The sequence below is a fragment of the Mesorhizobium sp. P2_H9 genome, assembly GCF_056403215.1.
The window spans coordinates 283053-339321 of sequence record NZ_JBFUFX010000002.1; the positions used below are offsets into that span (position 1 = coordinate 283053).

The 56269-nt window shown below is 62.1% G+C and carries 55 protein-coding genes and 1 tRNA gene (1 of these 56 running past the window's edge); 26 read left to right on the forward strand and 30 right to left on the reverse strand.

All coding sequences use genetic code 11. The features are described 5' to 3' along the window. Window positions 1-67 precede the first annotated feature (67 nt). Window positions 68-2152 (reverse strand): ABC transporter substrate-binding protein, encoded by a 2085-nt coding sequence (locus AC1DXN_RS04395; RefSeq protein ID WP_477272952.1) that lies wholly within the window; start codon window positions 2150-2152, stop codon window positions 68-70. 112 nt (window positions 2153-2264) lie between these two features. Then, complete coding sequence (gene melA, locus AC1DXN_RS04400; RefSeq protein ID WP_477272950.1) at window positions 2265-3731, reverse strand: alpha-galactosidase; 1467 nt, start codon at window positions 3729-3731, stop codon at window positions 2265-2267. A 206-nt stretch (window positions 3732-3937) separates the two neighbouring features. On the opposite strand from melA, the gene AC1DXN_RS04405 reads away from it, so the two are divergent. The 8 genes from AC1DXN_RS04405 to AC1DXN_RS04440 all read left to right on the forward strand — a co-directional run bounded on the left by AC1DXN_RS04405 (window position 3938) and on the right by AC1DXN_RS04440 (window position 11778). Further along, complete coding sequence (locus AC1DXN_RS04405) at window positions 3938-4813, forward strand: AraC family ligand binding domain-containing protein (protein ID WP_477272948.1); 876 nt, start codon at window positions 3938-3940, stop codon at window positions 4811-4813. Between the two features lie 62 nt (window positions 4814-4875). Next, window positions 4876-5649, forward strand: coding sequence for an SDR family NAD(P)-dependent oxidoreductase (locus tag AC1DXN_RS04410; RefSeq protein WP_477272946.1), 774 nt, complete (start codon window positions 4876-4878; stop codon window positions 5647-5649). 131 nt (window positions 5650-5780) lie between these two features. Then, on the forward strand, window positions 5781-7097 hold the full coding sequence (hisD, locus tag AC1DXN_RS04415) for a histidinol dehydrogenase (RefSeq protein WP_477272944.1): 1317 nt from the start codon (window positions 5781-5783) through the stop codon (window positions 7095-7097). A 9-nt stretch (window positions 7098-7106) separates the two neighbouring features. Then, window positions 7107-8132, forward strand: coding sequence for a zinc-dependent alcohol dehydrogenase (locus tag AC1DXN_RS04420; RefSeq protein WP_477272942.1), 1026 nt, complete (start codon window positions 7107-7109; stop codon window positions 8130-8132). A 32-nt stretch (window positions 8133-8164) separates the two neighbouring features. Beyond that, window positions 8165-8896: a histidine utilization repressor gene (hutC, locus tag AC1DXN_RS04425; RefSeq protein WP_477421492.1), complete on the forward strand. Its 732-nt coding sequence runs from the start codon at window positions 8165-8167 to the stop codon at window positions 8894-8896. Between the two features lie 194 nt (window positions 8897-9090). Beyond that, window positions 9091-10104 carry an ABC transporter substrate-binding protein gene (locus AC1DXN_RS04430; RefSeq protein WP_477272940.1) on the forward strand — a complete coding sequence of 338 codons (1014 nt, stop codon included), beginning with the start codon at window positions 9091-9093 and terminating at the stop codon, window positions 10102-10104. Between the two features lie 113 nt (window positions 10105-10217). Next, window positions 10218-10985, forward strand: a complete 768-nt coding sequence (locus AC1DXN_RS04435) for an ABC transporter permease (RefSeq protein WP_477272938.1) — start codon at window positions 10218-10220, stop codon at window positions 10983-10985. Window positions 10986-10995: 10 nt separating this feature from the next. Next, window positions 10996-11778 (forward strand): ABC transporter ATP-binding protein, encoded by a 783-nt coding sequence (locus AC1DXN_RS04440; RefSeq protein WP_477421471.1) that lies wholly within the window; start codon window positions 10996-10998, stop codon window positions 11776-11778. Between the two features lie 126 nt (window positions 11779-11904). Here AC1DXN_RS04440 and AC1DXN_RS04445 read toward each other — a convergent pair whose 3' ends face one another. The 3 genes from AC1DXN_RS04445 to AC1DXN_RS04455 all read right to left on the reverse strand — a co-directional run bounded on the left by AC1DXN_RS04445 (window position 11905) and on the right by AC1DXN_RS04455 (window position 14717). After that, a complete protein-coding gene (locus tag AC1DXN_RS04445) occupies window positions 11905-12720 on the reverse strand; it encodes an oxidoreductase (RefSeq protein WP_477272934.1) in 816 nt (271 codons plus the stop codon). 94 nt (window positions 12721-12814) lie between these two features. After that, the gene (gene fabF / locus AC1DXN_RS04450) at window positions 12815-14092 is read right to left on the reverse strand and encodes a beta-ketoacyl-ACP synthase II (protein WP_477272932.1); all 1278 of its coding nucleotides are present in this window, start codon (window positions 14090-14092) and stop codon (window positions 12815-12817) included. A 46-nt stretch (window positions 14093-14138) separates the two neighbouring features. After that, window positions 14139-14717, reverse strand: coding sequence for a TetR/AcrR family transcriptional regulator (locus tag AC1DXN_RS04455; RefSeq protein WP_477273397.1), 579 nt, complete (start codon window positions 14715-14717; stop codon window positions 14139-14141). A 448-nt stretch (window positions 14718-15165) separates the two neighbouring features. On the opposite strand from AC1DXN_RS04455, the gene AC1DXN_RS04460 reads away from it, so the two are divergent. The 7 genes from AC1DXN_RS04460 (at window position 15166) to AC1DXN_RS04490 (ending at window position 23076) form a co-directional block, all read left to right on the forward strand. After that, window positions 15166-16734 carry an ABC transporter substrate-binding protein gene (locus AC1DXN_RS04460; RefSeq protein ID WP_477245909.1) on the forward strand — a complete coding sequence of 523 codons (1569 nt, stop codon included), beginning with the start codon at window positions 15166-15168 and terminating at the stop codon, window positions 16732-16734. A 182-nt stretch (window positions 16735-16916) separates the two neighbouring features. Beyond that, window positions 16917-17900 carry an ABC transporter permease gene (locus tag AC1DXN_RS04465; protein WP_477272930.1) on the forward strand — a complete coding sequence of 328 codons (984 nt, stop codon included), beginning with the start codon at window positions 16917-16919 and terminating at the stop codon, window positions 17898-17900. After that, window positions 17897-18799: an ABC transporter permease gene (locus AC1DXN_RS04470; RefSeq protein ID WP_477272928.1), complete on the forward strand. Its 903-nt coding sequence runs from the start codon at window positions 17897-17899 to the stop codon at window positions 18797-18799. The genes AC1DXN_RS04465 and AC1DXN_RS04470 overlap by 4 nt, the downstream gene beginning before the upstream one ends. Further along, window positions 18796-19605 (forward strand): ABC transporter ATP-binding protein, encoded by an 810-nt coding sequence (locus AC1DXN_RS04475; RefSeq protein WP_477272926.1) that lies wholly within the window; start codon window positions 18796-18798, stop codon window positions 19603-19605. Before AC1DXN_RS04470 ends, AC1DXN_RS04475 begins: the two co-directional genes overlap by 4 nt. Continuing rightward, window positions 19602-20540, forward strand: coding sequence for an ABC transporter ATP-binding protein (locus AC1DXN_RS04480; protein WP_477272924.1), 939 nt, complete (start codon window positions 19602-19604; stop codon window positions 20538-20540). The genes AC1DXN_RS04475 and AC1DXN_RS04480 overlap by 4 nt, the downstream gene beginning before the upstream one ends. A 21-nt stretch (window positions 20541-20561) precedes the next feature. Next, window positions 20562-21038, forward strand: a complete 477-nt coding sequence (locus AC1DXN_RS04485; protein ID WP_477272922.1) for a GNAT family N-acetyltransferase — start codon at window positions 20562-20564, stop codon at window positions 21036-21038. 28 nt (window positions 21039-21066) lie between these two features. Beyond that, window positions 21067-23076 carry a beta-N-acetylhexosaminidase gene (locus AC1DXN_RS04490; RefSeq protein WP_477272920.1) on the forward strand — a complete coding sequence of 670 codons (2010 nt, stop codon included), beginning with the start codon at window positions 21067-21069 and terminating at the stop codon, window positions 23074-23076. A gap of 19 nt (window positions 23077-23095) precedes the next feature. Here AC1DXN_RS04490 and AC1DXN_RS04495 read toward each other — a convergent pair whose 3' ends face one another. The 4 genes from AC1DXN_RS04495 to AC1DXN_RS04510 form a co-directional block, all read right to left on the reverse strand. Then, the gene (locus AC1DXN_RS04495; protein WP_477272918.1) at window positions 23096-23596 is read right to left on the reverse strand and encodes a peptide deformylase; all 501 of its coding nucleotides are present in this window, start codon (window positions 23594-23596) and stop codon (window positions 23096-23098) included. Window positions 23597-23602: 6 nt separating this feature from the next. Continuing rightward, entirely contained in the window at window positions 23603-24808 is a 1206-nt protein-coding gene (locus AC1DXN_RS04500; protein ID WP_477272916.1) for an ROK family protein, read from the reverse strand. A gap of 265 nt (window positions 24809-25073) precedes the next feature. Continuing rightward, window positions 25074-26234, reverse strand: a complete 1161-nt coding sequence (locus tag AC1DXN_RS04505) for a patatin-like phospholipase family protein (protein WP_477272914.1) — start codon at window positions 26232-26234, stop codon at window positions 25074-25076. A gap of 462 nt (window positions 26235-26696) precedes the next feature. Further along, a tRNA-Met gene (locus AC1DXN_RS04510) sits at window positions 26697-26773 on the reverse strand. 241 nt (window positions 26774-27014) lie between these two features. On the opposite strand from AC1DXN_RS04510, the gene AC1DXN_RS04515 reads away from it, so the two are divergent. Continuing rightward, window positions 27015-27980 carry a Gfo/Idh/MocA family protein gene (locus AC1DXN_RS04515; RefSeq protein ID WP_477245644.1) on the forward strand — a complete coding sequence of 322 codons (966 nt, stop codon included), beginning with the start codon at window positions 27015-27017 and terminating at the stop codon, window positions 27978-27980. A gap of 16 nt (window positions 27981-27996) precedes the next feature. Here the strand turns inward: AC1DXN_RS04515 and mnmA are convergent, their stop codons facing one another. Next, window positions 27997-29187, reverse strand: a complete 1191-nt coding sequence (gene mnmA / locus AC1DXN_RS04520; protein WP_477272912.1) for a tRNA 2-thiouridine(34) synthase MnmA — start codon at window positions 29185-29187, stop codon at window positions 27997-27999. Window positions 29188-29444: 257 nt separating this feature from the next. On the opposite strand from mnmA, the gene sciP reads away from it, so the two are divergent. After that, complete coding sequence (gene sciP / locus AC1DXN_RS04525) at window positions 29445-29720, forward strand: CtrA inhibitor SciP (RefSeq protein WP_013529904.1); 276 nt, start codon at window positions 29445-29447, stop codon at window positions 29718-29720. A gap of 63 nt (window positions 29721-29783) precedes the next feature. On the opposite strand, the gene AC1DXN_RS04530 is transcribed toward sciP, so the two are convergent. Beyond that, complete coding sequence (locus AC1DXN_RS04530; protein ID WP_477245640.1) at window positions 29784-30710, reverse strand: NADP-dependent oxidoreductase; 927 nt, start codon at window positions 30708-30710, stop codon at window positions 29784-29786. A 90-nt stretch (window positions 30711-30800) separates the two neighbouring features. Here AC1DXN_RS04530 and AC1DXN_RS04535 point away from each other — a divergent pair, with 90 nt between their 5' ends. Next, complete coding sequence (locus AC1DXN_RS04535) at window positions 30801-31205, forward strand: winged helix-turn-helix transcriptional regulator (RefSeq protein ID WP_477272910.1); 405 nt, start codon at window positions 30801-30803, stop codon at window positions 31203-31205. Between the two features lie 125 nt (window positions 31206-31330). Here the strand turns inward: AC1DXN_RS04535 and AC1DXN_RS04540 are convergent, their stop codons facing one another. Next, window positions 31331-31708 (reverse strand): flagellar export protein FliJ, encoded by a 378-nt coding sequence (locus AC1DXN_RS04540; protein WP_023669945.1) that lies wholly within the window; start codon window positions 31706-31708, stop codon window positions 31331-31333. 450 nt (window positions 31709-32158) lie between these two features. Between AC1DXN_RS04540 and ctrA the strand changes: the two genes are divergently transcribed. After that, window positions 32159-32854, forward strand: coding sequence for a response regulator transcription factor CtrA (gene ctrA, locus AC1DXN_RS04545; RefSeq protein ID WP_006203583.1), 696 nt, complete (start codon window positions 32159-32161; stop codon window positions 32852-32854). Window positions 32855-32948: 94 nt separating this feature from the next. Here the strand turns inward: ctrA and AC1DXN_RS04550 are convergent, their stop codons facing one another. Together AC1DXN_RS04550 and chpT are read right to left on the reverse strand one after the other, a co-directional pair. Further along, window positions 32949-33317, reverse strand: a complete 369-nt coding sequence (locus AC1DXN_RS04550) for a response regulator (protein WP_477245637.1) — start codon at window positions 33315-33317, stop codon at window positions 32949-32951. A 266-nt stretch (window positions 33318-33583) separates the two neighbouring features. Beyond that, window positions 33584-34213 carry a histidine phosphotransferase ChpT gene (chpT, locus tag AC1DXN_RS04555; protein ID WP_477245635.1) on the reverse strand — a complete coding sequence of 210 codons (630 nt, stop codon included), beginning with the start codon at window positions 34211-34213 and terminating at the stop codon, window positions 33584-33586. A gap of 389 nt (window positions 34214-34602) precedes the next feature. On the opposite strand from chpT, the gene AC1DXN_RS04560 reads away from it, so the two are divergent. Further along, window positions 34603-35139, forward strand: coding sequence for a DUF1134 domain-containing protein (locus AC1DXN_RS04560; RefSeq protein ID WP_477245908.1), 537 nt, complete (start codon window positions 34603-34605; stop codon window positions 35137-35139). 152 nt (window positions 35140-35291) lie between these two features. Further along, complete coding sequence (locus AC1DXN_RS04565; RefSeq protein WP_477272908.1) at window positions 35292-36446, forward strand: coiled-coil domain-containing protein; 1155 nt, start codon at window positions 35292-35294, stop codon at window positions 36444-36446. A 19-nt stretch (window positions 36447-36465) separates the two neighbouring features. Here the strand turns inward: AC1DXN_RS04565 and AC1DXN_RS04570 are convergent, their stop codons facing one another. The 6 genes from AC1DXN_RS04570 to AC1DXN_RS04595 form a co-directional block, all read right to left on the reverse strand. Further along, entirely contained in the window at window positions 36466-37269 is an 804-nt protein-coding gene (locus AC1DXN_RS04570) for a TrmH family RNA methyltransferase (RefSeq protein ID WP_477272906.1), read from the reverse strand. Between the two features lie 55 nt (window positions 37270-37324). Then, window positions 37325-37663, reverse strand: a complete 339-nt coding sequence (locus AC1DXN_RS04575) for an ArsR/SmtB family transcription factor (protein ID WP_477245629.1) — start codon at window positions 37661-37663, stop codon at window positions 37325-37327. A 144-nt stretch (window positions 37664-37807) separates the two neighbouring features. Continuing rightward, a complete protein-coding gene (locus AC1DXN_RS04580) occupies window positions 37808-38605 on the reverse strand; it encodes a HugZ family pyridoxamine 5'-phosphate oxidase (RefSeq protein WP_477421473.1) in 798 nt (265 codons plus the stop codon). Then, the gene (locus AC1DXN_RS04585; RefSeq protein ID WP_477273395.1) at window positions 38589-39743 is read right to left on the reverse strand and encodes a CaiB/BaiF CoA transferase family protein; all 1155 of its coding nucleotides are present in this window, start codon (window positions 39741-39743) and stop codon (window positions 38589-38591) included. Before AC1DXN_RS04585 ends, AC1DXN_RS04580 begins: the two co-directional genes overlap by 17 nt. Before the next feature lie 72 nt (window positions 39744-39815). Continuing rightward, window positions 39816-40577, reverse strand: coding sequence for a 3-hydroxyacyl-CoA dehydrogenase (locus AC1DXN_RS04590; RefSeq protein ID WP_477245623.1), 762 nt, complete (start codon window positions 40575-40577; stop codon window positions 39816-39818). A gap of 114 nt (window positions 40578-40691) precedes the next feature. Further along, the gene (locus tag AC1DXN_RS04595; protein WP_477245622.1) at window positions 40692-41228 is read right to left on the reverse strand and encodes a GNAT family N-acetyltransferase; all 537 of its coding nucleotides are present in this window, start codon (window positions 41226-41228) and stop codon (window positions 40692-40694) included. A 273-nt stretch (window positions 41229-41501) separates the two neighbouring features. On the opposite strand from AC1DXN_RS04595, the gene AC1DXN_RS04600 reads away from it, so the two are divergent. Beyond that, on the forward strand, window positions 41502-42491 hold the full coding sequence (locus AC1DXN_RS04600) for a glutathione S-transferase family protein (RefSeq protein ID WP_477272903.1): 990 nt from the start codon (window positions 41502-41504) through the stop codon (window positions 42489-42491). A gap of 100 nt (window positions 42492-42591) precedes the next feature. Here the strand turns inward: AC1DXN_RS04600 and AC1DXN_RS04605 are convergent, their stop codons facing one another. Together AC1DXN_RS04605 and AC1DXN_RS04610 are read right to left on the reverse strand one after the other, a co-directional pair. Next, window positions 42592-43068 carry an ABZJ_00895 family protein gene (locus AC1DXN_RS04605; RefSeq protein WP_477245618.1) on the reverse strand — a complete coding sequence of 159 codons (477 nt, stop codon included), beginning with the start codon at window positions 43066-43068 and terminating at the stop codon, window positions 42592-42594. Window positions 43069-43133: 65 nt separating this feature from the next. Beyond that, window positions 43134-43631, reverse strand: a complete 498-nt coding sequence (locus tag AC1DXN_RS04610; protein WP_477245616.1) for an NUDIX domain-containing protein — start codon at window positions 43629-43631, stop codon at window positions 43134-43136. 71 nt (window positions 43632-43702) lie between these two features. Here AC1DXN_RS04610 and AC1DXN_RS04615 point away from each other — a divergent pair, with 71 nt between their 5' ends. Further along, window positions 43703-44632, forward strand: a complete 930-nt coding sequence (locus AC1DXN_RS04615) for a metallophosphoesterase family protein (protein ID WP_477272901.1) — start codon at window positions 43703-43705, stop codon at window positions 44630-44632. On the opposite strand, the gene AC1DXN_RS04620 is transcribed toward AC1DXN_RS04615, so the two are convergent. From AC1DXN_RS04620 to leuA, 4 genes are all read right to left on the reverse strand, one after another. Next, entirely contained in the window at window positions 44622-45233 is a 612-nt protein-coding gene (locus tag AC1DXN_RS04620; protein WP_477245612.1) for a hypothetical protein, read from the reverse strand. The genes AC1DXN_RS04615 and AC1DXN_RS04620 overlap by 11 nt on opposite strands. Before the next feature lie 79 nt (window positions 45234-45312). Continuing rightward, on the reverse strand, window positions 45313-46116 hold the full coding sequence (locus AC1DXN_RS04625; protein WP_477272899.1) for an alpha/beta fold hydrolase: 804 nt from the start codon (window positions 46114-46116) through the stop codon (window positions 45313-45315). Window positions 46117-46228: 112 nt separating this feature from the next. Next, window positions 46229-48004 carry a tetratricopeptide repeat protein gene (locus AC1DXN_RS04630; protein ID WP_477272897.1) on the reverse strand — a complete coding sequence of 592 codons (1776 nt, stop codon included), beginning with the start codon at window positions 48002-48004 and terminating at the stop codon, window positions 46229-46231. Between the two features lie 301 nt (window positions 48005-48305). Beyond that, window positions 48306-50066 carry a 2-isopropylmalate synthase gene (leuA, locus tag AC1DXN_RS04635; RefSeq protein WP_477245606.1) on the reverse strand — a complete coding sequence of 587 codons (1761 nt, stop codon included), beginning with the start codon at window positions 50064-50066 and terminating at the stop codon, window positions 48306-48308. Between the two features lie 405 nt (window positions 50067-50471). On the opposite strand from leuA, the gene AC1DXN_RS04640 reads away from it, so the two are divergent. Then, window positions 50472-51638 (forward strand): ATP-grasp domain-containing protein, encoded by a 1167-nt coding sequence (locus tag AC1DXN_RS04640; RefSeq protein WP_477272895.1) that lies wholly within the window; start codon window positions 50472-50474, stop codon window positions 51636-51638. Window positions 51639-51641: 3 nt separating this feature from the next. Next, complete coding sequence (locus AC1DXN_RS04645; protein ID WP_477272893.1) at window positions 51642-52418, forward strand: esterase family protein; 777 nt, start codon at window positions 51642-51644, stop codon at window positions 52416-52418. 87 nt (window positions 52419-52505) lie between these two features. Here AC1DXN_RS04645 and AC1DXN_RS04650 read toward each other — a convergent pair whose 3' ends face one another. From AC1DXN_RS04650 to AC1DXN_RS04665, 4 genes are all read right to left on the reverse strand, one after another. After that, window positions 52506-53594: an AbrB family transcriptional regulator gene (locus AC1DXN_RS04650; protein ID WP_477245600.1), complete on the reverse strand. Its 1089-nt coding sequence runs from the start codon at window positions 53592-53594 to the stop codon at window positions 52506-52508. Window positions 53595-53677: 83 nt separating this feature from the next. Beyond that, entirely contained in the window at window positions 53678-53986 is a 309-nt protein-coding gene (locus AC1DXN_RS04655; protein WP_477245598.1) for a putative quinol monooxygenase, read from the reverse strand. A 48-nt stretch (window positions 53987-54034) separates the two neighbouring features. After that, complete coding sequence (locus AC1DXN_RS04660) at window positions 54035-54820, reverse strand: SDR family NAD(P)-dependent oxidoreductase (RefSeq protein ID WP_477272891.1); 786 nt, start codon at window positions 54818-54820, stop codon at window positions 54035-54037. Between the two features lie 62 nt (window positions 54821-54882). After that, window positions 54883-55326: a DsrE family protein gene (locus AC1DXN_RS04665; RefSeq protein WP_477272889.1), complete on the reverse strand. Its 444-nt coding sequence runs from the start codon at window positions 55324-55326 to the stop codon at window positions 54883-54885. 102 nt (window positions 55327-55428) lie between these two features. On the opposite strand from AC1DXN_RS04665, the gene AC1DXN_RS04670 reads away from it, so the two are divergent. Continuing rightward, a protein-coding gene (locus AC1DXN_RS04670) for a hypothetical protein (protein ID WP_477272887.1) crosses the window boundary here: on the forward strand, window positions 55429-56269 show its 5' portion. Its footprint extends 257 nt past the window's final position; the window shows 841 of its 1098 coding nt (coding positions 1-841); the start codon lies at window positions 55429-55431; the stop codon falls past the right edge of the window.

Here is a 56269-nt window from a genome sequence, read left to right on the forward strand (position 1 = left end):
CCGGAAGGTCTTTTCGTCTGGGAGGATCTTAAAGCGCGTCGCAGTGCGGCGCGCCTTAAGTTTCTGGTTAGTTCATCGGACCCTTGTCTCCGGGCTTGCCGGGCAGTTGTTCGGGGAACAGCTCATACTTGCCCTGCTTGTCCGCGGCGACCCAGACACGTTCCCGGATGATCGAGTCTTCGGCCCAGTTGAACATGAAGATCGGCGTGCCTTGCAGGATGTTGGAGAAGCGCTTGTTGATGATCAGCGCCCCCGGATATTCCGTCAGGCCGACAGTGTAGACGTGCTCCGTCGAGATCTTCTGGAACTGCTTCATCAGGCTGGCGCGCTCGTCATTGTCCTGCGTCGAGACGAACTTGTTGACGATGTCGACGAGGTCCTTCTCGAACGGCATCAGATCGACCTGGCCGCTTTCCGGAGCGCGATGGTTCCAGCTGGTCTTCGGGCCGACAGGGGCCAGCTGCTCGGTGTTCTGCACGACGGAGGTGAGCTCCTGGTCGTTACGCCGTACCAGCCAGTCGAAGCGGCCGGAATAGTTGGAGGCGTCGCGCTGGATACCGTCAAGCCCGTTGAGGACAACGCGCAGGCCAAGCTTTTCCATCTGGCCGACGACGCCCTCTGCGAGGCTCTTGTCGGTGGTGTAGTCGTTGTTGACCAGCATCACGATCTCGACGTTCTTGCCGCCGGCGGTGCCGGCCGGGAAGTTCACGAAACCGTCGCCATCCGTATCCTTCAGGCCGGCCTTGGCAAGCTCGGCCTTGGCGCCTTCGAGATCGAATGGATAGTAGACAGTCGAGTCCCGATCATAGAAGCTCGTGCCCGAGGACAGGCCGCCCGGATAGATCGCGGTGAACGGACCCTTGACCAGCGAGTCGCCGAGCGCCTTGCGGTCGAGTGCCATGGTGACGGCCTTGCGGAAGTCCTCGTTGCGGTTCAGCTCGCGGACCGCTTGCCCCCGCTCATCCGGATTGCCCCAGCCATTGGCGGAGAAATTCATGCGCAAATTGTAGCCGATCAGACGCGGGCCGAAGGCGAGGCGGGCCGGTGCGTCCTTTTCCGCCGCACGCTTCAGCGAGGCGACGAAGTTTTCAGGCTGCTCGAGATTCGAGAAATCGGCGGCGCCTGCCACGGCCTGGACGTCGCGGTCTGCCCAGGTCGAGAGCTTGTAGTGAAGCTCATTGAGGTAAGGCAGCTGGTTGCCCTTCTCGTCGACCTTCCAATAGTAGGGATTGCGCCGCAGCACGATAATGTCGTCGGGCCGGTATTCAACCGGCACCCAGGCGCCCATCACCGGCATGTTCATATATTCCGGCGGGAAGGCGTTCTTGAACTGCTCGTAGGTGTTCTTCGAATATTTCGGGTGGTGCGGCTTCAAGATATGCGCGGGGCCGGGGCAGAAGGTGCCGTAGGCCATGGCATAGAGATATTGCTTCGGGAAGGCTTCCTTGAAGGTCCACTCGACGGTGTAGTCGTCGATCTTCTTCAGCGTCGTGCCGACGCCGAAGGTTTCGGGGGTGGCGCCGTTGAGCGGCGACACATTCGGGTCGACGACCTCGTCATCCCAGTAGAACATGACGTCGTCGGCATTGAAGGCGACACCGTCAGACCATTTGGCGCCCTCGACCAGGTGCATCGTCAGTTTGTGGCCGTCCTTCGACCAGTCCCAGCTTTTGGCCAGGTTCGGCAGCGGCTCGGTGTCCTTGGCCTCGACCTGGAACAGTGGCGCGGTGCGCGTCAGGCATTCGGAAAGGCCGATATCGATGCCGCCCCAGCCTTGCGTCTGGCCGGCACCGTAGTTCCAGCCTTCCGGCCGGCCGCCGATGACATGGCGCATCGTATCGCCGTAGACGCCGATGCCGTCCTGCATGTTGGCGGTCTTGAAAACCAGCGGCTCCTTCGGCAGCCGATCCTTGACCGGCGGCAACGCGCCTGATTTGACGTATTTCTGCGTGACCCAATCGGGCTCGTGGTATTCGGGCAGCGCCTTGAACTCCAGGATGGAGTCGCGCGCCACATAGGTGATTTTTCCTTCGGCGGGGAATTGTGCGGGCGCCGGCGGCACCGTCGGTTCGGATGCGTGCGCATTCAACGCCGCGGCGGACACGCTCAGCGCCAGCCCAGCAAGAATGCCAATGTTTCGGAAACTCGTCATCGTCTCTCCTCCCTGTTGTTGTTTCGGAGCGCTTGCGCCACTCCATTGCTCCTCGAGATATGCGGCCGAGGATCTCCTCCGAAAATCAGCCGTGATCCGTTCTGCCTGTCGCTCAGACGGCCTGTTTGAGGGCGGCTTTTTCGACGCGCAGCTCCTCGATCGAGCGGACGTCGCGGCGTGCGGCACCTGCCCATTCGCGGGTCTTGACTCTGGATCTCGAAAGCCGCTCCTTCGCGGCCGGAATGGCATGGGCGTATTGCGGCAGCCAGTTGGCCTGGGCGACGACCATCTCATCGACCATTTGCCAGACTTCTTCCGGCGTCGAGACGGCGCCGACCAGCGGGTCGTGCAGGACCGCCAGTTTCAAAAGGTCGATATCGCCTGATATCGCCGCATGAACCGACATGCGCTGGACATTGATCGAGGAAATGCAGGTGGCGGCGCAGGCTTCCGGCAGCGTGATGCCCGAAGCCATGTTGATGCCGAAGCGATCGACAAAGCCCGGCGACTCGATGATCGCGTCCTGCGGCAGGTTGGCGATGACGCCATTGTTCTTGACGTTGAAATGGCCGCGATAGACGCGGTTGGTCTCCAGCGCTTCCAGAATGTGGCTCGCATGCTCGTTGGAGCGCTTGGAAGGATCGATCGGCCTGGCGGCGGATTCGAGAAATTGCGGAAATTCCGTTTCGAACCAGTTGCGCGTTTCCGTGGAGTGGCGAAGGTAGCCACCGGTTTCGCCATGGATCCAATCCGACATGTCGATCCAGCGGGTGATTTCGTCTGGCCGCTTGCGGTACCAGGGCAGATATTCGGAAAGGTGGCCGTTGCTTTCGGTCGAATAGACGCCGAAGCGCTTCAGGACATCGATACGCAGCTTTTCCTGCTGCGAAAAAACCGGATGCGCCTCGAAAGCCGCGACCAACTCGTCCTTGCCGATCTTGCGGCCGTTGAGCCGCAGGTCGATGAACCAGGTCTGATGGTTGATGCCGGAGCAGACATAGTCGAGTTCGCTGTGCGATTTGGCACCCAGCACTTCGGCGATCTGCTCGGCGCCGTGCTGGACGCCATGGCAGAGGCCAACGGTATCCACCTTGCCATACTCGATCGCCGCCCAGGTGTTCATCGCCATCGGGTTGGCATAGTTGAGGAATTTCGCCCCGCGCTCGGCGAGTTCGCGGATGTCCTTGCAGAAGTCGAGAATGACCGGGATGTTGCGCTGGCCGTAAAGAATGCCGCCGGCGCAGATCGTATCGCCGACGCACTGGTCGATGCCATATTTCAACGGGATTCGGATGTCGTCGGCATAGGCTTCGAGGCCACCGACGCGCACGCAGCTGATGATATAGCGAGCCCCCTCGAGGGCAGCGCGGCGATCGGTTGTCGCCGTGACCCTGGTCGGCAATTTGTTGAATTCGACGACCCTGTCGAGGATCTCCTTGATCATTCCGAGATTGTGCTGGCTAAGGTCGGTCAGCGCGAATTCGACATCCCTGAATTCCGGAACGCACAGAATGTCGGTAAACAGCTTCTTAGTGAAGCCGACGCTGCCCGCGCCGATGATGGCGATTTTGAAACTCATCACTTCACCTCGATCCTGCCGAAATGTTAGGTAAGGGCGGCAAAAGGAAATTTGATCCACATGCCGCGGCATAGAGCCACGACAAACGGGAATCCGGCGTCTCCTCCTGACCGCTCCTCGACCGCGGCTTCTTATGCTTTCGGGAGGGATTATGCGCCTATTGAGGAATGCGACCAGAGAAGGATTGTGCTTTCAGGGGTAATTTTGTGCTGCGCGACCTGATCGACACCGGACCATCGGCCAGAACCGTCTCGCTGCCGCGCGGCCGTCAGCGCCTGCACACCATGCCGACCAGCGCCGGCTACGAAGTGCGCGAGAACGAGATCTACGACTGGGATGGACGCAAGCGCGGCCAGACGCCGTTTACCGTGCTTCAGCACACAATCAGCGGCACTGGCCGGCTGCGCTACGAGAACCGCAACTACCGCCTGCAAAAGGGCGACACGCTGCTGGTGCTGGTGCCGCACAATCACCGGTACTGGCTGGCCAAGGGCGAGCGCTGGGAATATTTCTGGATATCGATGAACGGCGATGAGGCGCTGCGCATCCACAAGCTGGTCCTTGCCGCCGTCGGCCCGGTGCTGCGGTTGCAGCCGTCGACGATCGATCATCTCGCAGACTGCAGCGTGCGCCTGGTCAAGGGCGCGGCCTCGCCCGGAGCCGCGTCCGCCGTCGCCTACGAGGCGGCGATGGCGCTCTATGACGATGTGTTCGGCTCGCATGCCTTCACCGACGAGAAAAGCCCCATGCAGCCGGTGATCGATCACATCAAGGCCAATCTCGACAGGCCGCTGTCGGTCGACGATCTGGCGGGGATCAGCGGGCTCAGCCGCGCGCATTTCTCGCGCTGCTTCGCCGAGAGCGAGGGCCTGCCGCCGGCCGAATTCGTGCTGCAGCAGCGGCTGCAGCGTGCGGCGAAATTGCTGACGAAGGCCGACTTCCTGCCGGTGAAGGAAGTGGCCATCATGTGCGGCTTCGAAGATGCCAACTATTTTTCGAAAGTCTTCCGCCGCCTGTACGGCATCAACCCGACGCAATTTCGCACCACCGGCATGTATGCCAGCGTGGGAAACCACCGTTAGATGGTCGCGAGACGGCGAATGGGCCGGCGCATCGGAAGACGGCACCGAGGGGATGGACTCACATGCGTAATGCTTCTCTTTTTGACCTTTCCGGTAAAAAGGCGCTGGTTACCGGCGCCAGTCGCGGCATTGGGCGCAGTATTGCCGAGGCTTTGAGTGCTGCCGGCGCCGACGTCGCGGTCACCGCGCGTGCCTTGCCATCCCTCGACGAGACGATTGCGGCCATACATCAAGCCGGTGGGATCGCGCATGCGCTGGCGCTTGACGTCGTTGATGTCGGTAGCTGCAGGAGCGCCGTGGCGGAGGCAGCCCACTTGCTCGGTGGGCTCGACATCCTCGTCAACAATGCCGGCGTGGAAGAGGTCCGGCCTTCACTCGAGGTTGAGGAAGCCCTGTGGGACAGGATCGTCGACACCAATCTCAAGGGCGCGTTCTTCTGCGCCCAGGCTGCCGCCCGCCATATGAGAGAGGCGGGGCGACCAGGCGTCATCATCAATCTCTGCTCGCTGACATCCGAAGTCGGCGTGCCGACGGCGGTGCCATACGGTTCGTCGAAATCGGGCCTGCTCGGCATGACGCGTGCTCTGGCGGCGGAATGGGCGGAGCTCGGCATCCGCGTCAACGCCATCGCGCCCGGATATTTCCGGACGGCAATGACCGATGTCTTTTACAGCGACGAGACCTGGCAGCGGGCAATGCTTGCCAAGATACCGCAGAGACGCTTTGGCGATGTCGCCGACCTGCATGGGGTCGCCGTGTTCCTGGCGTCCGATGCTGCTGGCTACATAACCGGACAGTCGATTCCGGTCGATGGCGGTTTTCTGGCGTCGATATGACCGGCTGACGTCAGCCGCGCTGCGGCGCGGGGCCGGACAGCGAGAATCAACTTGGCATCTTGTATGTGGTTGTACATACTTTGCGAGAGCCGCTGTCGGCATGTTGATATTTTCCAGGAGAAGGAACACCCATGTCTGACATCAGCTTTCACGATCTGTCGTCGATGGATGCTGCGCAGCGGGCCGATTTGCTGAAGCGAGCCGAAGGCGATCTGTCGACTTTCGTCGAGAAGGTCCGGCCGATCATCCAGTCGGTCAGGGACGAAGGCGATGCGGCGCTGATCCGCTTCGCCAGGGAGTTCGACAAGGCCAGTGTGGCCGAAGGTGAGCTGAAGGTCTCGGAGGCCGAGTTCGATGCTGCGTTCGACACGGTCGAAAAGGACGTCATCGAGAGCATCAAATACGGTATCGGCAACATCCGGAGTTTCCACCTGGAGCAGCGGCCGGAACCGATGTGGCTGAAGGAGGTTCGGCCAGGCGCCTATGCCGGCGACCGATACACGCCGATCGCTTCGGTTGCGCTTTACGTGCCACGCGGCAAGGGTGCCTTTCCATCGGTGACGATGATGACCTCGGTTCCCGCCGTGATCGCCGGGGTGCCGCAGATCGCGATCGTGACGCCGCCGACATCGGATGGCTCCGTGGACGCCGCAACACTGGTCGCCGCGCGCCTTGCCGGCGTCGAGACCGTCTACAAATGCGGCGGCGCCCAGGCTGTCGCCGCAGTCGCTTATGGCACCGAGACGGTGAAGCCAGCTGTCAAGATCGTCGGTCCTGGCAGCCCGTGGGTGGTTGCGGCAAAGAGCTTGTTGTCCTCGGTCATCAACACCGGTCTTCCGGCCGGCCCCTCCGAAGCGATCATCTTTGTCGACGACAGCATCGACGGCGGCCTTGCTGCCCTCGACCTTTTGATCGAGGCCGAGCATGGGCCCGATTCATCGGCCTATATCGTCACGCATAGCCGCAAGGTTGCTGAAGCCGCCCTTGCCGCCATTCCGGAACACTGGTCGCGGATGACCGAGCAGCGTGTCGAATTTTCGCGTGCAGTGCTGACCGGAAAGCGCGGCGGCATCGTGCTGACGGCGTCATTGGAAGACAGCTACCGCTTCATCAACGACTATGCGCCCGAGCACCTCGAGATCCTGTCGAAGGAGCCGTTTGCGCACCTTGGGCAGATCACCGAAGCGGCCGAAATCCTGATGGGGCCGCACACGCCGGTGACGCTCGCCAACTTTGTCCTCGGACCCAATGCGGTGCTGCCGACCAGCCGCTGGGCGCGAACCTACGGGCCGCTTTCGGTGACGGATTTCGTCAAGCGCTCGTCCGTCGGCTATGTTACCTCGGCAGCCTATCCGGAACTCGCCGGGCATGCGCGCAAGCTGGCCCGCTACGAGGGTTTCAGTTCCCACGAAAACGCGATTTCAGAGATCCGCAACCGCTATCTCTAAGGGGTCGCCATGAAAGCCGTACGCCTGCATGGACCCGGTGACTTGCGCGTCGAAGACATCGCGGCACCAAGCGATCCCGATGCGGGCTGGGTGAAGCTGAAGGTCACGGCCGCGGGCATTTGCGGCTCGGACCTGCACAATTTCCGGACGGGCCAGTGGATAAGCCGATCTCCGTCCACGGCGGGGCATGAACTGACAGGCGAGGTGACAGCGGTCGGGGAGGGCGTGGACACGCTCGCCGTCGGCGACAGGGTCGTCGCCGACTCGCGCTTCTGGTGCGGAGACTGTGCTGAGTGCAGAGCGGGGCGCAGGCAGCACTGCAGCTCGCTTGGATTTGTCGGTGAAGTCTGCGATGGCGGCTTCGCCGAAGAGGCCGTCTTGCCCGCCCGTCTCCTGCACATCGTCGATGCCGCCCTTGACGAGCGGGTTGCGGCAATGGCCGAGCCGCTTGCGGTGGCTTTGCATGCCGTGCGGCGCCTGCCTAAAAACGGAGGTTCCGTCCTCGTCACCGGTTGCGGCCCTATCGGCGGTCTCGTTGCCTTGCTGCTCTCCCGAACATTTCAGGGGACCATTCTGGTCACCGACCGCAACCCGAGCCGCTGCGCGCTGGTGGCGCGAGTCACCGGCGCCGTGCCTGTCGCGCTGAACCGCGAAGCCATCGCCGCGGCCACGGCGTATACCCCCTTGCTCGCCGCTGTCGAAGCGACAGGCAGCATCGCCGTACTCGAGCAACTGCTGGGTGTTCTCGATCCGGGCGGCGCGGTGGCAATGGTCGGCATATTCCATGGCCGTCTCGATATCGATCCCAACACTCTGGTTGAACGGGAAATCACATTGCTGGGCTGCCATGCGTTTGCGGACGAGCTTCCCGACGCCATTGCGATGCTCGGCGAACTGACGCAGCCCCTGATCGAGTTGATCGACCGCGAGGTCGGCCTCGATGACGTGCCCGCTGCCTACGAGCGGTTGTTAGCGGGGCGAGCCAATGGCTTGAAAACGATCATCCGGATGCAGCAACCTGCAGAGGGCGCATGACTTTCGACAGATTGCCGGAAAGGACTTTGAAGATGAACACCTTGCCCAATACGGCGAGCCCGCTCTACGAAAAGGTGAAGGACTACATCCTGACCAACATCGGCACCGGGCGATGGAGCAAGGACCGCAAGCTGCCGTCCGAAAACGAACTCGTGGCATCGCTCGGCGTTTCCAGGATGACCATCCATCGGGCCTTGAGGGAGCTGACGTCGGCCGGATTTCTGGTCCGCATTCAGGGCGTTGGAACGTTCATTGCGCCGCCGCGGCCGCAGTCGGCCCTGCTGGAGATCAACAACATAGCGGCGGAGATTGTCGGGCGCGGCAACAAGCACCGTTCCGAAGTGCTCGTCCTCGAAACCATCATGCCGGCAAAGGAACTGATGCTTTCCTTCGAGATGGCCAAACGGGTTGCCGTCTACCATTCCGTCGTTGTCAATTTCGAGAACGACCTGCCCGTGCAAGTCGAAGAGCGCTTCGTCAATCCGAGCCTCATCCCCGACTATGACAAGCAGGATTTCACGAAGACGRCGACGTACGACTACCTCATGCAGAAAACCCCGGTGACCGAGGTCGAGCACATCATCTCGGCCATCCCGGCGGATACTGAGACCGCGCTGCATCTGGGCATCGAGGTCGGCGATTGCTGCCTCTTTCTGCATCGCCGCACATGGACCGGCGCCGTGGTGGCGACGATCAGCAAACTGACCTATGCGGGCAGCCGTTACACCCTCGGCAGCCGCTATTCTCCTTCCAAAAATGCCTGACCAGGAGAAGCCATGGCTTGTATATGCATGTATGTAGTTTTACTTCTTGACAACGGCTTTCGCCGACGTTGAAATGCCGCTGCACTTCCATGAAGGCTGCGGAAAAACGCCAGGGCAAGAGCCGCGAGAGCAGAACCCGCCTTCTCACCAGACCGGTGCTTTGTTGAAGAAGTGATCCGGCATCAAGGGGAACAATGACGATGCGTAACCTCACAGGACAATTTCGCGCGCTGTTCATGGCTGCGGCCATCGGCATCGCCGCCAGCCAGGCCGCAAATGCGGCAGATGCGACCATTCCCACCACGCCCGAGGCGGGTTCATTCAAGATCGGCATCGAACCGTGGCTTGGATATGGCCAGTGGCATATCGCCGAGGCCAAGGACCTGTTCAAGGCAAACGGGCTGGCGGACGTCCAAATCGTGAACTTCGCCCAGGACAAGGATATCAACGCTGCCCTGGCGAGCGGCCAGCTTGATGCAGCCAACATCGCGACCCACACGGCGATGGGTATGGTTGCCGCCGGCCTGCCGGTGAAAATCGTGCTGCTGCTCGATGTCTCGATGACGGCCGACGCGATGATCGCCGGCAAGGACATCACGTCGGTCAAGGATCTCAAGGGCAAGCAGGTCGCCTTCGAGGAAGGCACGACGAGCGATATCCTGCTCAAATATGCGCTGGCCAAAAACGGCATGTCCATCGACGATATCGTGCCGGTGCCGATGCCGGCGTCCGATGCAGGCGGCGCGCTGATCGCCGGTCAGGTTCCGGTCGCGGTCACCTATGAGCCCTATCTCACCGTGGCCATGGCTCAGAACAAGGACTTCAAACTGATCTTCACCGCCGGAGAGGATCCCGGCCTGATCAGCGACGTGCTGGTGGTGCGCGATGAGGTGATCAAGTCGCGCCCGGGGCAGGTGCTGGCCATGATCAAGACCTGGGATGCAGCCCTGAAGGACTACACCGCCGATACGCCTGGTGGCCGCGCCATCATCTCCAAGGCTGTCGGTTCGAGCGTCGAAGATCTCAACACGGCGTTTGACGGCGTGCGTTACTATTCGCTCGCCGAAAACAAGACGGCATTGACCGGTGATTTCTCGACCAAGACCTTTGCCGATGTCGAAGCCGCCGCCAAGAACGCCAAGCTGCTTCAGGCCGATGTGACGCCCGAGCAGATGATCGATCCGGCTTTCGTCAAGGCGGCTGAGTGACGAAGGCCTGACGTGGCAACGAAACGGCCGAGGAGCGTGCTGTGACCACGAGCCCGCCTTCGGAGCCAGTCACGAAACGCGCGCCGGCGCGCCGCCGATCCTCGGGGATCGGCGTGCCCATCGCCCGGTCGCGCTTCGTGATGATTGCCGTTGTGGTGTTCATTGGGCTCGGTCTTGCCTGGTGGGCAGCGACGAGCCTTGGGGCGGTGAAAGCGATCTTCCTGCCATCGCCCGGCAGTGTGGCAAGCCAGCTCGCCAAGCTCGCCGGCGACGGCACGCTGTGGATCGACCTCAAAGCGTCGATGTACCGTATCTCCATCGGATTCTTGATTGCCTCGGCCCTGGCAATCCCGATCGGCGTGCTGATCGGCAGTTTCAGGTCGTGGGAAGCAGCGGTCGAGCCGCTGGTGGATTTCATCCGCTACATGCCGGTGGTCGCTTTCGTGCCCTTGTCCATCCTCTGGGCGGGTACGGGAGACACGCAGAAATTCCTGATCATCTTCATCGGCACCTTCTTTCAGCAGGTCTTGATGATCATGGACAATGTGAAGCGGGTTCCGAAGGATTTCATCGGCCTTGGGCGGACACTCGGCCTGCCGGATCGCAAGATCCTGACCCGCATCGTGGTGCCGAGTGCCTTGCCGGGCATTTGGGACACGCTGCGCATCAGCCTCGGCTGGGCCTGGACATGGCTTGTGCTGGCGGAACTCGTCGCGGCGACCTCCGGCCTCGGCTATCGCATCACCGTGTCGCAGCGCTATTTCCAGACCAACACCATCATCGGCTACATCCTGCTGCTGGGCGTGCTCGGGCTGGTTACAGACCAAGTCATGAAGGCGCTTGAGAAAGTGCTGTTCCGGCAGGATGGCCAATCGCAATGAGATGCAGCCGATGAGTGTTCCCAAATTGCACATCGGAGGCCTCCACAAGAGTTTTGGCTCGGGGGAACGGCGTACGGAAGTGCTGCGCGACATCARTCTCGAYCTYGCCGACAACGAATTCGTCTCGCTSGTSGGCACMTCGGGCTGCGGYAAGAGCACGCTGCTTTCGATCGTCGCCGGACTGCAGGATTTTGACGCCGGCGAGCTTGCCATCGACGGTGCGCCGATCCTCCAGCCCGGGCTCGATCGCGGCGTCGTCTTCCAGTCCTACACGCTGCTTCCCTGGCTGACGGCGCAGCAGAACATCGAGTTTGCCCTCAAGGCCGCCGGCCATGACCGTGCGACCTGCCGGCGGATCGCGCTCGAGCATCTCGAACTGGTCAAGCTGCCGCACAGCGCCGATCGCTATCCCTCCGAACTTTCAGGCGGCATGAAGCAGCGYGTYGCCATYGCCCGCGCSCTSTCCTATCGMCCSAARATGCTGCTGATGGACGAGCCCTTTGGCGCGCTGGATGCATTGACCCGGCAYCAGATGCAGGAACTSCTSACCCAGATCTGGGAAGAACACAGGCTGACGGTGCTGTTCGTCACCCATGACGTCGAGGAGGCCGTCTATCTCTCGGACCGGATCGTCGTCATGGGCATTGGTCCCGGACGCATCACCCAGACCTTCAATGTCGACATTGAACGCCCACGCCGCGAAGAGGTCATGGAAACGCCGGCGTTCATGGATCTTCAGCGCGGTGTGCACAAGGCGATCCGCGAGGCGTCAAAACGTCCCGAGATGGCGTAGCCGGCGGCGGTTGAGCGTTGGCTGCGCATTCTCGTCGAAAATGTCAGCCGGCGACCAGGGCGCCTGGGACACGCTTCTCCGTTCGATGGAAGCAATGGCAGCGGGAGAGCGCCGCAGCCGAAATCGTCAGACCGGCAGCCCGAGCTGCTTTCGCAGGCTTTTGTCGAATGCGGACGCCGGGACGAAACGGCGCAAGAAACTGACCCGGCGCGCGATTTTGCCCGCCGCATAGCGCCTCTTGGGCGCGGGATCGGTCGCAGCCGCCAAAATGGTCTCAGCTACCACTTCGGGCGCATCGCCTGTTTCCATCGCTTTCCGCACGGCTACAGTCATGCCAGCGCGCGCGGAGTCATAAATATCAAGCAACTGGTCGGGGGCGGCGAGATTGTCCTCGAATGAGGTGCGGGTATAGGCGGGCTCCACCAACGAAACGCGAATGCCGAACGGGCGCAATTCGTGATCGAGCGATTCGGAATAACCCTCGATGGCATGTTTGGTCGACGCGTAAAGCGCGAAATAGGGAGCGGGAATGAACCCCTGTACCGAACTCAAATTGACGATTCTGCCCGTCCCTTGGCGTCGCATTGCCGGCAACACCGCGTTGGTCACGCGCAATACGCCGAAGACATTCACTTCGAACAGCGCCTGAGCCTGGGCGGTCGAGGACTCCTCCGCGGCGCCAAACAGACCCATGCCGGCATTGTTGACAAGCAGGTCGATGCGTCCGGCCTTGGCCAGAACGTCATCGACCATTTTCGCAACGGACGCGTCGTCGGTCACGTCGCAGGTCAGCATGGTAACGCCGTCGGATTGTTTGGAGGCCGTACGACGGCTGGTTCCGAACACGCGAAAGCCTGCGTTCAGTAAGGTGTTGGCCGTCGCGCGCCCGATGCCGGAGGATGCCCCCGTGACGAGGGCGACGCCAGGATTGGTCTTATTCATCGAAATCATTTCTTTCTTTGCGTTGGATCGGAGTGGGAGAAGCATGAAAGGTCGGAGCATAAGGCGTCAGTCCTGACTGCCTCTGGCGCTCGCGTCAGGCCACGGGGTGGTTCAAGCGCCCGAACAAGGCGCTGGCATTCACACCGCCAAAGCCGAAGCCATTGGAGATCGCGTACTCCATCGCCATTGGCCGGGGCTCGTTTGCGACGAAGTCGATGCCGTCGCCGGCCTGATCGGGAGCGCTCAGGTTAAGGGTCGGCGGGGCGATCTGATCCCTGAGCGCCAGGATCGCGAAGATGGCACCAAGCCCGCCGGCCGCTCCGAGCAGGTGCCCGGTCGCCGACTTCGTTGCGCTGACGGCTATCGCTAAATCGCGCCCGAATACGCTCTTGATCGCTTCGATCTCACCCAGGTCGCCGACCGGCGTGGAGGTCGCATGCGCATTGAGATGACGAACCTCGCGCGGCGAAATCCCTGCTTGCGCAATGGCGATCTCCATGGCTCGGCGCGCACCGCCGCCATCCTCGGGACCGGAAGTGACGTGATGAGCATCCGCGGTCGTCCCGTAGCCGACGAGCTCGGCAAGCGGTTTTGCGCCGCGCGCCAGCGCGTGGCTCAACTCCTCGATGACCAGCACGCCCGCTCCTTCGCCCATGACGAAGCCGTCGCGCGACTTGTCGAACGGTCGGGAGGCCTCATCAGGACGGTGATTAAAGGAGGTCGAAAGAGAGCGTGCCGCGGCAAACCCACCGAGGCTGACGATATTCACGCATGCTTCCGTGCCACCGCATACGGCAATATCAGCTTCATTGGCGCGGATAAGACGTGCCGCGTCGCCGATCGCCTGGATGCCGGCCGCGCACGCCGTCACCGGTGCGCCCAATGGGCCTTTGAAGCCATGACGGATCGAGATGTGGCCCGCCGCAAGATTCACGAGGAAGGACGGCACCGTAAAGGGCGACAGGCGGCGGACGCCACGCAGGTCTACCGTGCGCACCGCCTCGGTGATGGCGGGGAAGCCGCCAACCCCTGAGGCAATGATCGTTGCTGTGCGCAGGCGATCCGTTTCCAAGACAGGCTTCCATTTCGCCTGCGCAAGCGCCTCTTCCGCCGCAGCCAGCGCAAAGACAATGAACCGGTCTACCTTGCGCTGATCCTTCGCAGACAGGATGACATCGGGATCGAAACCGGCGTCCGGATCTTCATCTGCGGAGGGAACCACGCCGCCAATCTTCGCCGGCAGGTCTCCCACCACATCGTCCGGAAGCCTGCGGATGCCCGACCGACCGGCCAATAGGCGCGACCAGGACGCTTCGACATTGGCAGCAAGCGGCGTGACCGCTCCCATGCCTGTAACAACAATCCGTCGCATCTCTTCTCCTATCACTTGGGTGCACCGACAGCGCTACCGGCACCGCTCAAGCGGCGACTGCTTCGCGAACCTGATTGGTCCCAGCATCCAGAAAAGCTTGCGCAAGGTCGGGATCGTTGACGACCCGCGAGAGGAGCACCGCGCCGACCATTGTCGAGAGAATGGCCATGGCCTTGCCGCCAGTCTCCTCGCCGCTGGCCTCGCCAACCCAGCTACCGAGCATCTCAAGGTAATCCTTGATCCCGGCTTCGAATGACGCCTTCACCTCGGCGCCCTGCCTGGCAGCATCCGAGCCGAGCGCAACGACCGGGCAGCCGTCCATCTTTTCTCCGCGATGGCCCATACTGAGGTAGAATCCGATCACCGCGCCCAGCGGATCCTCGGGGTTCGCCGCAGTTGCGTCCGACCATCGGTGGGTGGCGCTCTCCATCGCCCGCCTGGACGCCTGCGCAGCCAGATCCTCCTTTGACGCGAATTGCTTGTAAAAGGCGCCTTGGGTCAGCCCGGCACCCTTCATCAGATCCTTGAGGCCGATGCCGTCAAAGCCGCGGTCCCGAAAAAGGCGGCTTGCGACGTTGATTACGGTTTCGCGGTTTTCCGCGGCCTGACTACGACTCACACGCATCGTCAGTCTCCATTTAGAGTTCGTTCGCAATCTATACCTATATAGATGACGAACGCAATCTATCAAGAGGAGATAAGAGGCGATCCGCAGGGCCTCAACCCAACGCAATTTCGCACCACCGGCATGTATGCCAGCCCTGGGCTACCAGCGGTTCTGGGTACCTCAACGCGCATTCCTGAACAGAGCCGTTGACGTCGGCACCGTTTCCCACTTAGGATTAAATCAAATTGATTTATCTTATTCGCCCGAAGAGGCGGAACGGCAATCAACCAAGGGGAAATGAAGCATGACCGCCAAGCTGCCAGACCCGAATCTGCGTTACCAGCAAGACCTGTCGACGGCGATTTCACGCCGGCGGCTGTTGATCGGCACGGCGCTCGTCGCCGCGACCATCGCCACGATTTTTCCCTTCGTCGTGCGATCGGCATCCGCCGAATCGGTGCTCGCCATGCACATCGAGGAGCAGACAAGCTGGGTGCAGAATTTCAACCCGTTCGATCTCGGCGGCCGCCGTCAGAGCACCATGGATTTCGTCTACGAGCCGCTGGTCATCTTCAACGACTATGACAGCGGCAAGCCGATCTACCGGCTGGCGACGGGTTACAAATTCTCCGACGATTTGAAATCGATCACCTACACGCTGCGCGACGGCGTCAAATGGTCCGACGGCCAGCCGCTGACCTCAGCCGACATGAAATTCACCCTCGACCTGATGCTGAAGAACCCGGCGGTCGACACTGTCGGTGTCGGCAGCAGCGTCGCCTCGGTCGAAGCGCCGTCGCCGACCGAAGTCAAGATCACGCTGAAGGACATCGACACGCATTTTCCGGAATCGATGGCCGATTTCCCCGTAGTGCCGGAGCACATCTGGAAGGATGTCGCCGATCCGCTCGCCTTCAAGAACGAGAAGCCTGTGGGATCGGGTCCGATGACGGAGATCCGCCGCTTCACCCCGCAGGTCTATGAACAGTGCCGCAATCCCAACTACTGGGATGCCGCCTCGCTGCATGTCGACTGCCTGAAGCTGCCGCAGATCGCCGGCAACGACCAGATGCTGGCGCTGTTGCCGGAGGGGTCGATGGACTGGATCGGCTCGTTCCTGCCCGAGATCGACAAGACCTATGTCGCGCTCGACAAGGAGCACAATGGCTACTGGCAGCCGCCGGCGGAAACCATCGCTTTCCAGATGAATTTCAAGACCGCCAAGCCGGCGCTGGCCGAAGCCTTCAACGACATCAATTTCCGTCATGCCTTCAGCCTGGTCATGGATCGCACGGCGATGGTCGATATTGCCGGCTTCGGCTATCCGGTGGTCAATCTGCACGCCAGCGGTCTGCCGCCGCGTTTCGACGCCTGGCGCAACAAGGCAGCCGAAGGCGACAAGGACGTCTGGATGACCTACGACGTCGACAAGGCCAACAAGGTGCTTGACGACGCCGGCTACAAGAAGGGCGCCGACGGCATGCGCACCACGCCGAAGGGCGAGCCGATCGCGTTCTCGATCATCGTTCCCAATGGCTGGACCGACTGGATCGACGCCGTTCAGATCGCCACCGAAGGCCTGCGCAAGGCCGGCATCAATGCCTCGGTGGCGACGCCGGAATATGAGCAATGGCAAAAGCAGATTCTCGACGGTTCGTTCGATGCGGTCATGAACTCGCGCGCCGACGGGCCGACACCGTTCCGCGGCTACTACCAGTCGCTGTCGACGGCCTTTGCCGGCCGTATCACCAGCGCACCGTCGCGCTATTCCAATCCGGAACTGGACAAGGTCTTCGACGCCTACCGCAAGGCGACCACCGACGACGAGCGCAAAAAACTGTTCGATCAGGTGCAAGTCCTCATCGCCGACAACTTTCCGGTGGTGCCGGTGTTCAACGGACCGACCTGGTACCAGTATTCGACCAAGCGCTTCACCGGCTGGGTGACCAAGGACGAGCCGGTGATGAACCCTGAAAACCACGACAACAACCGCCTGCGGCTGATGCATTTGCTGCGCCTGAAGCCCGTGCAATAGTCTGGGGCAAGCGCCCTTTTTCCCTGAGGGGAGGGGGCGTCCCAGCCCCGCCTTTTGGCGAGCAGCAGGGACAGACGCCGCGAGGTCGGACGACGGTGCTGGACGAAGCAGCCGTCGTCCCCCTTCCATCCGTCGCCTTCTTCCACAGGAAGAGAAGGCAAACCGAGCATAAGGACAGGTGAATGCGGATTCCTCTTCGACGACTCGGGGTCTATTTCGTCGCTTTCCTGTTCGCCATCGTCATGAATTTCACTGTCCCCCGGCTGATGCCGGGAAGTCCGGTCGACGGCATGATCGCGCAACTCGGGCCGCGCGCGACACCGGCGGCGATCGAAGCGATCAAGGCCCGCTTCGGCGCCGTCGAACAGCCGATGCTGGGGCAGTTCGTCGATTACATCACCGGCCTCGCCAGGTTCGATCTCGGCGTGTCGGTGAAATACTACCCGCAGACCGTCACCCAGGTTCTGGCTCGCTCCGCCGGCTGGACCGCCTTCCTGGTTACCACGGCGATCATCTTTTCCCTCTGCGTTGGAGTCTCCCTCGGCGCAGTGGCAGCCTGGCGGCGGGGCGGACGCTTCGATGCGTTCGTCTCGCCGTTTTCTGTCGTGCTGATCGCGATCCCTCCGGTCATCATCGGACTGGCGACCTTGTTCACCTTTGGCGTGACGCTGCGCTGGTTCCCGGTGGGCTATGCCTACAATCCCGACCTCGACCCGGGATTGAACTTCACCTTTTTCGGCAGCGTCTTCTGGCACGCGATCATGCCGGTGCTGACGCTGTCGCCCTATCTGATCGGCGAGTTCCAGACGACGACGCGCTCCTCGATGATATCGGTGCTTGGCGAGGACTACGTCACCATGGGCCGAGCGAAGGGGCTCGGCGAGACGATGGTGATGTTTTCCTACGCGTTGCGCAACGCCATGCTGCCGGTGCTGACCAATCTCGCGCTGATGCTTGGCGCCGTGTTCGGCGGCTCGATCGTCACCGAGATCGTCTTCAACTATCCCGGCCTCGGGCTGACACTGTTTACCGCCAGCGTCGCGCGCGACTATCCGGTCATCCAGGGCCAGCTGCTGCTAATGACGATGGCGACGCTCGGCGCCAACCTTCTGGTCGATCTTCTCTATGGGGTCGTCGATCCACGCACTAGGGAGGAGCGGGCATGAATTTTGGTTGGCGACTTTTGTGGCGGCAGAAGAAGGCCGTTGCCGGCCTGGTCATCGTCGCCGCGCTCTGCCTGATGGCGTTGTTCGCGCCGATCCTTGCGCCGACCGATCCTGGCGAGCGCGTCGGCCGCTCACATCAGCCGCCGACGGTCGAGCATTATTTCGGCACCACGAAGATGGGCCGCGACGTCTATGCGCAATTCGTCTGGGGCGCGCGCCCGTCGCTGGCAGTCGGTTTCGCCACCGGCCTGTTCATCACTGCGCTCGGCACCATCATCGGGCTTGTCGCCGGTTATTTCGGCGGCCGCACCGACGCGACGCTCGATCTGATCACCAATGCGGTGCTGGTGATCCCCAACATTCCGCTGCTAATCCTGCTTGCCTCTTTCGCCGGCACGGTCGGACCCGTCGCCATCATGATGATCATCGCGCTGACCTCATGGCCGTGGGGCGCGCGCATGACGCGTTCGCAGACGCTGGCACTCAGGAACCGCGAGTTCGTGACCGCCGCGCGCATGGTCGGCGAGCCGGCTTGGCGGATCATTTTCGTCGAGATCCTGCCCAATCTGGTGCCGCTGATCGGTATCAACATCGTCGGCTCGATCATCTACGCCATCGTGGCGCAGACGACGCTCGAATATCTCGGCTTCGGCGATCCGCTCAACGTCACCTGGGGGACGATGCTCTACAATGCGCAGAATTCGTCCGCCATCATCGTCGGTGCGTGGTGGGACATCAGTGCGCCGGCCGCCGGCATCGCGCTGGTCGGGCTGGGCCTGGCGCTCTTGAACTTTACCTTCGACGAGATCGCCAACCCGCAGCTGCGCTCCGGCCCGGCGCTCAGCCGCTGGCTGCGCCTCAACCGTCTGCGCAAGCGTGAGCTGGAGGCGGCACGGTGAGCGAGGCGCTGCTGCAAATCCGCGACCTCAGCGTCGACTATCTGCTCGACAAGGGGGCTTTTCGCGCGGTCAAGAACGTATCCTTCGACATCGGCCGCGGCGAGCTGTTCGGGCTGGCCGGTGAATCCGGCTGCGGCAAAAGCACGATCGCCTATGCCATCACGCGCCTCGCCAAGGCGCCGGCCTGGGTGGCGGGCGGCGAAATCCTGCTCGACGGCCAGGACCTGCTGAAACTATCGGAAAGCAAGCTGCAGGAGGTGCGCTGGCGGCGCATCGGCATGGTGTTCCAGAGCGCGATGAATTCGCTCAATCCGCTGATGCGGGTCGAGGCGCAGTTCCACGATGTGCTGCGCCGGCATACCGGTTCATCGCGCGAAAAATCGCGGGCGCGGGCAGAAGAGATGTTCAAGCTGGTCGGCATCCCGGCCAGTCGGCTCAGCGACTATCCGCACCAGTTCTCAGGCGGCATGCGCCAGCGCATCGTCATCGCCATCTGTCTGGCGCTGAAGCCGGAACTGATCATCATGGACGAGCCGACGACGGCGCTCGACGTCGTCGTGCAGCGTGAAATCCTCGAGCAGGTGATCGACCTGCAGCGTGGTTACGGGTTCTCGGTGCTGTTCATCACCCACGATCTGCACCTGATGGCGCAACTCTGCCACCGCATCGGGGTGATGCTGAAGGGCGAACTGGTCGAGGTCGGCGATGTCAGACAGGTCAGCCGCGCCCCGGCGCATGACTACACGCGAAAACTCTGGGGCGCGATCCCGCAACTGCCAGGCCTGGCAAAGGAAGCGGCCATATGAACGCCGTGCCGACGACCCCAATTGCCACGATCGAGGCCGAGCCGATCATCAGGCTGGATGGCATCGAGCGCAGCTTCGGTCTCGTGCAGGCACTGCGCGGTGTCTCGCTGTCGCTGCGGGGTGGCCATGCGCTGGCATTGGTTGGCGAGTCTGGCTGCGGCAAGACGACGTGCGCCCGCATCATCGCGCGCATGGATGCCCCAACCGGTGGCGACATGTTCTTCCGCGGCCACAGCATGACGCGAACCGGCACGGCGGCCGGCGAAAAGGCCTATCGCCGTGCCGTGCAGATGGTGTTCCAGGACCCATTCGCCTCGCTCAATCCGGTGTTTTCGGTGCAGCATCACCTAGCCCGGCCGCTGGCGCTGCATGGCCACGCCAAAAGCAAGGCCGAGCAAGTGAAAGGCGTTGCCGATCTGCTTGACTGGGTCGGGCTGGAGCCGGCGCTGACAGCGCACAAGTTTCCGCACGAGCTTTCGGGCGGTCAGCGCCAGCGCGTCAACATCGCACGCGCGCTCGCCGTTCAGCCGGAGGTGCTGGTTGCCGATGAGCCGACCTCGATGCTCGATGTCTCGATCCGCCTCGGCATCCTCGATCTCCTGGCGCGCATCAAGCGTGAGCGGCAGCTGGCGCTGCTCTACATCACCCACGACATCGCCACCGCGGCCCATGTCGCCGAAGAGGTGATCGTGATGTTTGCGGGACAGATGGTTGAGTGGGGCGACACACGGGCCGTGATCGGCGATGCCCGCCATCCCTATACGCGGCTGCTGCTTTCCGCCGTGCCGGACCCCGACCGGCCGTTCATTGCCGGCGACAGCGCCCGTTTTCTCGGCCACGCCGAGGAGGTGCGCCGCTTGAGCCGGCCAACGTCGACAGTGGTCGATCAGGTCGGGCCGAACCATTTCGTCCGCGCGTTGGGCGCTGTTTCCTGAAATTCACGCCGGAAGGTTTTCATGGACTATCTTGTCAATCTCTCGCTTCTCGCTCCCGATCCGGAACTCGACGCGCGCGTCCGCAATGCCGGCGTCACCATCCGTCGCGCGCTCGCCCCGGAACTCGAACTGGTCACCGACTGGGTCCGGCGCAAGTTCAGCTCCGGCTGGGCGGGCGAGACGGCGGTTTCCATGATGCGCCAGCCGCCGACTTGTTTCTTGGCCACCAAGGGGGAAAAACTGGTCGGCTTTGCCTGCCATGAATCGATCGCCCGCGGTTTTTTCGGCCCGACCGGCGTCGACGAGGCGGTGCGCGGCCAGGGCATCGGGCATGCGCTGCTGCTGGCTTCGCTGCTCGACCTCAAGACCATGGGCTACGCCTACGCCATCATCGGCGATGTCGGTCCGTCCGAATTCTACGAACGCACCGTCGGCGCGACGCAAATCCCCAATTCGGAGCCCGGCATCTATGCCGGCCTGCTGAAGTCGGCCGACTGATCTTTTCACGCTTACATATGAGATTGCCATGACCGAGACACTTGCCCTGCGGCTGGAGAGCTTCTGGACGCCCGCATCGGACAGCCAGGCGCTGGCCTATTCGCTGAAACTCACCAACGCTTCGAGCAGGGCCCTGCAGGATTTCCGGCTCTGCATCAGCGGCCCGGCGCGGGTCGACCCCGCCGCCGCAGTGGAAGGCGCCACACTGGTCAATCGTGTGTCGAACCATGCCGAGTTTGCGCCACCTGCCGGCTTCGTGCTTGAACCCGGTGCGGCCTGGACATTGACGGCGCGCGGCCTCAGTTACCCGCTGCGTCACTGGACGGATGGCGCCACCGGCGCCTATCTCGTGCTGGCTGATGGCAGCGTCCAGCGCATCGCCGTCGAGCCGACGAAGGCCAAAGGCGACAACGCGCCGCTGAAGCGCGGCGCCGAGCCCTATCCGGTGCCCGCCGTGGCGCCAGTCCCCATCTCAGTGATCCCCTGGCCACGCCAAGTCGAAGTGTCCGGCGCCTTGCCCGCGCCAGCCGGCATCGACCCGAGGCCAGAAGGCGAAGAGGCCAAGGCCGCGGTGGCCGCCTTTGCCGAACTCAGCACCAGGCTGTTCCCTGTCGAAGGCCTTGTGCGCCCTGCGGCAGAAGGCGGCTTCCCGGTCAATCTGTCCCGCAAGGACGGGTTCGGGCCGGAAGCCTATGCGATCGATTTTGCGGACGGTGCCGCGACGATTTCGGCGGCAACGCGCACGGGGTTTCTCTACGGGCTGATCACGCTCGGCCAGATCCTGCGCGGCGCCAGCCAGCATCCCGCAACCTTTGTCTTCCCGGCGCAGGGAGAAATCCGTGATGACCCGTCGCTCGGCTGGCGCGGCTGCCATCTCGATACGGCGCGACAGTTCTACGCCTCGGCCGAGATCGAGCAATTCCTCGCCATTTTTGCCTGGAACAAGCTCAACCGCTTCCATTGGCATCTGTCCGACGATGAAGCGTGGCGGGTCGAGATATCAGCCTATCCGCAGCTGACCAGCATCGGCGCCTGGCGCGGCCACGGCCTGCCGATCCCGTCGCTGCTGGGATCGGGTCCCGGCAGGACCGGCGGCTATTACACCAAGGCTGTGATCCGCGAGATCGTCGCGCTGGCCGGCCGGTTCGGCATCGAAGTGGTGCCGGAGGTCGACGTGCCCGGCCACTGCTACGCCATGCTCGAGGCATTGCCCGAGCTGCGCGATCCCGGCGAGCACGGCCAGTATTTTTCCGTGCAGGGATTTCCCAACAACTGCCTCAACCCGGCGCGCGAAGAAACCTACCAGGTTCTCGAAACGATCTTCGACGAGATGATCGAACTGTTCCCGTTCAGGGCCATCCATGTCGGCGCCGACGAAGTGCCGATCGGCGCATGGTCGGGCTCGCCACAGGCCTTGCGGCGGCTTGCCGAACTCGGCGGCGAGGGGTTGGCGCAGTCGCATGCCAAGCGGCTCGGCGTGGTCACCAACACGCATGGCGCCGACGAGATCGACGGCTCGGGCGCTGCCCTGCTGCAAGCCCAGTTCCTCAAAAGGATACAAACATTCCTTGCTTCCCGCGGGTGCATCACCGGCGGCTGGGAAGAAGCCGCGCATGGCAACGTCATCGACAAGACGAAGTGCTACCTGAACGGTTGGCGCAACGTCGAGGTTTCGGCGGCCCTGGCCGGCGAAGGCTATGACATCGTCGTCAATCCGGGACAGGTCTACTACCTCGACATGGCCAACAGCCAGGAATGGTCTGAACCGGGCGCTGCCTGGGCCGGCTGGTCATCGCCCGAGAAGCTTTATAGCTTCGATCCGGTGGCAGGCTGGAGCGCGGCGCAGAAAAAGCATTTCCTCGGCGTGCAATGCTGCATCTGGTCGGAACCGATGACCGACCGCGCCGTCTTCGACAGGCTGGTCTTTCCCAGGCTGTCGGCCCTTGCCGAGACCGGCTGGACGGTGCCGGAGCGAAAGTCGTGGGAACGGTTCAGCGCACTCGCCGGGCTGATGCCTGTGCTCTACGGACTATCCTAGTCTAGCGTCGGACGTCCGTTCAGGACGCCCGCATCAGTTTGTCGTAGCGTTTGGTCAGGCGGTCGCGCTTCAGGCGCGACAGCCTGCCCGTCCAGAAGATACCGTCGAGTTGATCGATCTCATGTTGGTGGCAGACCGCCAGCAGACCATCGGCATCCTCGAACCGCTCGTTGCCGTCGAGATCCTGATAGCGAACCCGTATGCGTGCGTGTCGCTCGACGTCTTCGGTGACACCGGGCATCGAAACGCTGCCTTCCGCGTGGCGGATCATTTCAGGCGAGGCCTGGATGACAGATGGATTGACATAGATTCCCGGCTTTGCGGCAGAAGGCAGCTGGATCACGACCAGGCGTTTCAAAATGCCGATATGCGGGCCGGTGATACCTATACCAGGTGCCGCGTGCATGGTGTCGATGAGATCGCCCGCCAGCTTGGACAAGTCGTTGTCGAACAGCTCCACCGGATCGGCGATGGCACGCAGAAGCGGATTGGGAAATCTTACAATCGATCGAACCGCCATAGGATCTTATCCGAACGGTTTCTGCAGCACGTCGAATTGCGGGTTGGTCTCCGAAAAAATCGGCAGCGCGGCCGCGCCCAGAACCGAGGTGTCCTTGCCGGCGGCGCCAACCAGCACCCTTGGTACCGTGCGGGTGCTGGTCGAGCTGACCGAGAGATACAAGGGGTCGAGTCGGCTCGCCAGAAGCTCGATGACGGCCAGCGGCATGAAGCCGCCGAGGACGACGGTTTCAGGATCGAGCGCCAGTTCCAGCACATTGATCGCCTGGCGCAGCGGCGCGGTGGCTTGTGCGATCCATGGTTCCATGCGGCTGTCGCCGCTTGCCAGCAAAGCCTCGAGCAGTTCCGGCGAGGCATGATCGGGATCGGGGATCTCCAGACATTCATAGGCGGCGCGCAACGAGACGTAGCGTTCAAGGCAGCCGCGCTTGCCGCAGCCGCATTCGAGGCCGCCAGGACTGACGATCATATGTCCGATCTCGCCGGCGTTGTGGCGGGTGCCCTTGTAGAGATGGCCATCAAGAAACAGGCCGGCGCCGAGGCCGGTGCCGATGAACAGATAGACGAAGCTGCTGAGGTTGCGGGCAACGCCGTAAAGCCGCTCGCCGATGGCCGCTGCGGTGGCGTCGTTCTCCACCGTCACCGGAATGCCGGTCAGCCGCTCGAGTTCTTCGGCAACGGGGAAATCCTGCCAACCAGGCAGTGCCGTTGGCCCGACCGAAGTCATGCCCTCGACGTCGAACGGGCCTGGCATCGCCATGCCGATGCCAAGCAGGCGGCTGCGGTCGAAACGAAACGTCCGCATCAAATCATCGGCAATCGCAGCCAGCAGTGGCATCGCCTCGGCAGGCGTCGGCCGGTCGACCGGCCGTTCGAAACGGGCCCGAACCGTGCCGGAGAGATCGGTGATGACACCCACCGCCAGTTGATGGTCGAGTTGCAGGCCGATCGAATAGCCGCCGTCGGGATTGATCGAATAGGGAACGGCCGGCTGACCGCGAGCGCCCTTCTGCGACGCTTCCGGGCGCAGCAGCTCCTCTTTTTCGAGCTCCTCGACGATGTTGGAAATGGTCTGTGAACTCAGTGCTGTCAGTCGCGCGATGGCCGCACGCGACAAGGCGCCGTTGGTCCTGATCGCTTCGATCACCACGCGGCGATTGTGTGACTTGGCCTGTTCGAGATTGGTGCCGGCGATGGCTTTCTTGACTATCATGATGACCAGCTAGACGAGTCTTTGCGAATTATGATCCTAAAAATAAATCAATCATCTTGATTTAATTAATGTCAAGCGATTGATTTCAGCCGAGGGCCTGCCCGGTCCGCAAGCGCGACATATTGGAACACGCGGGTAGCGGGGGACTGCAGGCCGGCTGCACCGGCTGCGTGTTAAGTTCCTGGTAACTCTCCCGCGCAGCGTGGCTGAAACTGGCCCAGGCTTTCGATTCTGAAGGACAATGCGCTTTGGGTGCACCTGGGCGTCAATAACCGGCTCCGAACGGAAAGCCCTTGGGCTTGGCGATCGTCACGCCGTAAAGCGCCAGAGCGTCTGCGGCGAAGTAGCTTCTCAACGCTCCATCGCAAATTGCATAGCCCCAATTGATCAAACCTTCTTGCTGCGCCTTGGGCATTGCCTGCAGCCGAGTTGGGATTGCCGCCAGCGCTGCCGGATTGCGCCTGGCACAGCCGAGCGTGTCGTCAGCCACCTTGTAGTCGGCAAAACGCGCCCGCACGCTCCAATAGCAACCGGAATGGTCCTTGCGGTTAAAACCGTCGATCAAGCGGCGCTGACGCAGGCTGCGCACCTGATTGTCGATCACGTCGAGAACGCGGATCGAATGGCGGGTCCAATCTGTCGACGGTGATGGCTCCGGCGCTATCTTTTGGCCAGCATCGCTGACGAGGAGGGTGGTGTAGCGTTTCTCGACGGTTTCAAGCCCGAGATTATCATAGACACCGCCGTCGCTCAGATAGACCGAGCGACGAAAGCTTGCAGCCGTCAGATCGGCGCCGTCCACGTCGTCGAACGGCTGCGAGATCTTGAGCGGCAACGGGGATAGCAAAGGGGGGAACGCCGACGACGCTGCTACCGCCAAAGCCAACGGAATTGTCGGTTTGCGGACCAGGCCAACTCTGTAGTCACCCATGTAGTCGCGGCTAAAGCGCCAGAGAGCGCTGCTCTGGATGTTGGTCGCGTTGACAACGAAGCGTGGACCCTCTCCAGCCAGATCGTCAGGCAGATCCTGCAACGTCTTGCCCCCGAACAACACCTTGTCATAGGCGGCAGCGACCTTTTCGCCAATCGTGCCGGGTAGCAGGATTCCGCCGATGATCGCGCCGGCGTCGACCGAGGTATCCGCCATCTTGCGTACGGCTTTGACGACGATATCGAGGTTGGTGGCGACATTGTCAGGCCCGAATGCCAGCTCGGACCATTTCATGCCCAATACGGCTGCCGTGATCGAACCACCCGATACGCTGGAGACACGCGCGATTCGTTTCAGCAGCCCCGCCTCATTGAGGCGGATCAGGGCTCCGAGATGGAAAATCATCGCTCGGTATCCACCACCGGACAAGGCGAGCGCGATGCCCTTTTCAAGCTTGGCCGGTTGGTCCTCGGCAAGTATTGTGTTGGCGGGCATGGCATTTTCCTTCTTGAAAACACGCCATTGGTCAGGCGAAAGCCTCACCGGTTACTCATGAACAGTTTGCGCTCAAATCCACGATTGCACGAGCTTCCACTGCAAATCGTTTTCGAGAACGCTTCCGTCTGTCATGCGTCGCCCGCCCAAAGCGCGTATCCTGAGGGGGTGGCAATTTTATACTCTGTGGCGGCCTTCACATTGCGGCCGCATTTGGAAGCCGCGTTGCGGGAATGCTTCTTTGAACCGGACGCTGCACACGCGGTCTCGACGGGCTTTGTACCTCAAACGGTCTCTTCTGGGATGGGCGTCTGATGTTTCATTCGATAGCCGCAGCCTTGGCTCGCCCATAAGCGCTAGGAATTTCGCCGGAAAAGGCATTCGCGCTGCACCCTTGATCGCGTCTCACAGCACTCTTGCGCGAGAATGCCTTCCCCAACACGTCTCCGTTCGGGGAGGGGCTGGTAGCGGGAGAGGGACTTGAACCCCCGACCCCAGGATTATGATTCCCGTGCTCTAACCAACTGAGCTACCCCGCCAGGGCGGCGAAAGGCCCGAAATCCGCCTCAAATCGAAAGGCATGTCGAGGCGTTCGCCAAGGTCGCGCGGATATAAGGTTGGGAGGGCAAGCCTGTCAAGCTTCCAGGCGACCGGCATGGCGGCATATTCGCGTGTCGCCGAAAAGCTTTGCCGGGCAGACATTTGAGCGGGGCTACCGGGGTTGAGTTCGGCGGGGCACGTCGCTATGTCTCGGCCTGGAAATTCTAGAGTTTGAAACAAATGAAACCGCGCATCGCAGTCCTCGGTTGCGGATACTGGGGCAGCAACCACATCCGCACCCTCAAGGCGCTTGGCGCGCTGCATGCGGTCTCCGACCTCAACAGCGCCCGTGCGGAAGGTTTTGCCAGCGAGCAGGATTGCCTGGCGATCGAGCCCGAGCAGCTGTTTGTCCGCGACGACGTCGACGCCATCATCATGGCGCTGCCGCCGCAGTTCCATGCCGACATGGCGGTGCGCGCCGTCGAAGGCGGCAAGGACGTGCTGGTGGAAAAGCCGATCGCGCTGACGGTGGCCGATGCCGAGCGCGCGGTGCAGGCGGCCAAGGACAATGGCCGCGTCTTCATGGTCGGCCATGTGCTGCGCTTTCATCCCGCCTTCGAGACGCTGAAGGCGCTGATCGACAATGGCGAGCTCGGCGAGGTGCGATACATCCACTCGCACCGGCTCGGGCTCGGCAAGTTCCACACTGAGAACGATGCGCTGTGGGATCTGGCGCCGCACGATCTGTCGATGATCCTGGCGATCACCGGCACGGAGCCGATCGAGGTGCGCGGCGAGGGTGCAGCGCTGCTCGACAATCTCAGCGACTTCGCGCATCTGCACATGCGCTTTCCCAACGGCCTGCGCAGCCATCTCTTCACCTCGCGGCTCAATCCCTATCGCGAGCGGCGGCTGACGGTGGTCGGCACCAAGGCGATGGCGGTGTTCGACGATGTCGAGCCATGGGAGCGCAAGCTCGCCGTCTACCGTCACGCCGTGTGGCAGGACAGCGGCCAGTGGGCGTTTACCGCCAACGAACCATCCTATGTGGCGGTTGCGCAAGGCATGCCGCTGACGCGCGAGCTGGAGCATTTCATCCAGTGCATCGAGACGCGGGCCGAACCGCGCACCAGCGGTGAAGAAGCCATCAGGGTGCTGCGCATCCTGACCGCGGGCACAGTCACCCACACCAAATCCGGTACCTGAAGAAAAGTGCTGCCGTTTACTCTGCGGGGATCTGCGCCGGGCGGGCGGCCAGCCGCGTCAGCATGGCCTCGGCCTCGGCGCCGCGCTCCGAACGCTCGATGAAGCCGCCACCGAACACGCGGGCCTCGTTGCCGTCGTCGGAATAGAGCACGCAGGCCTGGCCGGGTGCGATGCCGGATTCACCATCGGCCAGCTCGACAAAGGTGCTGCCGGCACGGTGATGCAGCACGGCCGGGCGCGGCGGGCGCGTCGAACGCACCTTGGCGAACAGCTCAAGCCCGGCTGCCGGTATGTCCGACAGCGAAGTGTCGCCCAGCCAGTTCATGTTGCGCAGATAGATCTTGTGCGTCTCCAGCGCCTCGCGCGGACCAACGATGACGCGAGCCCGGTCGGCGTCGAGATGGACGACATAGAGCGGCTCGCCGGAGGCGATGCCGATGCCGCGCCGCTGGCCGATCGTATAGCGCAAGATGCCCTCATGGCGGCCCAGCACGCGACCGTCAATGTGGACGATGTCGCCCGGATTGGCGGCGGACGGCCTCAGCTTGGCGATGATGTCGGAATATTTGCCCTGTGGCACGAAACAGATGTCCTGGCTGTCCTGCTTGGCGGCGACGGTCAACCCCATCTCCTCGGCAATGGCGCGAACCTGTGGCTTCGACAGGCCGCCGAGCGGAAAGCGCAGATAGTCGATCTGCGCCTGGGTGGTGGCGAACAGGAAATAGCTCTGGTCGCGATCGGCATCGACCGGCCGATACAGCGCGCGATGCGCGCCGTTGGCGCCGGAGCGGATGTAGTGGCCGGTGGCCAGCGCATCGGCGCCAAGCTCCTTGGCGGTCGCCAGAAGATCGGCGAACTTGACGGTCTGGTTGCACGAAACGCAAGGGATCGGCGTTTCGCCGGCGACATAGCTCTCGGCGAAGGGATCGATGACCGCCTTGCGGAAGCGCTCCTCGTAATCGAGCACATAGTGCGGGATGCCCAGCGTCTCAGAGACACGGCGGGCGTCGTCGATGTCCTGGCCGGCGCAGCACGAACCGGCCCGGTGCGTCGCCGCGCCATGGTCATAGAGCTGCAGCGTGACGCCGACGACATCATAACCTTCGCGCTTCAGCAGGCCGGCGACGACCGATGAATCGACGCCGCCCGACATGGCGACGACGATGCGGGTGTTTTGCGGGCTTGCGGGAAGATCGAGGCTGTTCATGGTTCTTTCGTTCTGCACGGCGCTTGCATGCCAATGGCGCGAATATAGGTCAAGCTCCCCGGGTGCGCCAGCTTTGAGCGCCAGCCGATTTTGCGATCAAATTCCGCACTTGCCGGCGAGTGTTTCAAATGCCGACGAAAAGACTAACGCGGCGTTCATGATCCTTACCTAGTCATTAGGGTCTGCTTAGGCAATTTTTAAAGCTGTGGCGGTAATGTGGTGGGGATTGGGTCTTTGAGTTTTTTGTAGAGAGTACGATGACCGATCTGGTTAGACCGCGAGTCAAATATGTTATCGGGCCTGACGGCAGCCCCCTTACGATTGCCGATCTGCCGCCGACGAACACTCGGCGCTGGGTTATCCGGCGCAAGGCGGAGGTGGTGGCGGCTGTTCGTGGCGGGCTTTTGAGCCTCGATGAGGCATGCCAGCGCTACAAGCTTACCACCGAGGAATTCCTGTCCTGGCAGGCGTCGATCGACGAGTACGGCCTTGCCGGGCTGCGCACGACGCGCATCCAGCAATACCGGCATTAGGGCCGGCTTGAACACGAAAAAGGGCGCGGCAATCCGCGCCCTTTTTGTTTTGCCACAACGATTTTAGACCGCCAGCACCACCTTGCCGATCGGTCTGGTGGCAAGAAAAGCATGGGCGTCGCCGGCCTCTTCAAGCGGAAAGCTCCTGGCCACGTGAATGGCAAGCTTTTTCGCATCGATCAGTTTGGTAAGCTCCACAAGGCCCTCACGATCGGGCACGACGGACATCCGCTCGACGCGGATATTGCGTGCGCTGGCATCTGCCTTGGTGGCGTCGCTGACATTGAGCAGCGATACCAGTACGCCACCGTCCCTCAGCACTTTCAGTGAGCGCTGCGCATGGTCGCCGCCGATTGGCTCCAGGACCAAATCAATGTCGCGGGCGCTATCGGTGAAATCGCCCGCGGTGTAGTCGATCACCTCGTCGGCGCCGAGCGCGCGGACGAAATCGAGCTTTTCCGGGCTGGCGGTGGCGATGACGTAAGCGCCGTGCGCCTTGGCGATCTGTACCGCCAGGTGTCCGACGCCACCGGCGGCTGCATGGATCAGCACGCGCTGGCCGTGCTTCAACCCACCATGGCGGACAAGGCCTTGCCAGGCTGTCAGCCCGGCCAGCGGCAATGCGGCGGCATGAATGTGATCGATGCCTGCGGGCTTCAGCGCGATTTCATCGGCGGGCGTGACGGCGAGCTCAGCATAGGCTGCTGCCTGTCTGGGAAAATGCGGCATGCCGAACACGGCGTCGCCGACCTTGAGGCCCGTCACCTCCGCGCCGAGCGCCTCGACGGTTCCCGAAATATCCCAGCCGAGGATGAAGGGCGGTTCGCCAAGCAGCGGATAATAGCCGCCGCGTACGGCGCCATCGACCGGATTGATGCCGGCGCCCTTGACGCGAACAAGCACTTCGCCGTGTCTTGGCGTCGGGTTGGGTCGATCGGCAATGACGAGGACGTCGGGTCCGCCGACGGAATTCTGGATAATGGCACGCATGGGAGTCTCTCCTGCTTGGTTGATGCCACTATCATTTGGATAGTAATATTCCCTTGTCTAGTATGTACCTTTTCTATATATAGGCACCTCATGGATAGTGATGATGATTGCGGCTTCGGCTATGACGCCTTCCAGCGGACTTGTCCTTCGCACGCCGTGCTCGAGATGTTGGCCAGCAAGTGGGTCTATCTGACGGTTTGCGCGCTGCGTCGTGGCCGGATGCGCAATGGCGAACTGGCGCGCAAGCTAGAAGGCATTACGCCAAAGATGCTGACGCAGACACTGCGCGTCCTCGAACGCGACGGTCTGGTGCGGCGCGAAATCTTTCCGGTGATCCCGCCGCGGGTCGAATATGAATTGACCGAACTCGGCCAGAACCTGGCGGGGCTGCTCAATCAGATAAGATCCTGGTCGGAGCAGCATGTGCCCGACATCAAGGAGGCCCGTGCGCGGGCGACAGTGGGTCACGAAGAGGATTTGTTGACCCGGGCCTGAGGCCGGCGGCCTATCGGATCGTGCTCAAAGTGCCGGATTCATGCCGTCTGGCTTGCGCGTTGCGCTGGACGAGCGGCGGCGCCACGCCCCGATTGCCCAGGTGGATTGGGTCCGGGGCTCTGTTTTCAACCGATCATGGCGCTGCGGCCGCCCAATTCGGCGTCGCGTATCTTGGTGTCGCGCGATTCCAGCATCTCAGCCTTGGAAAGCTCCGCTTCAGCTTCGCCGAGTAATGATTCGGCAGCGCTTCGCTGTTGGGCGAGGTCGCTTTGTGAATTTCTGAGGTTGTCGCGGCGCAAGCGCGCTGCCTTGGCGAAGGTCGGATAGGCAAAATGATTGATGTCGGTGATGCCGGCCTTCTTTTCTTCGGCGGTGATCTGGAGCTCCAGTTCCACAGCCATGCGCTCGAACTCGGCGATCATCATGTCGAGCTGCAGCAGCTGCCGCCGCTTCTCGTTCACCTGAAACTGCTTCAGCCGAACGAGGTTTTCACGTGACTTCATGATTCGGTACTCCCAGAAACGCACACCTGCACATATCGTCCAACCCACCCGGCAAGGGCCTGGTGCCACCCGTTTCCACCGGCATTCCCGGAGTTATGGGAAACAAACTCCTAAAGTTTTTTGCCGGCGGTAACCATTCGTTTACGGGCATTGTTAATCATACGGCTCAGGACTTAAGGCCGGGTAAAAATTCCGGCTCTCTGTACGGAAGCTGGCCAGCGAGTCCCTGGAGTCACTTAGTCCGGCTTATTAATGTGTTGCATTAGCGGTTTGGTTTTGTGATTCGTTATTGGATTCAACAGGGTGTAGAAAGGGGTTAAAAAATCTGGTACCGTCCTCGATGCGGAATTAGGTTTTGTTAACCATTCGATGGCACCTTCTGGTCAGGCAATCACTGCTCCGGTCCCGGACGGGTCGTGAAATGGTCCGGCAGCAGAAAAGGGGAATGAAATGCGCGTTCTGCTGATAGAAGATGACAGTGCAACCGCACAAAGCATCGAGTTGATGCTGAAATCGGAAAGCTTCAACGTCTATACGACCGATCTCGGCGAAGAGGGTGTCGATCTCGGAAAACTCTACGACTACGACATCATCCTTCTCGATCTCAATCTCCCCGACATGTCGGGTTATGAAGTTTTGAGAACACTTCGCCTTTCCAAGGTGAAGACACCGATTCTCATCCTCTCCGGCATGGCCGGTATCGAGGACAAGGTGCGCGGTCTCGGCTTCGGCGCCGACGATTACATGACCAAGCCATTCCACAAGGACGAACTGGTGGCGCGCATCCACGCCATCGTGCGGCGTTCCAAGGGCCATGCCCAGTCGGTCATCACCACTGGCGACCTGGTGGTCAATCTCGACGCCAAGACCGTCGAAGTCGGCGGCCAGCGCGTGCATCTGACCGGCAAGGAATACCAGATGCTGGAGCTGCTCTCGCTGCGCAAGGGCACCACGCTGACCAAGGAAATGTTCCTCAACCACCTCTATGGCGGCATGGACGAACCGGAATTGAAGATCATCGACGTCTTCATCTGCAAACTGCGCAAGAAGCTCGATGCCGCTTCCGGCGGCCAGAACTACATCGAGACGGTCTGGGGCCGCGGCTATGTGCTGCGCGAACCGGAAGACATTCGCGTCAGCGCCTGAGCGAAAACGCCCGTCCGATCGTTTTTCGAAAAAAAACCCGACCTAGGTCGGGTTTTTTGCATTTATGACTGGATGACAGCGATTATCGAGCGAATCAGGCGGCGATTTTCAAGGTGCGGAAACGCTCGAGCAGCTGCGGCCGGTTGAATGGCTTCAGCAGATAGCCCTGGGCGCCGGCACGCTTTGCCCGCATGATCGAGGCGACGTCGACCTCGACCAGTGAAATCAGGATCTGCGGCTTTATCGAGCTCTCCATGGCGCGCACCCGGCGAATGAGATCCACTGCCTGCATATCCGGCAGGGCACCGTCGACGACGATAACATCCGGCATGTCGGCAGCGCACATCTCGACGGCATCAAGCCCGGTGGCTGCTTCGATCACCACCATGTCGGAACCACCAAGGATGCGTTTTGCAACCTTCCTGATGACGCTTGAATCGTCGACGAACATGCAGCGTTTCATTTCCGGGTCCTCTTTGCCATGTGGCGAACCGGCGGCATCCGGGCATCTGTGAGACACCATAGATCAATCTGGTAAAGAAGCTGAAAAGCCGTTAGGTAAAGTTTTTGCAAACATGGCCTTTGCGCACCGTTTTCGCCGCGAATTCGACGCGGCCAGGCTGGCGACGCTTGTTTGCCCTGAATTGCCTTGCCGTGAATTGCAAACTACGTCGCAAATATTGGCGGACGCAAATACTTGATCTGTTCTTGCCGGTCGGATCGAGATTTTCAGGCCGCCGAGAGCACGATTTCTTCCGCGGTCGCGTGGATCGATATCGTCATGTTGGCCTCGCGCGCCAGAAGCAGCGTGTAGTAGGGCTGGACCGAATGGGCGTCGATCGGCTCCTCGGGCTTGTTGCCGGAATGCAGTTCGAGGAATTTCGGCGGCACGCGCAGCATCGGGCCACTTGCCGCAAGCGCAAAGCGCGGCTCGGTGTCGAGATTTTCGAGCGTGACCACAAGCTTGCCGCCGCGCGGTATGGCGGCGTTGGCAACGAGAATGAGGTTGAGCAGCAGCTTCACCTTGTTTTTGGGCAGCAGCGCGCGAGGCCCGTTCCAGGTCAGTTCCGGCTTTTCGTTCTTCAGGAAAGCAATGGCGACAGCCTCGGCGTCGCCGGTGTCGATCATCATCCCGGCCGAACCTGCGGCGCCGAAAGCGATGCGGGCAAATTGCAGGCGGGCCGAAGCGTTTCTGGCGCTCTGGCGGATCAGCTTCATGGCGTCTTCGTCAGCGCCGCCTTCGTCGAGCAGTTCAAGACCATTGTTTATGGCGCCGACCGGCGAAATGATGTCGTGGCAGACCCTGCTACACAACAAGGCTGCGAGATCGGGGGCGGAAAGGGTGAAAAGCTCGGCCATCGGCGAAAATCCCTGCTAAAAATCTGCGTCCCTACGGTCGGGCGGTCAACCGTCGCGCCTGTCTACACGAATCACGCTCGCTCCCAAGCTTTCTGAATACACAGCGCTTGTGCGTGCAGCAACAAACCCAAAATTGTCGTTAGCGAAATGACGTGTTCACGCAGGCTGGGAACCTGCGCGGACGGCTCGAAACCAGCCTTCGAACCGCCATCTTCATGTGAGAGGTTAATGGTTGAAAAAGAATTACGGCATAGTTTGCCCGTAACAGTCATCCTTAACGGCCGCCAAAGAGCCGCACGGATGAGAGGCGTCGGCGAAAGTGCTCCATGACGGAGATTGGAAGCATGTTTTCCCGATTCTACGACCGGACCTTTGTCCGTGTCCTCTCAATGACGATTGCCTTGATGGGGCTCCTCGTCTTTTCAACCTCGGCTTTGCGGGCCCAGGAATACACCGCTCAGGAGATCGTCGATTCCGGTCACAAGTTCTTCGGTGCGACGTCGGGCGGGCTCGCCACCGTCGTCGAGAAGATTTTTGCCTCCTACGGTCTGCCCAATGGCTATCTGCTGGGCGAAGAGGGCTCCGGCGCGCTGATTGGCGGCCTGACCTACGGCGAAGGCACGCTTTACACCAAGAATGCCGGCGACCACAAAGTGTTCTGGCAAGGTCCGTCGCTGGGCTGGGATTTCGGCGGCGAGGGATCGCGCGTCATGATGCTGGTCTATAATCTCGACGATGTGAACAGTCTCTACAATCGTTTCGGCGGCGTTGCCGGTTCCGCCTATGTCGTGGCGGGCGTCGGTTTCAACGTGCTGCAGAACAACCGGGTTCTGCTGGTGCCGATCCGTACAGGCGTCGGTGCGCGGCTCGGCGTCAATCTCGGCTATCTCAAGCTTACCCAGAAGCCGACCTGGAATCCCTTCTGACCGGGGTGTGACTGCGTCATTTCGACCGGATCAATAGATCATCACCCCAATGTTGCTGCGGCATACCCTTGCCGCAGCACTGGATTTGCGTCATGCGAAGATGGCAAAGTCCAGCTTTGGCGGTTCTCTGCCATCCATAACGGATAGTCACCTTGGTTCAGTCGATCCTGTTCTTCGCTCTCGGCTTTCTCTGCGCCGGCTTTCTGGCGCTGATGGTTGCCCCGGCCATATGGCGGCGTGCCGTGGCGCTGACGCGCAAACGCGTCGAGGCATCGGTGCCGATGACGCTGGCCGAGATCCAGGCCGATAAGGATCGCGTCCGGGCCGAATACGCGATGTCGACGCGCCGGCTCGAAATAAACGTCAAGACGTTGCGGGAGAAAGCGGCCGAACAGCTGGTCGAGATCAGTCGCGGGCACGAGGCGCTCAAGGGTCTGGCGGTCGAGCGGAAGGACAAGACGCAGGCGCTTTCCGAACTGCAGGCCAAGGGCGAAGAGCTTCGGCAGCGCGAGGAGCAGTCGCAGCGCCTGTCGGACCGCCTCGTGCAAACCGAGCGCATGTTGGAAAAGCGCGCGCTCGAACTCGAAAAGCTGGAGCAAATGTATGACGACGCCAGCTTCTCCTCCAGCAACCGCCAGATCGAACTGGTGGCGCGCGAATCCGAACTGGAAAAGCTGGCCAATGATATCTCGGTGCTGCGGGGGCAGCGAAAGGAGGCGGACAGGCGCAATCAGGAGATCACTGCTGAAGGCAAGGCTGCTCGCGATGCCTTGAAGGCCGAGAAGAAAAGAACCGCCGAACTGGACAAGAAGCTCGAACGCCTGCTGGCCACGCTCGCCGATCGCGAGGACAAGCTCGACCGCCGCGAAAAGGAGCTCGCGCTGCTTCGCGAAAAATCGAAGGGCGATGCTGGGGGAAATGCTCCGGCTGCGCGCCTCGTCGCAGGAGAGGACGTCGGCGCCAGAAGCGCCGATATCGACAGGGCGATCGCCAAGCTCGACAGCGACCGGGAGCGGCTTGAGGCCAGGCTGACGGTGCTGGCGCGCGAGAACAAGAGATTGAAGGCGGATCTCGGCGCACTGGAAACATCGAAATCCGGCGATGGCGGCGATGTGCGTGGCGCCAGTGCTGCATTGCGTGAACAGATGAACGATCTGGCGGCGGAGGTCGTCAATCTGACGGCGAAACTCGAGGGACCGGATTCGCCGATAGCCAAGGCACTTTCAGCACCTCAGGACGTGCGGTCCGGGACCACCAGTCTCGCCGACCGCGTGCGAGCGCTGCAAAAAGCCGCTTCGGCGAATTGAGATCAGAAAACCAGCTGACCTACGCCTTCCTGGCTGAAAAATGATGCAGCGCGATGGCTGAGGCAGCGGCGACGTTCAGGCTGTCGAAACCTTGCGCCATGTCGATCCGCGCCGTTTGCAGGCGGGCGAGCAGGCTTTCCGGCAGGCCTTCGCCCTCCGTGCCGAGATAGAGCGCCAATCGTTCCGTTCTTCTCGCATCGCGAATGTCGGTCAGCCCGCGTGGCGACAGGGCAAACTGGCTAAAGCCCAACCGGTCGAGCCTGGCGGTGAAGCCGACGGTGTCGTCGAAGGATGCAAAGGGAACTTTCAGCGCCGCGCCGACCGAGACGCGGATCGCCTTGCGGTACAACGGATCGCAGCAGGTTGCATCGAGAAGCACGGCTTCGGCGCCAAAGGCAGCGGCGTTGCGGAAGATCGAACCCATATTGTCATGATTGGCGATGCCTATCAGCACGATGACCAGCGCGCTGGCGGGCAAGGTGTCCAGCAAGGCCTCGGCACGCTGCGGGGGGCCTTTGCTGCCAATCGCCAAGATGCCGCGGTGCATGTGAAAGCCGGCGATCCTGTCCATGACCTCGCCGGCGGCGACGTAAACCGGAAGGTCCACTGGTGCCTTGCGCAAGACCTGGTCGAGACCGGCCAGGCGGTTCTCGAGAACCAGAACCGACTCAGTGGCAAAGCGCCGGGCCGAGAGCAGCACGTCCAGCACAACCTTGCCTTCGGCAACGAAGCGGCCGTGCCGGCCGGTAAGGTCGCGTTCGCGGATATCGAGATAGGCGGCAACGCGCGGGTCTTGCGGGTCGTCGATGGGGATGGGAACCATGCATTCCTCGCCGGCAAAATTCGTCAGCGAGGTAAGGGACGAACGGTCCTGCCGGTCAAGTCCCGGCGCGGCGCAGGCGATAAGCCATCTGGGACAGATCACCTTCGCCAAAAATGCCATCCAGCATGGCGAGGAGGTCGCGCACAGCTGCGGACTTGCAGGAATAGTAGATCATCTGCCGGTCGCGGCGGGTCTCGACAAGGTCGAGCGCCCGCAGCTTGGCCAGATGCTGCGACAGGGCGGATTGGCTGAGCATGACTTTCTCGGCGATGGCACCGACCGACATTTCACCGTCGGACAGATAGCTCATGATCAGCAGCCGTTTCTCGTTGCCCATCAGGGTGAGAAACGTAGCCGCCGCTTCGGCGTTGGCAATTAGCTTAGTCGAGACCATTGATGCCCCATGTTTTCCAGCTCATCCGAACGCTATGGGGGCAATAGCGTCTGGTGCCAAATTCAACTGCGGATGCACGCTGGTGAATCAGCGCCATATTGAATCGTAGAACATTTCCTCCAAATCTCAAGACTTGCTTTTGATTCATGGCGATAAACTGCCTATTTTGTGCATAGCCGGCTGCCGTCCAGTCTTGGCCATGTCGACCAGAACCGGCCGCAAGTCGCGCGCCGCCTTCAATGGTTCAGGGAAAAAGACCCGGCAAATCGTGTCTCCCAACGCCAGATCCATGCCTTCGGCATCGAAACCGGTAACGATCCAGCCCTTGCCCTTGGCCTTGGCAAAGTGGTGCGCGTAGACGGCGATTGCCTCGAGATGGTCGGCATTCATGTGATCGAGGGCGGATTGTTCGCTCGCGGCAAGCTCTTCGGCGATCGATCCGCTGGTGATCAGATCGGAGCGATCGAGCAGATAGGCCTTGCCGAAACCGCCATTGAGGCTGGCGCGCTCCGGTTCTAGGCGGAAGATCGAGAAGTCGCCCAGCCCGGCATAGAGCTTGGCCTTGGGATTGCGGTTGAGATAGCGCCGTTCGGCGCGGGCATGCTCGCTCGATCCGCGCTCCAGCCGCAGCGCCCGGCAGACCAGCGTCAAGCGCGGGTGTGCCAAGGGATCGCCCTTGCCAGGCTCGCCGACAAGCAGGGAGCAGCGTGGGTCAGCGAGAATCGCTCCAGTGTGGGCAGACAGCATCGACACCAGGATCAGCGGCGCGCCGTCGATATCGCTGGCGATGCCGACCCTTGAGGCCAGTGGCGAACCGGTGCCGGGCTCGATCACCGCCAGCGCGCCGAAACGCGCGCTGCGGGTCAGCGTCCTGGCCAGCCTGATCGCTTCAGCGTCGGTCTCGCGAATGACATTCTTGTTCCGGTCAACCAAAGTGCTCACCGCTTAAGCTGTTCTTCTTCTCCAGTTGTCGGTCCACCAGGCCGGATTTGACAAGGGCTTCGGTCTCGCTTTTCGAAATGCCGAAGCGCGCCAGCACGGACGCCGGCTGACGATCATCTTCGGTCGGCGCAGCGGCCAACGTCGATTGCGAGCCGGAGAAGCGCGGCGTCGGGGCAGGGCGTTCAAGCGCCCCCGTTCTCACGAAGGCGTTGCGCGCCCGATTGTGCGGATGATCGCTCGCTTCGCGCAGCGACAGCACCGGGGCAACGCAGGCGTCGGTCTCGGCAAACAGGCCAGCCCAGTCGTCGCGCGCCTTCTGCCTGACCCGATCGGCGATAGCAGTGCGCATGTCCGGCCACGATGATTTGTCGTATTGGTTGCGGACAAAATCCGCGTCGAGCGGCAGCAATCTTGCGAATTCGGCGAAGAAGCGGGGCTCGAGGCAGCCGACAGCGATGTGCCGTCCATCCGCCGTTGTGTAGGTATCGTAGAACGGCGCCCCGGAATCGAGCAGGTTGGCGCCGCGCGTGTCGTTCCACAGGCCAGCTGCCATCAAGGCGTGCACAGGTGTTGCCAGCATGGAAGCGCCCTCGACCATCGCCGCATCGATCACCTGGCCCTCGCCGGAGCGCGAGCGCTGGAATAGGGCAGCGAGAACGCCGGCAATCAGCATCATGGCGCCGCCGCCATAGTCGGCGACGAGGTTGAGCGGCGGGACTGGCCGGCCGCCCTCCTGGCCGATGGCGTGCAGCACCCCGGAATAGGCGAGATAGGTGATGTCATGGCCGGCACGGCCGGCGAGCGGTCCGTCCTGGCCGAAGCCGGTCATGCGGCCGTAGATCAGCGCCGGATTGCGCGCCAGCGCGATATCAGGCCCGAGACCAAGCCGCTCCATGACACCAGGACGAAAACCTTCGACCAGAATGTCGGTCTTTTGCGCAAGGCGCAGCACCAGTTCGGCGCCTTCCCCGCGCTTCAGGTCGATGCGCAGGATGGATCGGCCGTGACAATCGAGGTTGTAGTCATCGGACAGTGGCAGCATCGGCCGGTCCGAACCGGTCCGCTCGATGCGCAGCACTTCGGCTCCCATCTCCGACAGCATCAGGCCGGCCAATGGCACTGGTCCGAGCCCGGCCATCTCGATCACGGTCAGACCGGCGAGCGGGCCGGTCTTCGCCGAGGGGGCGGCACTCACGGCCGGGGCGCCCGGCTACTTCGGCGCCATGCGGATGGCGCCGTCGAGCCGGATGGTCTCGCCATTCAGCATCTGGTTCTCGACGATATGCAGCGCGAGCGCGGCATATTCGGAAGGTTCGCCCAAGCGGGACGGGAAGGGCACCGCAGCGCCCAGCGAATCCTGCACGTCCTGCGGCATGCCGGCCATCATCGGCGTCTTGAAGATGCCCGGTGCGATGGTGCAGACGCGAATGCCCGAACGGGCGAGGTCGCGGGCCACCGGCAGAGTCATGCCGACGACGCCGCCCTTGGAGGCGGCGTAAGCGGCCTGGCCGATCTGCCCGTCATAGGCGGCAACCGACGCCGTGTTGACGATGACGCCGCGCTCACCGCCCTGCAGGGGATCGAGCTTGGCGGCACGATCGGCAACAAGGCGGATCATGTTGAAGGTGCCGATGAGGTTGATCTCGATGACCTTGCGGTACTGGTCGAGCGGGTGAGGACCATCCTTGCCGATGGTTTTCACGCCGATGGCGATGCCGGCACAATTGACCAGGATACGCGCTGCGCCGAGCCGTTTTTCGACCTCCGCGACTGCCGCAGCGCCGCTGTCGGCGCTGCTCACATCGCATTGGACGGCGATGCCGCCAATGTCGCCCGCCACCTTCTGCGCCCGCTCGATGCCGATATCGAATATGGCGACGCGGGCACCTTTGTCGGCGAGTGCGCGGGCCGTCGCCTCGCCGAGGCCGGAGCCGCCACCGGTGACGATCGCAATCTGGCCATTCGGGTTCATGCCGGCGTCCTCCAAGGTGTGAGGATCATGCTACGAAGCCCGGTGCGCAGGCGCAACCGGCAGCATCAATCTTCGATTGAAGCAGGGTCAATAGAAACTCGATTGACGCGGGGGTCAGGCGATGACCGCGACCTGCGCGGCAATCCTGGCAAGGTCGGCATGGCAGACCTCGCCCGAAAGCCGCGCCACGGCGCCAGGCACGATCTCATGCGCCAGCAGCCGGTCGAGATCGACCGGACGCGGCATCGAGATCTGTCCGCGCGGGATTCTCCTAAAGCCAAGCGGACCATAGTATGGCTCATCGCCGACGAGCATCACGGCCGGCACACCGGCCTTGGCCGCGGCCTCGAGCGCGATCGCCACCAGCCGGCGGCCGATGCCGAGATTCTTGAAGGCGGGCCGCACGGCAAGCGGCCCAAGCATCAGCGCGCGGCCGGCGCCGGCGGCAATACGGGTCATGCGGACCGAAGCGACGACGATGTCACCATCGACGGCGACAAAGGACAGCGAGCGCTCGTGGCCGCCGGCCTCGCGGATCTTGTAGGCGGCCAGCACGAAACGGCCCGGCCCGAAGGCTTCTTCGTTGATGGCTTCGATTTCGGGGTCGTGCGCCGGAGTTTCCGGCAGGTATTTCACGTCGGCAAGGCTCATGGTCTTTGCGTTCCGGTCTACGAGGAAAAGGTTTGCTGCAAGCGGCAGCGTTCGCCAGTCAGCGCTTTCTAAGCGCGGGCGCCCTTTCGTCGTCGGTCAAACCGGATCATGGCAAAGTCGAACATGCGGATTTTCCGCTAGCATCAATTTTCGACCTTCGCAATCGACGCTTTTCATCGGCCATCGCTGGAGAGTGACGGTCTGTTCAACATCGTGCCACTTCGGCATGGCGTCTTTGCGCCTACATCAGCGCAAAGACGAAAGGATATTTGCATGGGATTGCTGGTCGAAGGCAGATGGCAGGACCGCTGGTACGACACCAAGGACAGCGGCGGCAAGTTCGTACGGACGCAGGCGCAGTGGCGTGACTGGATCACCCGCGACGGTGCGCCGGCCGAGGGACGCAGCCGTGGCTTCAAGGCCGAGCCCGGCCGCTATCACCTCTATGTCTCGCTCGCCTGTCCCTGGGCGCACCGGACGCTGATCTTTCGCGCCCTGAAAAAGCTCGAGGGCATCATCTCCGTCTCGGTCGTGCATCACTTCATGGGTGCGAATGGCTGGACGTTCCTGGCCGAGGACGGCGCCACCGGCGACACGCTCTACGGCCTCGACTTCCTGCATCAGATCTACACCAGGGCCGATCCCGCCTATTCCGGCCGGGTGACGGTGCCGGTGCTGTGGGACAAGAAGCTGCAGACCATCGTCTCCAACGAATCCTCCGAGATCATCCGGATGCTGAATTCGGCCTTTGACGCCTGGGGCGATGCCAACGTCGACTTTTACCCGCCGGCGTTGCGCGGCGAGATCGACAAGATCAATGCGCTGATCTATCCCGCCATCAACAACGGCGTCTATCGTGCCGGCTTCGCCACCACGCAAGCGGCCTATGAAGAAGCCTTTGGCGAGCTATTCGCGGCGCTCGACACGCTGGAGGACAGGCTGTCGGAACAGCGCTACCTCACCGGCGACCGCATCACCGAAGCCGACTGGCGGCTGTTCACCACGCTGGTGCGTTTCGATCCGGTCTATGTCGGTCATTTCAAATGCAATCTGCGCCGCGTCGCCGACTATCCGAACCTGTCGAACTATCTGCGCGATCTCTACCAGGTGCCCGGCGTCGCCGGCACGGTGAACCTGTACCATATCAAGGCGCATTATTACGGCAGCCACGAAACGATCAATCCGACGCGCATCGTGCCGGTCGGTCCGGAACTGGACTATGCCACGCCGCATGACCGGGCGCGGTTCAAGAAGGCGGCGTGATCCGATCCAGAGCGGTTCACCGATTCGCGGAAACGGCGGAACCGCTCTAACTCCTTGTTTTGACGCGACGGGAAACCGCTCGCACTTTCCTGGAATTGCTCTAGCGGAAGGCCTCTGTGTCGGTGCGGGTTCGCCTGGCGAGTTCGGCTTTCAACAGAGTTTTTCCAAATCGGCTCGAATACCAGGCGGCATTCAAACCAAACGTCAGCAGGAAAGCGAACAGAACGCTTCCAATCCACACGGCCAGAGGAACGCTGCTCAGGTCATGCGCGTCCCCCGCGATAGCCAACCAACCCAGCGGCGCCGAAATCAAAAAGGCTGCCAGGGTCGAGAGCAGAACTATCGTCCAATATTCCCTGCGACTAAACAATCGGCCGTTTCTTCTTATGAACTTATATAGCGCAACGTTGGCCGATCCGAAGCTTATGGCGAATCCCGCGGCTTTACCAAATTCCTTTGAAAGTGTCGGGATGACGACCACCAGGATGCCAAGCGCAATCGTCAGCGCCACCGTCGTCAAAGTATAATAGCCAACATAAGGCCAGACGCTTACGGAAGGCTCATCGCGGTTGCTCATTGTCTCCCCCTAACTCAAAATTGCCCGAAGTAGAGCATAGAGTTTCTGCAAAGGTGAAAGCAAGCCTACCAATATGCCGATACAGGCTGGCTCTCAAAAATCTCGGCGATCCGCCGCAGCGTTGCCGGCGTCGTGTCTTGCGGCAATCGGTCTAGGGGAAAGAAACCAGCTTCGGCGATCTCGTGGTCCGGCAATTTCGGCGCTGTCTGAGTGAAGTTTTCGATCAGGTAGAAGCCGACATGGTCGCGGTTGCTGGAGCGACGGTTGAAATGCATCGATTTCAGCAGCGGCGGAGCGGTCAAGGCGATGTTGCCCTCTTCGGCAAGTTCGCGTGTCAGCGCCTCGACCAGCGTCTCGCCAACCTCGACGCCGCCTCCCGGAAGCTGCCAGCCCGGAACATAGGTGTGGTGAATGAGAAAGACCGAGTTGGAGGTGCGGTCGTGGATCAGGCCGCGCACGCCGAGCGTCATCGGTCGCCGCAGCACGAAATAAAGGTGGAACAGCCTTGCCCTGAAGCCCGGCCAGCCGGTCTGGCGGAAGGCGGCTTCCGTGTCGGTCGCCATCACCAGCCAAACCGTGGCTGGAAAGGAAACCGGGAGTGGAAAGCGGGGGGCGCGTCGCTTATGAAGGAGGAATGTTCAGGCTCGCGCATATTTCCGATGTCCATCTGGGGCCGCTTCCCGATGTAACCTATCGCGATCTCGCCTCCAAGCGCGTGGTCGGCTACGTCAACTGGCAGCGCAACCGCCGCCGCCATATGCACGACGCCGTCATCGACACGATCGTCGCCGACCTTAAGGCGAGCGCACCCGACCATCTCGCGATCACCGGCGATCTGGTCAACCTGGCGCTCGACGGCGAGATCGAGATGGCCAAGCACTGGCTGGAGACGTTGGGCTCTCCGCACGATGTGTCGGTCGTTCCGGGCAACCACGACGCTTATGTGCCGGGCGCCTTCGACAAGACCTGCCGTTCCTGGGCGGCGTGGATGAGCGGCGATGGTGTCAATGCGCCGGTCGACCGCAACGCTTTTCCCTATCTGCGCGTGCGCGGCAATGTCGCGCTGATCGGCGTCTCGACAGCACGCGCCACGGCGCCGTTCATGGCCAACGGCTTCTTCATGGAGGGACAGGCGGAGAGGCTCGGCAAGCTGCTCGACGCAACGGCCAGGCAAGGTCTTTTCCGGGTGATCATGATCCACCATCCGCCTGTGCGCGGCGCCGTTTCGCAACACAAGCGGCTGTTCGGCATCGCCCGCTTCAACAAGACCGTTCACCGGCACGGGGCCGAACTGGTGCTGCACGGCCATTCGCATCTGCCATCGCTGTTCTTCATCGGCGGTCGCGGCGTCAAGATTCCGGCGGTCGGCGTCGCTGCCGCGGGACAAGCGCCAGGCGGCAAGCACCCGGCAGCACAATACAATCTGATTGATATCGATGGTGAAAAAGGCAGCTGGCGGATCAAGCTGACGCGACGCGGCCTGACCGGGCCGGCAATGCCGCCATCCGATTTGCAGACGCTGGAACTCGGCGCGGATGCCGAGGCATCGTTGGTTAAAAGCTGATTTTCATCGCCATGAGGCGATCCCAGAACAGCGCGGCCGAGACGGCCAACCCGACAAGCGCGCCGGCGGTGATCAAGCCGAGGCCGGACAGGAAGGTCGTCCACCCGTTGCCGCGCTTGGCGGAGTGCAGCGGCGGCTCGGCTTCCGCCACGGCATTGCGCCTCACGCCGGCGTGCTCGACCCCGCCTTCCATCATTCGCTGGCGCTCGACGACGCGCTCGGCGACATAGCGCGTCACCTGATCGGCAACCGGTTTCATATCGGTGGATTCGGCAAGCACGACACGGCCGATGCGCGTATCCCTGAGGAAGCGATAGGTGCGGCGATCGCGCCCCATGGCGACATGGCTGACGGCGTCGATCCAAAGGCGCGGCTGCAGGCCGGACGAGACGGCGAAGTCGAAATTGTCCATATCGGCCGGCACATCGGCGAAGACAGGGGCGAGTTCGGCGGCAAGCAAATCGAGGCGCATGCGATGCGCCTCGCGCATGTCGACCACGACATCGTCGCGGTCGGCGAAGGCGTTCTTCACGTCGCGAATGGCGTCGGAGAGCTTTCGCGACTGGTCGATGGGTGTCACGTTCTCGCCTGCGTCCTTCATGGGCATGGCCTCGCGGGTATGGTTAACAGCGAGTTAACACAGCCGCCGGCAAAATGCACTGGCGAGTTGGCAGCGGGGCTCAACTCGCAGCTGCATCGAGCCTTGGACGAGGGCGCCTGCCGCGGCGGTTTATGTTGCGGCGCACGGCCTCGGCGATCAGGCCTGGCGCTTCCTCGACCAGCATATGGCCGGCTTCCAGCACATGGTGCAGGTGAAAATGCACCGGCAAGTCATCGGCCTGGGTGAAAGGCAGCACCGGGTCATCCGTTCCCCAAACCAGCATCACCGGCATATCAAGCGTGTCGAGCTGTTCGCGCGGGATGACGCCCTGTCGATCATCCCTGGTCATGGCGGCTGCCATCTCGACAAGTTTCTGCAACTGCCCAGGGCGCCGGCGCATCCCACCGAAGACATCAATCAGACGTTCCTGCGGCAGGCTTTGCGGCCCGGACATGGCGGCAAGGCAAGCGCGAATTTCACGCCTGTCGGCAGCCGCGGCGTAGCGGCGCAACAGCGGTCCATTGATCTCCGTGCCAAATCCACCGGGCGCAAGGAGCGTCAGCGAGGCTATCCTTTCGGGCTCGATCAATGCCATCAGCGTCGCCACCGCCCCGCCCATCGAATGACCGACGAGATGCACTCTTTCTGTTTTGCGCGCGGTAAGATCTGCCAGAACCGCCCGGGCGGCCGTTTTGGCAGGACCGCTGCCGGGAAAATCGAGGGACAGTCCGTGGCCGGGAAGATCATAGGCCAGCGTCCGAATACCGGGCGACAGCGCAGAGGTCACCTCGCGCCAGACATCATGGCACCCGCCGAAGCCGTGCAAGAAGACGATCGTCTTCTGGCCGGCGCCCCGTTCGGCAGCGTAAAGGGATGAGGTCATGAAAATTTGCGGGTTGTCGCGGAGACCAGGCAGGCACGAAATTCCAGATTGTGGCTGGATTGCTCTTAGTCCAGATCGATGGCCAGTAAAATTTTCGCGATGTTAGAAAAGCTTAGCTGGCATTGCCGAGCCCGGCGGCGCGCAGCGCCTCGACCAGCCGGTCTGTCAGGTCGGCGGGATATTTTCTGTCGACGAAAGTCGCGCGTGGATTGGCAGCGAATTTCGGAAATTTGGCGACCAGTTCATCCACCAGTTTGCTCGCCAGCTGATCGCGGCCGGCGGCTTTGGCGCCGATCAGGCGCGCTGCCAGATAATGCGATTTCGTCGCCGTCGTCCGCAATGCCTCGCTGGCCAGCGCGGCCTTGTTCATATCGCCGACCATGAACTCGCCGACAAACAGCCCAAAATCCCACCAAGTCGGGTGGCCGCTGGAGATGTCGACGGCGTGGGCAAGGATCGGTGTTCCCTCGGCGTATTTGCCGGCGAAAATCAGTCCATAGCCGTAAGCCGCGGCCATGCCGAGGTCGTAAGGGTTGAGGTCGTAGGCCTTGTGCATCCAGCGGATCGATTCCTCCGAATTGCCGAGGCGCGAATAGAGGTAGCCATAGGCGCGGTGCGCATAGGGGCTCATCGGTCCCATCTGCACGGCGCGGTGGGCGAAAGACATCGCCTGTTCCACTGTCGCGCCGGACGGATAGGCGTAGTGATCGGTGACTGCCTCAAGATGCAGGGATGCGAGTTCTGAATAGACCAGCGACGACTTCGCATCCCGGTTGGCCAGGTTTTCGAGGCAGCGATAGGCAGCCTCATGGGTTTTGGCGCTCTGGTCGAGATAGTATTTGTCGTTGAGCACCAGGCATTCGGTGAGACCGGTCTCAATGCCGCTCTGCTCGATATAGGCGTAGATCGTACCGGAGGCAGGAATGGTCGAACTCAAGATGTTGGCGATGCTGTCCTCGACGGCGGCAGGGGCGCTGTTGGCGGCTGTCAAATTGCGGGACAGCAATACGCGACCGGTGGCAACGCTCTGAAGTTCGAGCGTGACATCGCCCGCCGCTGGCCCCGGCGAAATCTCGAACACGAAGCTGGTGGCGTCGGTGACAGGGTCTGGCGTGCCGTCGGCGTCGCGCCCGATGAAGTCGATGGTGTCGAAACCGGCAAGGCCGGCGCGCAGCGACGCAGCCACACGGGCAGCTTCGGCGCCGTTGTCCTTCACGGCGATATAGACCAGGGGCAAGGTCTCCACCGGAGGCGATGCGATGCTGCCGGTGGCCACCGCGGTCTCGACCGCCGAGCCTGCGTCACCGTTGGCGAGCAGCTCACCGCTGCCCTGGCGAAGGATCAGCACACCCAGCATGGCGATGACCAGAGCCATCGCCACCCAGAAGAACTGGAGATGGCGCGCCAACGCGGGTCCCGGCTCGGCAACTGCCGACGACATCAATGAAGCAGGATGCGCGCTGCTACCGGGCTCTTCAGGCAATCCGGACAGAGCGGCTGCTACCGCTGCCTGTTCCACCGGCTCTCGCCCGGCCGGCAAGCGAATGGCGTTGAGCTCATAGGATGGAACATAGCCGCCGCGGGGAATGGCGATACGGACCGGCTCGGCAACGCCTTCATTGGCGAAGTACTGCTGCAGAAGCTCGCGCAGCCTGCCCGCCTGCACCCTGACCACGGCATCGGTCGACGAATCGAAATCGCCGTCCTTGCCGAAAACGTCCATGGCAATGGAAAAGCCCTTGAGCCTGTCGGCTTCACCGGCCTGCTCGCGCTCGACCAGATAACGCAACAGTTTCCGCGCGCGTTCGGATCTCCCGAACGTTTCGCTGGCGAGCAATCGCTCCAACGTCTCGCGCACTGCGGGGGCGGCAGGCGTGGCATGCTGCAAGTGTCGATCCTCTCGAAGTCGGCACAGGTTAGGGCGCGATCATATAGAGCCTGCGCCGCTGCACAAGCGTGCGCGTATTATGCGATCGCGTACCCCACCGGATATTTCCCGATGGGTTAACGCATGACCCGGAACCGGGATCAGGTGTCCGGGCCATGCGCAGACTGGAGTTGCCAGACGCGAAAGATCAGCCGGCCTAAAAGCGCGTCGCGTTTGAACGGATTCATGCGACGCGCTTTAAGTTCTTGTCTTCATGCATGTCGTTATCGCAAAACCGCTGCGCACTTTTGCGCGACATGCATTAGCGGCCGACGATGCGGTTGGCTGCCGAAACCACGGCTTCCAGCGAGGCGGCGACGATGTTGGTGTTGATGCCGGCGCCGAACAGCTTGCCGCCGGGATATTCCATCTCGACATAGGAGATGGCGGACGCATTCGAGCCGCGCTGCATCGAGTGCTCGGAATAGTCGAGTACGGACATATCCACGCCGACATGGCGCGATAGCGCATCGACGAAGCCGTCGATCGGGCCGGTGCCGGTGCCGGTGATGGTCACCTCCTTGCCCTTGTCGAGGATCACCGCTTCGACGACACGCCGGCCCTTGGCCGCGGTGTCTGGATAGGTGTGGTGATCGAGGAACTTCAGCCGCGCGCCGGGCTGGTCGACATAGGTTTCGAGAAAGTGCTCGTAGATGCGCTTGGCCGGAACTTCCTTGCCTTCGGCGTCGGTGATCGCCTGGATATGCTGGCTGAATTCGATCTGCAGGTTGCGCGGCAGGTTGAGGCCGTAGTCGGCCTGCAGCACATAGGCGATGCCGCCCTTGCCGGACTGCGAGTTGATGCGGATGATCGCCTCGTAATTGCGGCCGACATCGGCCGGGTCGATCGGCAGATAGGGCACTTCCCAGTGCGGCGTGTTGGCCTTGCGCAGCGCCTTCATGCCCTTGTTGATGGCGTCCTGGTGCGAACCGGAAAAGGCGGTGTAGACGAGCTCGCCGACATAGGGGTGGCGCTCGGGGATCTTCAACTGGTTCGAATATTCGTAGACGTCCTTCATCCGGTTGATATCGGAGCAATCGAGTTCCGGATCGACGCCTTGCGTGTACATGTTGAGCGCCAGCGTGACGATGTCGACATTGCCGGTGCGCTCGCCATTGCCGAACAGCGTGCCTTCGACGCGGTCGGCACCCGCCATCAGGCCGAGTTCGGTGGTGGCGATGCCGGTGCCGCGATCATTGTGTGGATGCAATGAAATCAACAGCTTGTCGCGGTTGTCGAGGTTGCGGCACATCCATTCGATGCGGTCGGCATAGATGTTGGGCGTCGACATCTCGACCGTCGACGGCAGATTGATGATCAGCTTGTTGTCCGCCGTCGGCTTCACGATCTCGGTGACGGCGTTGCAGATTTCGAGTGCGACTTCGAGTTCGGTGCCTGTGAAGCTCTCCGGCGAATATTCGAAGCGAAAGCCGCCGCCGGCCTGGGCCGCCATGTCGGTGATCATCTTGGCGGCGTCGGTGGCGATCCGCTTGATGCCGGCGACGTCCTTGTCGAAGACGACGCGGCGCTGCAATTCGCTGGTCGAATTGTAGAAATGGACGATCGGGTTGGTGGCCCCCTTGAGCGCCTCGAAGGTGCGGGTGATCAACTCGGGCCGACACTGCACCAGCACCTGCAGCGAGACGTCGGCGGGCACATTGCCTTCCTCGATGCACCAGCGGGCGAAATCGAAATCGGTCTGCGAGGCCGAGGGGAAACCGATCTCGATCTCCTTGAAGCCCATGTCGAGCAGCAGCGCGAACATGCGCGCCTTGCGCTCATGGCCCATCGGGTCGATCAGCGCCTGATTGCCGTCGCGCAGGTCGACCGAGCACCAGATCGGCGCTTTGTCGATGATCTTGTTGGGCCATGTGCGATCGGTGAGGCCGACGGTTGGATAGGGCTGATATTTGCGGGCGGCGTCCGGCATGCCTCGGGCTGCCTCAGGCATGCCTCGGGCTGGCTCTGCCATGCCCTTTACCGCATTACCGTCATTCGGACGGATGTCTTCTCGTGCGTTCATCGTCATTTCTCCCGGCGGCTCGCGGGTCCGCCTTCAGGCGGATTGTTGGCGAGCGGCGCCTTTTACCAGATTTCATTCGCTGACTATGACTTGCCAAGGAGCGTGCGCGTAAGCGGCGGTTCGACCGCCGGGCGCTCCTTCAGCGAACCCGGCGATCGCCGATAAGGCCGAGAAGAAGCAGGGTCGAAGCAAGCGCGCGCACGGTCTGGCCGGCAATGCCGGTCTGACGGGAAGCGACGGAGGTGTGGCGCGTGTTCATGGCGGTTCTCATACAGGAGCGGCCATGCAGAGGCAAGTGGGCTGCACCGCCGCTTGTCCGGAGTGCTCTTCCCCATGAGCGGCAAATGCGCCAAACTTGGCAGTCGACGGGGCCGTATTGCCTCATTGCCGGAGGGGTCGTCGCCTATGAATTTCGTGTTCTTCTCGCCGCATTTTCCTGCCAACGGCGCCGATTTCTGCGACCGGCTGAAAAAAGCCGGCGCTACCGTGCTCGGCATCGGCGATGCGCCCTTTGACGCGCTCGACGGCAAGCTCAAGGCAGCGCTTTCGGAATATTACCGCATCGCCGACATGGAGGACTACGACCCGGTGTTTCGGGCAATGGGCCATTTCATCCACAAATGGGGCCGCATCGACCGTTTTGAATCGCTCAACGAGCACTGGCTGGAGCTGGAAGCCAACATCCGCACCGACTTCAACATCTATGGCACCAAGCTCGACTTCGTGAAGAATTTGAAGCGCAAGAGCCGCATGCGCGCCTTTTTTCGCAAGAGCGGCGTCGAAACCATCCCGCAGCGCAAATGCTCTGACCGCACCGGGGCCATGACCTTCGTCCGCCGCGTCGGCTATCCGGTGGTGGTGAAGCCGGATTCCGGCTCCGGCGCCTCGAACACCTACAAGATTTCCAACGCCAAGGAGCTCGACCAGTTCTTCCGGGACAAGCCCGAAGGCGTAACCTTCGTCATGGAGCAGTTCATCGAGGGGCTGGTGGTGACCTTCGACGGGCTGGTCAATCGCGACGGCGAGGTGGTGCTGGCGGCCAGCCACCGCTATGATCAGAGCATAATGGACGCGGTCAACAACGACCGGCACATGAGCTACACCTGCTTTCCGGAGATCAGCCCGGGGGTCGAGGAAGCGGGCCGCAAAATCCTGAAAGCGTTCGACGTACGCGAGCGCTTCTTCCATATCGAGCTGTTCGAGACCAAGGACAATCGCATCATCGCGCTCGAGGTCAACATGCGCCCGCCCGGCGCCTGGATGACCGACGCCATCAACTACACGTTCGACATCGACGTCTATGCGGCATGGGCCGAGATGGTGGTCAAGGACGCCGCCGGCGGCCCCTACAAAGGCAAATATTTCACCGCCTATGCCAGCCGCAAGCGTCACCTCCACTATTTGCACAGCCATGCGGACGTGCTAGCCGCGCACGGCGACAAGATCGTCCACCATCAGCCAATCGAAGAGGTTTTCAGCCGCGCCATGGGAAATTACGCCTATCAGATGCGCTCGAAGGATCCGAAGGCGCTGCGCCAGGCGGTCGACTACATCCACGCGGAAGAGGCGTGAGCGATGGACATCTCCTATCACAAGGGGCCTAGCCGCAACCTCGGCCGCGACATGGAATACAAGCGCTACGGCCATGCCGGCCGGCCGGTGGTGGTTTTCCCGACCTCGCAGGGGCGATTCTATCAGTTCGAGGATTCCGGGGGGGTCGGCGCGCTTGCCGAGTTCATCGACACCGGCCGCATCCAGCTGTTCACGCTTGACGGCATCGATTCGGAATCCTTCTTCAACAAGCATGTCGACGCCGCCCACCGCATCGCCCGTCATGAGGCCTATTTCCGTTATGTGCGCGAAGAGGCGCTGCCGGAACTTTTGTCCACGGCCGCTGGCGCCAATGGCGGGCGCGAGCTGAAGCCGCTGTTCTCAGGCTGCTCGATGGGCGGCTACCACTCGTCGAACTTCGTCTTCCGCTTTCCGGAACTTGCCAGCGGCGTCATCGCGCTGTCGGGCGTCTATTCGGCTCGCGACTTTTTCGGCAAGGCGCTGGACGGCGACATTTTCTACAACTCGCCGCTCGACTATCTGCCCGGCATCGTCGACCAGAAACTGCTTGCCCGGCTGAAGGCGCTGCGCCTGATCTTCTGCTGCGGGCAGGGCGCCTGGGAAGAGCGGATGCTGGTCGAGACGCATGCGCTGGAACAGATATTGCGCGACAAGTCGATCCCCGCCTGGGTCGACTATTGGGGCGGCGACGTCGCCCATGACTGGCCGTGGTGGCACAAGCAGCTGGTCTATTTCTTCGCCCGCTGGCTGGATGACGATCTGATGCACCGGCTCGACTAAGGTGCATTGATATTCAGGTGATGCCGGCCTGCAAATGGCTGACGATCCGTCGAGGCATAGTGCGGCGGAACGACCGCCCGTCGCCGCCTATTCCTTTACCGCTCGTGCCACCAGCCGCGCCACGCTCGGCCCGACCAGCAGCACGACGAGGAAGCGGGCCGACTGCAGCGCCATGACGAAGGAGATGTCGACGTGTTGCGCGGCGGCGGCAATGATGGCGACGCTGTCCATGCCGCCCGGGCTGGTCGCGAGATAGGCGGTCAGCGGGTCGATGCCGAGCAGGTGGCTGATCATGAAGCCGAGGCCACCGCAGAAGGCGATGAGGATGATGATCGAACCGACGATCTGCGGCAGCGCCCGCGTCGCATGGCGCAGGATCGGTCGGGTGAAGTTCAGCCCGATCGACCAGCCGACCATGGCGTAGCTGACCGCCAGTAGCCATGGCGGCAATTGCATCGTCACGCCAAAACCGAGATGGACGATGGCGCCGAAAATGAAAGTGCCGAGGAAGAAGGGCGACGGCAGTTTGAGCAGCTTGCCGAGCAGGCCGCCTATGACCGCGACGCCGAGTGTCGCTGCAAAGGCGGCCGGTTCGATCGGCGGAAACCAGACGATTGAGGGGATCTCGATGCCTGAGGTGTCTACCCACATCTTTGCGACAAGGGCTGCCGTCATCGAAACGAAGATGACGCGCAGATATTGCATGAAGGCGACGAGGCGCTGGTCGGCGCCAAAAGCGCCGGCCATCAGCACCATGGCGGTCGCCGCACCGGGCGACGAGCCCCAGACCGCGGTGGTGCCGGGCAGGATGCGCCAGCGGCTGATGAGCCAGCCGAGCAGGCTGGATGCGGCAACGGTTGCCACCACCACGGCCAGGAAAAGCGGCCATTCCCTGTAGAAGACCGAAAAGATGTCGGCCGAGATCGAACTGGCGACAAGGCAGCCGACAACGGCCTGGGCGACGCCGAACAGAGGGCGCGACACCCGCACCGTCGCGCCGTTGGTGCCTGCGAGGATGGCGGCCAGCATCGGGCCGATCAGCAGTGCCGCGGGCAAGGCGGCGAATTCCAGCGCGCCGGCGAACAGGATCGAGAAAAACAGCAGCACCAGCCACTGCCAGACCGGGCGCATGCGCGCCATGCGCTCTATGGTCGGTTGGCCAGGCGAGGAGTCCATGTTTTTGGTCTTAGACCCGCAGGCGAAAAATGCGAGCCCCGAGGCGCTGAAAAATGCGCGTGGTCTTTTGAAGCCGGCAGGCGTCAGCCGGATTTGACGCTGGGCAGGCCGAAGCCGCCGGCGGGATGGGTCTCGACCTGGAATTCAAAGCCGGCAATGATCGGCCGTGCCTTGGCGATCGCCGCCTGCACTTCGGGCAATTGCAGCGACGCCTTGTGACTCGCCTGGTCGGTCCACACCTCGGTCACCCAGATCGCATCGGCATCGGCCGGATCCCGGGCAATGACATAACTCAGGCAGCCGGGCATGGCGCCGGTCGAGGCGAGCAGGACGTCCATGATCGCGTCGCGCTGGCCGCGCGTCGCCCGCATCTTGCCGATCAGTCCGTACATTCCTTTTGCCTCCCTGGGGTCGCGCGACAAGAGTATGCAATTAGCCGGTCACGGCATCAACTGGCCGCCATTCACCTCGATCACCTGGCCGGTGATGTAGCCGCTCAACAAATCCGACGAGAGGAAAAGATAGGCGCCGACGCAGTCTTGCGCCGTGCCGGCGCGACCTTGCGGGATGGTGGCGATCATGCCCTTCATCTGCTCGTCCGTCGAATAGCGCTCGTGGAAGGGTGTGGCGATGGTGCCGGGCGCGACCGCGTTGACGCGGATGCCGAAGCCGATCAGCTCCTTGGCCATGCCGCGCGTGACGTTGGAGACGAAGGCCTTGGCCGAGCCATAGAGGCCGGCGCCACCGCCGGCGCCGTTGCGCGCGGCGATCGACGAGGTGTTGACGATGAAGCCGCCCTGCTTCTTCAGCCATGGGATCGCCTTGCGCGAGGCGGTCAGCACCGAACGGGCGTTGAGATCCATCACCGCATCGTAATGCGCCTCGGTCTGCTCGGCATAGGGTACGCGGCCGAGCATTCCGCCGGCATTGTTGACCAGCCCGTCGAGCCGGCCAAATTTTTCAGCGCTCTCCTCGACGACGCGCTCGACATCGGCAGGCACCGAGAAATCACCCTGGGTGAGGAACACCTCGCCACCGCCATCGCGAATGGTTCCGGCCAGTTTCTCGGCGGCGTCGCGGCTTGAATTGTAATGCAGGGCGACGCGGCTTTTCTGCGCGGCGTAGGCCAGCGCGAGAGCAGCCCCTATGCCGGTCGAGGCACCGGTGACGAGCACTGCCTTGCCGGCGAGATCGGGTATCGAGAGGGCGGTCGGGGTGGCTGGCACTGCTGTTCCTCCGGGATTTCCCCCCGTCCTTCGTAGGCCCTTGCCCCCCTTATGTTCAAGCCTCAGGGCCTGAGATAGACATAGCCTTGACCCTGCAGTTCGGCGAGCTTGACGACGCCGCCCTTGTCGGCAGCGTGGAAGCCGTCGAGCAGGTCGGCAAGGGTGATCTCCATGCCCTTCATGGTGTTGCCGCAGGCGTGCGGGCTGAGGCCGTCCTGTACAAGGCCGGCGAAACGCCCGGAAATCGCCGCCGATATGCCCTTCGACTTGAAGGTGGCAAGCGCCGGACCATGCACGACCAGCGCGATGTCGACATTGCCGCCGGTGCCTTCATAGTGGTTCTTGATGTTGCCGAGCACGAAATTGACCTTGTCGATATCGCTGAGATGATAGGCGACCTTTTGCCTTTCCCCGGTGGTATCAGCGCTTGCTGCCTGCACCACCCGCAAGCCAAAAAACGTTCCAGTCCCGGCAAGAACAGCACGGAACATATCGCGTCGGCGCATCGCATCCTCCTCTGCTTGATGCTCTCTGCAAATTGCGTAGCTGCGGCCACGATACTAGCATAGAACGACGTTACGTCCTGTCGATGCGAGGGAGAGGGTCACATGGCGTTCGGGAAATGGAAGATCATTGCCGGCGCCGGATTCGGCGCCGCGCTGCTCGGCGCGCTTGCGGGCTCGGCCCTTGCCGACGAGGCCCTCAAGCTCACCGAACTGAGCCCGGAGGGCAAGGATGCCTGCTTCGGCCGGGTCTACGATGCCGGGCACCTCAAGGCGCATCCGAAGCAGAAGGTAGCCAGGATATTCTTCCTCTATGGCCATGACCCGGTGAGCCGTCCGAACGAGGAGCCGGCCACAAATTCCGACTCGTCCTACAATGGTTTTATCGCCACCACCACGCGCGGCGCCAAGGCGCCGGAATGGGCGAGCGGCTGGTGCAACCACGAGTCCGAGGACGGCAAGACCGGTCCGATCCGTTGCGGCATGGACTGCGATCGCACCATGGCCTCGCTGAAGCTCGACGACAAAGGCCGTCTGATCGTCACGGATGTTTCTCAGGATCTTTATCTCGACGCGGGATCGGAAGACGAACTCGGTGAGGCCGAATATGACCGGCAGGCGCTTGGCTCGGAGGACGACAATTTCCGCCTCGACCCGATGCCGGCGGCAACCTGCCAGGCCGAGTTCGCGCGCATCGATCCGATCGACCCGGCGCTCGGTCCGCCTTTGCGCGAGCGGCTGAAGCCGGACCAGGCTTTTTGCTATGGGCGTGACTATGATGCCGCGCATCTGAGCTCGCATCCCGACCAGGTGACGCAATCCATCCGGGTTTTCCGCGGGCCGGTCGAACTGGCGTCCTTCGCCGCCGGCGGCGATGCCGCCAATTGGCCTGATGGCGCCGACATCGCCGTTTCGGTCACCACCAGGAAGAACGGAGCCAAGGTCA

Coding starts and splice junctions, on each gene's coding strand:
- AC1DXN_RS04395 (WP_477272952.1), bottom strand. CDS start 2,152: ATGACGAGTTTCCGAAACATTGGCATTCTTGCTGGGCTGGCGCTGAGC.
- melA (WP_477272950.1), bottom strand. CDS start 3,731: ATGAGTTTCAAAATCGCCATCATCGGCGCGGGCAGCGTCGGCTTCACT.
- AC1DXN_RS04410 (WP_477272946.1), top strand. CDS start 4,876: ATGCGTAATGCTTCTCTTTTTGACCTTTCCGGTAAAAAGGCGCTGGTT.
- hisD (WP_477272944.1), top strand. CDS start 5,781: ATGTCTGACATCAGCTTTCACGATCTGTCGTCGATGGATGCTGCGCAG.
- AC1DXN_RS04420 (WP_477272942.1), top strand. CDS start 7,107: ATGAAAGCCGTACGCCTGCATGGACCCGGTGACTTGCGCGTCGAAGAC.
- AC1DXN_RS04430 (WP_477272940.1), top strand. CDS start 9,091: ATGACGATGCGTAACCTCACAGGACAATTTCGCGCGCTGTTCATGGCT.
- AC1DXN_RS04445 (WP_477272934.1), bottom strand. CDS start 12,720: ATGAATAAGACCAATCCTGGCGTCGCCCTCGTCACGGGGGCATCCTCC.
- fabF (WP_477272932.1), bottom strand. CDS start 14,092: ATGCGACGGATTGTTGTTACAGGCATGGGAGCGGTCACGCCGCTTGCT.
- AC1DXN_RS04455 (WP_477273397.1), bottom strand. CDS start 14,717: ATGCGTGTGAGTCGTAGTCAGGCCGCGGAAAACCGCGAAACCGTAATC.
- AC1DXN_RS04460 (WP_477245909.1), top strand. CDS start 15,166: ATGCACATCGAGGAGCAGACAAGCTGGGTGCAGAATTTCAACCCGTTC.
- AC1DXN_RS04465 (WP_477272930.1), top strand. CDS start 16,917: ATGCGGATTCCTCTTCGACGACTCGGGGTCTATTTCGTCGCTTTCCTG.
- AC1DXN_RS04470 (WP_477272928.1), top strand. CDS start 17,897: ATGAATTTTGGTTGGCGACTTTTGTGGCGGCAGAAGAAGGCCGTTGCC.
- AC1DXN_RS04480 (WP_477272924.1), top strand. CDS start 19,602: ATGAACGCCGTGCCGACGACCCCAATTGCCACGATCGAGGCCGAGCCG.
- AC1DXN_RS04485 (WP_477272922.1), top strand. CDS start 20,562: ATGGACTATCTTGTCAATCTCTCGCTTCTCGCTCCCGATCCGGAACTC.
- AC1DXN_RS04490 (WP_477272920.1), top strand. CDS start 21,067: ATGACCGAGACACTTGCCCTGCGGCTGGAGAGCTTCTGGACGCCCGCA.
- AC1DXN_RS04495 (WP_477272918.1), bottom strand. CDS start 23,596: ATGGCGGTTCGATCGATTGTAAGATTTCCCAATCCGCTTCTGCGTGCC.
- AC1DXN_RS04500 (WP_477272916.1), bottom strand. CDS start 24,808: ATGATAGTCAAGAAAGCCATCGCCGGCACCAATCTCGAACAGGCCAAG.
- AC1DXN_RS04505 (WP_477272914.1), bottom strand. CDS start 26,234: ATGCCCGCCAACACAATACTTGCCGAGGACCAACCGGCCAAGCTTGAA.
- AC1DXN_RS04515 (WP_477245644.1), top strand. CDS start 27,015: ATGAAACCGCGCATCGCAGTCCTCGGTTGCGGATACTGGGGCAGCAAC.
- mnmA (WP_477272912.1), bottom strand. CDS start 29,187: ATGAACAGCCTCGATCTTCCCGCAAGCCCGCAAAACACCCGCATCGTC.
- sciP (WP_013529904.1), top strand. CDS start 29,445: ATGACCGATCTGGTTAGACCGCGAGTCAAATATGTTATCGGGCCTGAC.
- AC1DXN_RS04530 (WP_477245640.1), bottom strand. CDS start 30,710: ATGCGTGCCATTATCCAGAATTCCGTCGGCGGACCCGACGTCCTCGTC.
- AC1DXN_RS04535 (WP_477272910.1), top strand. CDS start 30,801: ATGGATAGTGATGATGATTGCGGCTTCGGCTATGACGCCTTCCAGCGG.
- AC1DXN_RS04540 (WP_023669945.1), bottom strand. CDS start 31,708: ATGAAGTCACGTGAAAACCTCGTTCGGCTGAAGCAGTTTCAGGTGAAC.
- ctrA (WP_006203583.1), top strand. CDS start 32,159: ATGCGCGTTCTGCTGATAGAAGATGACAGTGCAACCGCACAAAGCATC.
- AC1DXN_RS04550 (WP_477245637.1), bottom strand. CDS start 33,317: ATGAAACGCTGCATGTTCGTCGACGATTCAAGCGTCATCAGGAAGGTT.
- chpT (WP_477245635.1), bottom strand. CDS start 34,213: ATGGCCGAGCTTTTCACCCTTTCCGCCCCCGATCTCGCAGCCTTGTTG.
- AC1DXN_RS04560 (WP_477245908.1), top strand. CDS start 34,603: ATGACGATTGCCTTGATGGGGCTCCTCGTCTTTTCAACCTCGGCTTTG.
- AC1DXN_RS04570 (WP_477272906.1), bottom strand. CDS start 37,269: ATGGTTCCCATCCCCATCGACGACCCGCAAGACCCGCGCGTTGCCGCC.
- AC1DXN_RS04575 (WP_477245629.1), bottom strand. CDS start 37,663: ATGGTCTCGACTAAGCTAATTGCCAACGCCGAAGCGGCGGCTACGTTT.
- AC1DXN_RS04585 (WP_477273395.1), bottom strand. CDS start 39,743: ATGGCCGGGCTCGGACCAGTGCCATTGGCCGGCCTGATGCTGTCGGAG.
- AC1DXN_RS04590 (WP_477245623.1), bottom strand. CDS start 40,577: ATGAACCCGAATGGCCAGATTGCGATCGTCACCGGTGGCGGCTCCGGC.
- AC1DXN_RS04595 (WP_477245622.1), bottom strand. CDS start 41,228: ATGAGCCTTGCCGACGTGAAATACCTGCCGGAAACTCCGGCGCACGAC.
- AC1DXN_RS04600 (WP_477272903.1), top strand. CDS start 41,502: ATGGGATTGCTGGTCGAAGGCAGATGGCAGGACCGCTGGTACGACACC.
- AC1DXN_RS04605 (WP_477245618.1), bottom strand. CDS start 43,068: ATGAGCAACCGCGATGAGCCTTCCGTAAGCGTCTGGCCTTATGTTGGC.
- AC1DXN_RS04610 (WP_477245616.1), bottom strand. CDS start 43,631: ATGGCGACCGACACGGAAGCCGCCTTCCGCCAGACCGGCTGGCCGGGC.
- AC1DXN_RS04615 (WP_477272901.1), top strand. CDS start 43,703: ATGTTCAGGCTCGCGCATATTTCCGATGTCCATCTGGGGCCGCTTCCC.
- AC1DXN_RS04620 (WP_477245612.1), bottom strand. CDS start 45,233: ATGAAGGACGCAGGCGAGAACGTGACACCCATCGACCAGTCGCGAAAG.
- AC1DXN_RS04625 (WP_477272899.1), bottom strand. CDS start 46,116: ATGACCTCATCCCTTTACGCTGCCGAACGGGGCGCCGGCCAGAAGACG.
- leuA (WP_477245606.1), bottom strand. CDS start 50,066: ATGAACGCACGAGAAGACATCCGTCCGAATGACGGTAATGCGGTAAAG.
- AC1DXN_RS04640 (WP_477272895.1), top strand. CDS start 50,472: ATGAATTTCGTGTTCTTCTCGCCGCATTTTCCTGCCAACGGCGCCGAT.
- AC1DXN_RS04645 (WP_477272893.1), top strand. CDS start 51,642: ATGGACATCTCCTATCACAAGGGGCCTAGCCGCAACCTCGGCCGCGAC.
- AC1DXN_RS04650 (WP_477245600.1), bottom strand. CDS start 53,594: ATGGACTCCTCGCCTGGCCAACCGACCATAGAGCGCATGGCGCGCATG.
- AC1DXN_RS04655 (WP_477245598.1), bottom strand. CDS start 53,986: ATGTACGGACTGATCGGCAAGATGCGGGCGACGCGCGGCCAGCGCGAC.
- AC1DXN_RS04665 (WP_477272889.1), bottom strand. CDS start 55,326: ATGCGCCGACGCGATATGTTCCGTGCTGTTCTTGCCGGGACTGGAACG.